The sequence below is a fragment of the Mycobacterium sp. genome (genome assembly GCF_040509115.1).
Lineage (GTDB): Bacteria > Actinomycetota > Actinomycetes > Mycobacteriales > Mycobacteriaceae > Mycobacterium.
In genome coordinates this window covers 1-52298 of the sequence record NZ_JBEVLO010000085.1, presented here as the reverse complement: position 1 = coordinate 52298, position 52298 = coordinate 1, and the positions used below count along the sequence as shown (strand labels likewise).

The window sequence follows — 52298 nt, the reverse complement described above, 5'->3', positions numbered from 1 at the left end:
TCACGCAGTCGGCCGCTGAACGATTCGATCCACGCGTTCTGCCACTGCGGGAGGCTCGAGTTTCGGTGCTGATCAGATCGAACGAACTACCACTCCCCGTCAGCGACTACGTCGGGGCCAACCCCACCGATGGTGACCACCGTCTTCGGATCGATGGGAACAAACGGATCCTCCTCGGTGCCAAGCTTTTGCCGACACTCTTGACGTTCGACAAGATCTTGGACGGCGCGAGGTCCTGCGCATCGGCGTTGTAATAGTCGAACCACGGCAGCCCGGCGTTCACGTAGGCGTCCCGGTCGACCGGGGTCGAAGGCGGCAACTCTCCGGTGATGGCGGTCCACTGCTCGGCCGAGCACAGGTGGACGAACACCCGCCGGGCACCGTTCTCGTCGTAGTCGGCCAGCGCGCGATCGTCGACGTAGACCTCCTGCCGCATCCGCCCGCCTGCCCCCAACCCCATGCTCGCCGGGGGCGCCGGGAGCGGACCGCCGTCCATCAAGTCCTCGCAGCTCGCCGTGCGCAACGCCTGGGCCGCGTGCCACGCCGCAAGCACCTGCTCGGTCAGACAAACCGCGCGGAGTTGCACCCCGCCATGGGTCTCCTGCCCGGAGACCTGCCCTTCGACTGTGGCGCCCGAACCGAGCGGCATGGCTACGAACTGGCGGATGTACCCATTCCCCGAGTTGATGCCGTCCAGCCAGGGCTGCTGGGGCAGTGCCACGTAGTTCTGTGGGTGACCGACGAGGTGCTCGATCCACGGCAAGCCGCTGACCGCGCACACCTTGCCCACGCCAATCTGCAGCGCTGCGGGCTCTGACGCGCTGAACGACAGCCACATGGCCTCACGCTGGTAGATCGGCAGCATGACACCGCCACGAGCCAGCCACTCGGAAGGTGCGGTGTCGGGGTAATCAGAGACACGCCGCAACGGAAACCGGCCCAGACCCGGCGGCAGCGGATGCAACCCCGTCTCGGGGATTCGCAGCGTCCGCTGAAAATCCACCGTCACTGGACCCAGTATTAGCTGGTCGCTGACAATCCCGACCGGCGTGCTCTGCGCCATGAACTACCTCCATCTCGGCCCACTGCACCATGGATATCATCAGGCACTGACGCACCGGTCGTTGCGCGTAGGCCGGGAACCTCCTGATACCTCCGTGATGCTCCTGTCAGTTGGAAGTCGCGTTTCCCGCGTGGTCGTCTTCGAGCGCCTGAATGCAGCGGGCGAGGGCGGCTCGCATCCAGCGCCGCCACAGGGGCTGGAACGGCCCGGCGATGATCCATCGGCGCCCCGGAAGGGGTTTGAACTCGTAGGACCAACGGATGAGTGTTCCTGTGCCATCGGGTGCAAACGTCCATTCGCCACGGATCCCGACGGCCAGATGTCTCAGGACGTTGGTGAAGTTGGTGAGTTGGTAGGCGAAACTGGAACCTTCGACGCATTCGGTGAGTTGCTCATTGGCCGAGGAGCCATCGGTGAACTGTGGGTTGCGGATTGGCCCGGGGTGGTCCCAGGTGTCGGTCTGGTTGGCGACACTGGCGACACCGGGGAAGGGTGCGACCGGTTTGAAGACCCTAGTGAGGTCGATGGGCATGATGATGGCCCAAGCCTGTTTAGGCGTCAGGAACGAACGCTGCTGCACGGTGATCGGGACGGTGCGGTCGCGCGCGGTGACGAGCAGTCGGATCGAGTTGGGGTTCGACATGCGGGCAAGCTTGCACGATCCTGGCCGATCACGTCGCCACGATGGTTGACTGCCTGATTTCAGCGACTTTCGTCGAATTCGATTCGCTTTTCCAGGTCGCGACGATCTTTGCACCGAACGAAGTTCGACGCAGCGCGTGAACGCCTGCGGGTGACGTACGACGTCCTTGACGTGTTCACTTGCCTGGCGGGCGAACAGAATTGGACTGTCGCTCGTCTGCAGCGTGCCGCAGTGCAGTGACCGCGGCGCTCTGCAGCGGAGTGAAGTATCTGCTGGCGCGATGAAACAGCCCGATCCCCTCCACGAATTCAGCGTCCCGAACCTTCACGACGCGCAGCCGTCCAGCGGCGACATCATCGGCGATGCAATACAGGGATGCGAAGCAGACCCAGCCGTTGGCCGCTACCGCACGTTTGATCGCCTCGGCGTGCCCGAGCTTGATCACGTAGGGAAGCGACTGGATGCCGTATGCGCGCAGTTGATCGCTCATCACGCGCTCGAAGGCGACATCGGCCGGGGTTCCGACCATTGGCAGACCGACGACCTCGCTCAGTGCGACGCCGTCGGCGTCCGGTGGGCCGTGCGGTGAGGCGGCGAGCACAATAGGCTCTTCCCAGAGCTTTTCGGCGTGGAGTGTGCCCGGTTCGATGGTGTCGGACCACGTTGCGACTGCGAAGTCGGCCTCGCCGATCTCGACGCTGCGCAGTGCAGCCGCCGGTTCACCGATCCGCACCGTGATGTCGGCCCCGGGACGTTCGTGCCGCAGGCGGCTGAGGATCGGAGGTACCAGATAAGTTCCGATCGCCATACTCGTTGTGACCGTGAGGGTTCCCGCAGCGCCGGAGCCCAAGTCCTTGATGTCCCGTTGCACCTGTGCACTGCCGGCCAGAGCCTCCTTGGCCCAGGTGTAGAAACGGGCACCGGCCTCCGTGAGCGCCAATCGGCGGCCATCCCGGACGAATAGCCTTGCGTCGAGGGTGTTCTCGAGCGCACGTATCTGCGCCGACACCCAGGGCTGGGCAACCTGCAGCCGCTCCGCCGCGCGGGTCACCCCGCCTTCGTCGACCACCGCGCAGAAGAGGTCGAGACGCCGCAGATGAACATCCAACATAAGTGTCACCCTATATATCCATAGGAACATTCGTAGTGGAGTTATGTTTTTCGCTTGACTACCGTCGGCCCTACTGTCCCCAGTAAGGAGCTACGCCGATGTGTCCGTCGGGCGAGATCCTGGACGAGATGGATTCGGCGATCGTCGCGTCGTTGCAGGCGGACGGTCGGCGCAGCAACCGCGATCTGGCCTCCGAACTCAGAGTGTCACCGTCCACCACGTTGGAGCGGGTTCGGCGGCTCCGGCGCCGAGGGGTCTTGACCGGGGTGCACTACCGAGTCGACCCCGCCGCCCTTGGACGAATGGTGCAGGCACTGATCTCGGTGCGGTTGCGGCCACACTCGCACGAGGTCCTACTTGGGTTCCGCGAATTCGTCACGCGACTGCCAGAGACCATGCAAGTCTTCGTCCTCACCGGCGCAGAGGACCTCCTCGTCCACATCGCTGTTCCCTCCACCGAGGCACTGCGCGAGTTCGTCCTCGAGACGCTGACCAATCGGCGCGAAGTGGCTTGCGTGAGAACCGATGTCGTTCTTGATCACGACTACACCGACGTCATCGCCCCGGCCCGGCCGGCCCGCGCCCGCACGGACTGACCATCCAGTCGACGGGTGTCCTAGTAATCCGACACATAAGTCGATCCATCTGAATACATACAGAAACTCGTCATGGTGTTATGTGTTCTGCCTCACTAGCGTGAGTTGCATCGGCCCCCACCAAGGAGATTCAACGATGAACCCACTCTTCGGCGACAACAGCCTCAAACTCGGCTTGTTCTGTACGAACGGTCCCGGCGCTGCACAAACACTGGTTTCCGAGGCCCCAGCAACGTCGTGGGCGATGTCTCTGCGGACAGCCCGGGCTGCGGATCGCGCCGGGTTCGAAGCGGTGGTTCCCTTCGCCCGCTGGAAGGGTTATCCCGAGAATCAGCCCACCCACAGGTCAGGTGTAGTCCTGGATCCGTTCACGTGGGCGGCCGGGATCGCCGCGGTGACAGAACGCATCGGCGTGTTCGCGACGTCCCATGCACCGACCCTGCACCCGATCGTCGCGGCCAAGCAGGCCGCCACCGTCGATCACATCTCGTCGGGTCGGTTTGGCCTGAACGTGGTGGGAGGTTGGAACAAGCCGGAGCTGGAGATGTTCGGTGCTCCTCTGCGCGAGCACGACGAGCGCTATGACCATCTGGCCGAATGGCTAGAAGTGATTCGTCGGTTGTGGTCAGAGACCGAGGAATTCGACTTTCACGGCTCGTTCTTCGACGTCGTAGGCGGCGTATCGGCGCCCAAGCCGGTGCAGCCCACCATCCCGATCATGAACGCGGGCGGTTCCCCTCGGGGCATGCGGTTCGCTGCCGAACATGCCGATGTCTGCTTCATCATCGTCCACGGCGACACCGAGGTCGAGATCAGTGAACAGATCGGTGCCTACAAAGAGATGGCCCGTGCCGAGTTCGGGCGCGACGTACGCGTGTGGACCCACACCGTCGTGGTGCAACGCGACACCGACGCCGAGGCCGACGACTATCTGCACCGGTTCTCGGTGGCCCAGGAAGACACCACGAGTGTCGATGCCTGGATGCGTCTGCAAGGCGCCAACACTCAGCTGATGCCACCGGAGGTCATGCGAGGGATGCGGCAGCGGTTCGCCGCAGGCGCAGGAGGTTTCCCCCTCGTCGGGTCCGCGGAGACGATCGCCGACAGACTCCACATGCTCAACAGAGCGGGAATCGAAGGTGCACTGCTCACCTGGGTGGACTACGACAAGGGCATTGCCGACTTCACCCGAGCGGTCTTACCGCGGCTGGAGTCCGCAGGACTGCGCGCCCCGGTAGCAGCCGTGACGAGCAGCGACCGCGCTGCCCTCTCCGCCGAAGCGGTTCTGCCGGTATGAAATTGGCCCGTTTCCGCACCGCCGATGGCACGCCCGGATTCGGGGTGGTCGACGCCGACGAGCGACACGTCGCTCGCCTCGACCACCGGCTCGACTCCTTCGAGGATCTGCTGCGCTCCCCCGTCGCATCTGAAGCCGGCGACCCGCGGATCCCGTTCGAGCAGCTCAGCTGGGAGCCGCCGGTTGGGGAGAACCCGAAGATCATCTGCGTGGGCTTCAACTACGCGGCGCACGCCACCGAGTCCGAGCGGGCCGCCAGCGCCGAGAGCACCCCGAGACCGACTCTGTTCCTCCGGTTCCCCGACTCGCTGGTGGGTTCCGACGTGCCGGTGATCCGGCCGGCCGACGACGAGTCGCTGGACTGGGAGGGTGAAGCCGCACTGGTCATCGGGAAGCCCGGGCGGCGGATTAGGGCCCACGACGCCTGGGCCCACATCGCCGGGGTCACCTGTATGGCCGAGAACAGTGTCCGGACATGGCAACTGCATTCCACCCAGGCGACCGCAGGCAAGAACTGGCACCAGACCGGTGCGGTCGGACCGTGGGTCACTACCTCCGACGAGGTCGGCACCGATCCGTTGCACGTCACCACCCGCCTCAACGGTTCGGTGGTGCAGCACGACACGACCGATCGCTTGACCTTCCCGTTCGCCGAATTGATCCAGTACGTCAGCACGTTCACCCCGCTGCGGTCCGGTGACCTGATCGCGACCGGCACCCCCAAGGGAATCGGATTCCGAATGGACCCACCGAGATTCCTGCGGCCGGGTGACGAGATCGAAGTGGAGGTGTCCGGGGTGGGCGTGCTACGCCACGGGGTGATCGACGAAGTCTCCTGCCGTGAACTGGAACGGGTGAGTGGAGGTTCCCGGTGAGGATCTGGACCGACGACGAGGTACGCGCGAACACGACCGTCGCAGCTGTCATCGACTCGCTCGAGCGTGTCCTCACACACGAGGCAGACGGCAGCGCATGGAACGTCGACAAGACCATGACGACATGGCCAACCGACCCTGGCACGGCCAGCGCCCACGCACTGGGAGCTGTGGACCGTGCCAGCGACCTCGCGGTGTTCAAGACGTGGGTGAACACGCCCTCCGGGGCCGCGGCGCTCATGACCATGTTCACCGCCTCCGACGGAGCTCCCCGGGGTGTCGCCGAGGCCGGGGCTGCCGGCGCACTGCGCACCGCGGCGGCATCGGGCCTGGCGACCAAGTGGCTCGCCGACCCCGCAGCCGACGAGCTGTGCATCCTCGGTGCCGGCCGTCAAGCGCTTCGACAGGCGGAAGCCGTTGCAACGGTTCGCCCACTGCGTCGGGTACGCCTGTGGAATCGCACCCCCGGCAAGGCGGAGACGCTCGGCACCCAGGTCCGCTCCGCGCTGGAGGTCGAGACCGTGGTCGTCGACTCGATCGAGGAGGCCGCAGCCGACTGCCCCATCGTCACCCTGATCACGCGAGCAGATCAGCCCTTTCTGGAGTTGCACCATCTCGCTACCGGAGCGCACCTGAACGCGGTCGGCGCAATCCTGCCCAGCCATGCCGAATTCGACGCCGCCATTCTGCGGGCCGCAGCCCTAGTCGTCGTCGACAACGAGCCCAACGCCCGCCGCGGGTCCCGCGAGCTGCGCGAGTACTTCGGCGCCGCACCGGAAGACGACTGGTCCCAGGTCCGTTCGCTGGCCGCTGTCGTGACCGGCGGTATCGAGCGTCCGGCAGCGCCCCGCTGCACGGTGTTCAAGGGAATGGGAATGGGCCTGTCGGACCTGGCCGTAGCTCGCCTGATGATGGGAGACCAATAGTGAAGTATCGCAACGACCCCGCAACGATCCGCGGCTCGATCGCGCCACTGATCACTCCCTTCAGCAACGACGGCGCGCTGGACCTCGAGTCGCTGCGCAGTCTGGTGCGCTGGCAACTGCAGTCCGGAACCCACGGCGTCTCCATCGGCGGGTCCACCGGTGAGCCGTCGGCCCAGACCATCGCTGAACGCATCCAAGCGATCCGCGCGGTCGCGGCCGAAGTCGGCGACGCGGTGCCGTTCCTGGCGGGAACCGGGTCGGCGAAGCTGGACGAAACCATGGAACTCACTGCCGCAGCACAGGAAGCCGGCGCCGACGCGGTGTTGGTCATCACGCCCTATTACGCCCGGCCGACGCAAGAGGCGCTTTACCGCTGGTACCGCACCGTCGCAGCGGAGTTCCCGGCCTTGCCGATCATCATCTACAACGTGCCGTCACGCACCGCGGTCGACCTCGCACCGGAAACCGTGGCCCGATTGTTCCGTGACTGCGAGAACGTGGTCGGGATCAAGGAGACCACCAAGGACTTTGAGCACTTCTCGCGCGTCCTGCACCTGTGCGGCCGAGATCTGCTGGTGTGGTCGGGCATCGAGATGCTCAGCCTGCCGCTGCTCGCGCTGGGCGGCGTCGGCTTCATCTCCGCGGTGAGCAATCTCGCGCCGTGGGCGGTGTCGCGAATGTACGACGCGTGGGAGGCCGGCGACCACGAAGCCGCCCGGAACTTGCACTACGGACTCCACCCGCTGGTCGATCTGCTGTTCGTGGAAACGAACCCGACGCCGCTCAAATGGGTTCTCCATCAACAGAATCGGCTGTCGTCGCCGCATGTTCGCCCACCCCTGATCCCGCTGACCGACGACGCAGTCCCCCGCGTTCGCGCCCTTCTCGACCAGAGTGCCGCCGTCCTCGGCACCCCCCAAGCGCCATCCACACTCATCACCGCCACCACCCCGAATGGAAAGACCGCATGACTGTCATCGATTCACGCCTAAACTCCGCCATCCGCATGCTCGACGTCAGCGGCGCACCCGCCGCCACACCGCAACCCTGGGCCCCGGTCAAGATCGCCCGCGCCGAGATCGAAGCCGAGATCGACCGTCTGGCAACGGCACCCAGGCCTGCCAACGGACGGCGCGCCAGCCGGATCGTGCACCCGTCTGCCACCGCGCCGGGGCTCGGGCTCGCGCCAGGGGTGTCGGTGACGATCGAGGTGCTCAACCCCGGCGAGACCACCGCGGCGCTGCGGGAGAACTGCCACCGCGTCGAGATCGGCATCGCCGGAGCCGGCCGCATCGAGACGGCCAACGGTGAGATCGCCCTGGCCCGGCTCGACGTGGCCAACCTGCCGTCGATGAAGCCGTTCCGGTTCCACAACGACACCTCTGAGGTCTGGGCCCGGCTGAGCTACTCCAACGCACCGTTGTTGGAGAAACTCGGCGTTCACTACGCCGAGGATCTGCCCGCCTGGACACCTCCGACTCAACCGGCTGCACGCGCATCCCGCGGCGAGCAAGCACCGTCCTACACCCGCGACACCGCTCCCGACATCGCGATCGGTGACCAGGGCGCACGGCTGCGCGGCTACGAGTTCCTGGTCGACATCGAAGTGGTCGACTCCCGAGCACTGCACTGGCCCTGGGCTCAGGTCGCGCCGCACCTGTCCCAGACCGCCGGGGACGGCAAACGCACCATCATGGCGCTGTACAACCCGGCCTCGCAGCGACGCCAAGGCGCCACGCACAACTTCTTCGTCACCGCAACGGCCATGCCCGCCGGACGCCCCGAGCGCCCGCGTGGCCCCGGGCACCGGCATTCGTCGGTGGCCATCAACTACCACTTCGCGGGATCCGGGGTGAGCACCGTCGACGGTGTGGACATCAGTTGGGAGGCCGGGGATCTGCTGCTGTCGGCGCCCGGATGGCTGGAGCACGCACACTATGAGGGCCCCGACGGCCTGGCCGTCTACACGGTGCAGGACCATCCCCTGCACATCGGGATGGAATCGCTGGTGTGGCAGGAGAAAATGGGCGGTCCGGTGCTGGCGCTGGGGTCCGAAGCCGGTCAGACCGGTTACGTCGGACCACGCGAAGCAGGGCAGTGACCACCGTGGGTTCCTGCCCCCGCGCGGACACCTCAGACATCGGATTCGACCCGTACGACGCAGAACTGACCGAGCCGTCGGTCTGGGGCGCCTACGCTGCGGCCCGCGCCGCCGGTCCCGTGGCGCGCTCCGAGCGTCGGGGCGGATTCTGGCTCCTGACCGGCTACGACGACGTCCGCACGGCGTTGCGGGACCCGGTGACGTTCTCCTCGGCGTCCGGTCACCGCATTCCCACCGACGGCACGCAGCGGGCGATCCCCATCGACTTCGATCCCCCGCAGCACACCGCGTACCGCCGATTGATGACCGAGGCGTTGTCGCCGGCACGGGTGCGTGCGATGAAGCCGTTCCTGGAACGGACCGTGGCCGATCTGCTCAACCGCTTCGCCCGCACCGGCGGCGGTGACTTCGTCCGCGAGGTCGCGCTGCCGTTGCCCCTGCTGGTGCTGACGGAGCTCGTCGGATTCTCCACCGACACAGTGCAGCGATTTCGTGAGGTCACCGAGACGATGTGGGCGGGATTGAGTGCCGACGGCGATGACGTCGACTTCGCCGGGTCCCGCAGGCAGGTGTACGAGCTCATGCGCCGGGAACTCGCCGACCGGCGCGACCACCCCAGGGGGGACTTCGTCGGCTCACTGCTCCACGCCGAGGTCGACGGCCGTCGGCTCACCGAAGACGAGCAGATCAGCATGCTGGCCACCTTCGCGGTCGCAGGACACGAGACGACCATGAACTCGGCCAGCACGCTGGTCCACCTCCTCACCACGGACATGAACCTGCAGGACCGGCTGCGCCGGACGCCGGACTCGGCTCCGCACTATGTCGAGGAAATGCTGCGTTATCGAAGCCCGGCACAGAATTTCGCCCGCCGGATCACCTGCCCGGTCACCATCGCCGATCACACGCTCGAGGAGGGCGACACCGTGCTGTTGTCCTTCGCCGCGGCCAATCGCGACGCCGATCGGTTCGCCAACCCGGATAGCTTCGACCCGGACCGTGATGCCCGCGGTCACCTCGGCTTCGGCTGGGGCATCCACCAGTGCATGGGTGCCGCGCTCGCCCGCTCGGAACTGGCGATCCTGCTGACCACCCTGAGCACGCATCCTCCCCTGCGCGCCGCAGGCGAGGCGACCTGGAGTGGCCTGCAAGGCGGGAACCACCTGGGGCCCACCAGGTTGCCCGTTCGCTTCGAGACAGCCATCACCGAAAAGAATTGAGTCACCGTGTCTTATCACGTCCACGTCGACGAAAGTCTGTGCAACGGTTACGGCAACTGCGTCGTGGCCGCCCCGGCAGTCTTCGACCTCGACCCCCACACCAACATCGCCACCGTCGTGTCCGGCCACCCCGTCGACGACGACGGCCCCGCACTGCTCGAAGCCGAAGCGGACTGCCCCGTTCGCGCCATTCTGCTCGACAGGACATGACCGCCGCCGCGTACCCGACCGTCGTCGTCGGAGCGTCGGTCGCCGGGGTTCGGGTTGTCCAGGCCCTCCGTCGACGCGGGGACGACCGGCCCATCGTCCTGCTCGACCGTGAAACCGCCGCACCCTACGACAAACCGGCACTGTCCAAATCCGTTCTCACCGAGCCAGATTCGAAACCGCAGACGCTGCTGTCCGACACCGATGCACGGGACCTCGACGTCGAACTCCGCCGCGGCACCACAGTCAGCGGTGTGGACCTGGCCGCACGCCGGGTGATCTGCCTCGACGGTGCCGAAGTACCGTTCGGGCACCTCGTCGTCGCCACCGGGTCCCACCCACGGCCACTGGGTGGCCTCGACGCCTTCGACGGCGTGCACTACCTGCGCACGTGGTCGGATGCCGCAGCGTTGCGCAGCCAACTCCGCAACCGGCCCACCGTCGTGGTGGTCGGCGGCGGCTTCATCGGCGCAGAAGTGGCCTCGAGTGCCCGGACCCTGGGCCTCGACGTCACGCTGATCGAAGCCGGTCCCCACTTGTTCGGCCGCGTGATGCCAGCCGAGGTCGGCCGGTATGCAGCAGACTTGCACCGGCGCAACGGCGTCGAAGTCCTCTGCGACCGAGTGGTGGTTCGGGGTCGCGGTCAGACCAGAATCGAGGAACTCGAACTCGACGATGGCACCCGCCTGCCCGCCGACCTGGTGGTGGTGGGAATCGGCACCCGTGCGACCACCGACTGGCTCCACGACAGTGGGCTCCCGCTGAGCGACGGACTCTGCTGCAGCGCGAACTTGGCCGTCCACGGCGCCGAGCGGGTGTGGGCCGTAGGCGACGTGGCGAGGTGGGATGACACGGAGCTGGGAAGGTCCAGGCGCACCGAGCATTGGACCACCGCACGGGAGCAGGCGGTCTACGTCGCCGAGGCGATCACCGGTGGGCCTGCGTCACGCCCTTTCACGTCCACCGGCTATGTCTGGTCCGACCAGCACGGCGTCCGCATTCAGCACGTCGGCTCCTATGATGGTTCGACAATCACCAAGCGTCAGCCCGCCGATGGCGAGCACGGGGAGTTGTTCCTGCACTGCCGCGCTGACACCGTCGTGGGTGCCACCGCGTTCGATGCGCCACGAAACCTGTTGGCGGTACGTCGATCTCTGACAACGCCCACACCCGCCAGCCAGAACGGAGCGCAGCGATGACCCTACCCGCAACAGATCCCGAGCTCAGGCCCGCCGTACTGCGATCGGTGTTCTCCACGTTCCCGACAGGTGTCGTCGCCGTCTGCGCCATCGTGTCCGGCGCTCGCGTGGGAATGGCGGTGAGCAGCTTCACCTCGGTCTCGCTGGATCCTCCGTTGGTGGCGTTCTGCGTCCAACGCACGTCCAGGACGTGGCACACACTGCGCACCGCCCCGCGATTGGGTGTGAGCGTCCTCGCCAGCAGCCACGCCGGCGCCGCCAGAACGCTGGCCGCCCGCGACGCTGATCGGTTCGCCGGTCTCGACACCACCACCACCGACAGCGCGGTACACATCCGGGACAGCGTCTCGGATCTGACCTGCTCCCTGCAGGACACGGTGGACGCCGGGGACCACCTGCTGGTCATCCTGCGGGTGCACACCGCCCGAGCAGACGCAGCCGCCTCACCCTTGGTCTTCCATCGCAGCGGGTTCACGGGCGTGGCGCAGCACGACGACCAGCAACCCCGACCTTCGTCACCTGTCCAGCACGCCAGGAGCCACCGTCCGTGAACGCCTCGATGTCCTTCGAACCACTCACCCCGACGGCCTTTCTCGACCGGGCCGCCAACTCCCACGCGGAGCGGACCGCCGTCGTGGATGGCGACAAGCGGTTCAGCTACGCCCACCTGCATGCGCGGTCCGCGCGGCTGGCCGGTGTGCTGGCCGAGATCGCCGACGACCGCCCGGTTGCGGTTCTGGCGCCGAATTCAGTCGAGATGCTGGAGGCTCATTTCGGGGTCCCGTGGGCGGGTGTGCCCCTGGTGACGGTCAATACCCGGTTGACGGCCCGAGAGATCGCCTACATCCTGCGGCACTCCCGCGCGTCGGTGTTGTTGCACCATCAAGTGTTCGACGGGGTCGCCAGAGCGGCTGCCGCCGAGTTGACCGATCCCCCGCACCTGATCCGGATGGGCGAGGACGACTACGAGGCCCGACTGGCGGCATCGACACCATCGGTCAAGCGCCCCGGTGACGAACGAGACCTGCTGTCCATCAACTACACCTCGGGCACCACCGGTCAACCCAAGGGCGTGATGTACCACCACCGTGGCGCCTATCTGCAGGCGCTGGCGATGGTCGCGCACTTCGGCCTCTCCCCCAGCTCGGTACACCTGTGGACCCTGCCGATGTTCCACTGCAACGGTTGGTGTTTCCCCTGGGCGGTCACTGCCGCTGCCGCGACCCACGTCTGCCTGCAGAAGGTCGAACCCGCCAAGGCATGGCAACTCCTCCGTCAGGAGGGTGTCACACACCTGGAAGGTGCACCCACCGTGCTGTCGATGCTCGGCTACTCGCCCGACGCTCGACCACTGGCGCACCAGGTCCGGTTGGCCACCGGCGGAGCACCTCCATCGCCGGCCATTCTGCGGCGCATGGCGCAACTCGGTTTCGACGTCACCCACCTCTACGGCCTCACCGAAACCTACGGGCCGGCCATGATCTGCGACTGGCGGCCCGAGTGGGACGATGCCGACGAGGTGACCACGGCGCGGCTGAAGGCACGGCAAGGGGTGGGGAACGTCATCGCCTGCACCCCCAGGGTGGTCGACGCCGAAGGGGTCGACGTCCCCGCCGACGGCACCACGATCGGCGAAATCGCGCTGCGCGGAAACAATCTCATGCTCGGCTACTTGGACGACCCGGACGCGACCGCCGCGGCTACCCCGGATGGCTGGTTCCGCACCGGGGACATCGGGGTACTGCACCCAGACGGCTTCATCGAACTGCGCGACCGCACCAAAGACGTCATCATCTCCGGGGGCGAGAACATCGCCTCGGTCGAAGTCGAACAAGCCATCGCAGAGCACCCCGCAGTCCTCGAGGCTGCCGTCATCGCCGTGCCCGACGAGCACTGGGGACAAGTACCCGCAGCGTTCGTCACCCTGCACGATGGCGCCACCGCCACCGAGCACGACATCATCGAACACGTTAGGACCACCATCGCCCATTTCAAGGCGCCCAAGACCGTGACCTTCGGCGATCTGCCCAAGACGTCCACCGGCAAGGTTCAGAAATTCCTCCTGCGCGAAGCTGCGGTCCCCCATGGATGAACCACTGGACGTCAGTCACCTTCGCTTGCGAAGCCGCATCCGGGTGGCGTGCACGCCGAGCGAGGCGTACGACCTCATCAGCGATGTCGGCGCGATGGCGTCATGGAGTTCCGAATTGGTCTGCGCGCGTTACGATGACGGTCACGGCCCCTCGTGGTGGTCGACGACAGATCCATCGGACAGTGGACCTATCGCTTCCAATCGGATCACGATGGAACGTGGATCGAAGAGGCGTGGCAGGTCAACAACTGGATACCGATTCTCGGACGCGCACGCCCGAAGAACTCCTCCAGCTTCGGTCGCATACCGCAGACATGATGGACAACACCCTGCGCGCACTCGCTCGACACGTCGGGGAGACTTGAGCCAAGTTCGCCGAATCTGATCGTCGCGGTAAACCTTTGGCAGTGCTAGGGCTCCGAAGGTGCCTTGGCTTTCGAGTTCCCCGCTTCGCCCGTCGCGTCGACGAGAAGCCCGCCGAGGTACTTGCGGACTTCGTCGACGATCTGAGCAGGTTTCGCCCGGTCGCCGGGGCGGTACCAGCGGGCAATCGAAGTAAGCGTGGTATTGAGCAAATTCACTGCGATCGGGAGGTCGATGTCGGCGCGGACGACTCCCTCGTCCACACCCTGCTCGAGCAGCCGCGTCGTGGCGTGGTTCACGCTGCGCGCCCAGGACTGGTAGCGGCGCAGCGCGTGCGGTGAGAGTTGATGCTGGTCCGAGGTGAGCACGGCGTAGTAGGGCTGATACTGGATGGCCGCGGTGACGTGCAGCTCGAGGTAGGCGGTCAGCTTGTCCGCCGCCGGGCGCTCGCTGGCAACAATCCTGTTGATGCCGTCCCTGAGCGGATAGACGGCTTGTTCGACGATCGTTTCTAGCAGTTCCTGCTTGGACTTGACGTACTGGTAGACCGTCGGCTTACTGATTCCGGCCTCGGCGGCGATGTCGGCCAGCGTGGCGTCGGTGTAACCCTGCCGTTCGAAGACCCGGGCGGCCGCGTCGACCAGCTCCTGCACGTCCAATGCACGCCGACGCCCCATGCTCACCTCCTGCCGTCATGCGATAACTGAACTCGGCGGTACTTCATCAGATTAGTGCAAGGCCTTGACATTGCGGTAGTCCAAGGATATTTCTTGACTGACTGGTAAAGCTATTGAAGGAGCCACCTATGCGGGAAGTAGACGTCGTTGGCGTGGGCATCACGCCGTTCGGCAAGCACCGCGGAACATCCCTGCGATCGCTCGCTGCAGCAGCGATGACCGCCGCAATCGCCGACGCAGATCTAGCGGCCACCGACATCGATTTGCTCGTGTCGGGTAACGCGATGGCGGGTGTGCTCGAGGGGCAGGAGATGATCCGCGGCCAGATTGCTGCCACGGCAGCCGGTCTCACCGCCATTCCCGTGCTCAACGTCGAGAACGCCTGCACCTCCTCCTCGAGCGCGGTCCACGTGGCACTGGCCGCGATCGGGTCGGGCATGTACGACACCGTGCTGGTGTGTGGTGCCGAGAGGATGTCGGCTCAGCCGACCCCTACCGTGCTGGCGGCGATGACGAGCGGCGCGGACATTGAACGCCTGCCGGAGATAACCCGTGAGTTGAGTGGTGTCGAGCAGGTCGAGTCGTTCTTCATGACCGTGTACGCCGAGATGACGTCGGCCTACCAGGCTCGCTCCGGGGCGACGGCCGACGATTTCGCCGACGTGGCCGTGAAGAACTCCGCGCATGGCGCGCTGAACCCCAATGCGCAGTACCAACGTCGACTGAGCAGGGCAGAAGTACTGGGCAGCAGGAGGATTGCCGGGCCGCTGACCGCGTTGATGTGCTCGCCAATCGCCGACGGAGCCGCCGCGCTCGTGCTGCGGGCGGCCGATCTGCGGAATGCCGATCGGGCACCAGTACGTGTGCGCGCGTCGATTCTCGGTTCCGGCGTGCCTGGGGACGGGGCCCCGTCGACGCCGCTGGAACGCCGCACGGCTGAGGCGGCGTATGCGATGGCTGGTATCGGCCCCGAGGACGTCGACGTCGTGGAGGTGCACGACGCGGCATCGCCGACCGAGCTGATCATGTATGAGCAGCTCGGCCTGTGCGGCGTGGGTGACGGTCCGAAACTGCTGGCCTCCGGGGCCACCGCGCTCGGCGGCCGGGTGCCGGTGAACCCTGACGGCGGGCTGGTCTCGCGCGGACATCCGGTCGGGGCGACTGGCTGTGCGCAATTGGTCGAGTTGGTCACGCAGCTACGCGGCCGTGCGGCCGGGCGTCAAGTGCCCGGTGCGCGGTTTGCGTTGGCAGAGAACGCCGGAGGCTACCTACACCCTGACCCGGCCGTGTGCACGGTGACGATCCTGGCTGGGGAGGCCGCGTGACCGCCGAGGTGCTCACCGAACGGCGGGGCGCCGCACTGTGGCTGCGGCTCAACCGGCCGGAGGCGCTCAACAGCATCACCGACGGCCTGCTCGACGCCTTGGCTCGGGGGCTTGACGCCGCGCAGAGCCGCGACGATGTCCGCGTGGTCGTCCTCGCGGGCGCCGGGCGAGCGTTCTGCGCCGGCGCCGATCTGACGACTCTCGTTGAACCCGTTGTCATCGAGGCCTTTCTACGGCGCGTCGGGGCGGTGTTCGACCGGATCGAGAGCTTCCCCAAGCCGGTCGTCGCGGCTGTGCACGGCATCGCCGCCGGCGGGGGCCTCGAACTCGTGCTGTGCGCGGATCTCGTGGTCGCCGCACGGTCTGCGCGATTCGCCGACGCCCACGCCAACTACGGGCTGCTTCCGGGTGCCGGGGGTTCGGTACGGCTGCCGCGCCGCATTGGGCCGGCGCGGGCCAAGCATCTGATGTTCACCGGTGTCGCGGTGCCCGCCACGCAATTGGCCGACACGGACCTGGTCACCATCCTCACCGACGATGACCGGCTCACCGACGACACCGACGCGCTGGTCGGCCAACTCGCCGCGAAAAGCCCGTTGGGGCTGGCCGCCATGAAAGAGCTCGTCGCCGAAGGCCTCGAACTGCCCACCGCCGATGCCCTCCGCCGCGAGCGGGAACGGCTCGCCGCGCACACCCGCTCGCACGACTTTGCCGAAGGACTCCGGGCGTTCGCCGAGAAACGGACGCCCGTGTTCTCCGCCCACCCGCACCAAACGAGGAGTAACCCGCGATGACCGACCTACTTCGACTCGACGGCAGGACCGTACTGGTCACCGGGGCCGGACAGGGCGTCGGCCGCCAGGTGGCGCTTGACTGCGCCGGGCAGGGCGCGGCCGTGGCCGTCAACGACTACCACCGCGAGCGGGCCGAATCCGTCGCCGAGGAGATCGCGGCAGCAGGCGGGCGGGCCACTGCCCTGAGCGGCGACGTCACCGACTTCGACGAGGTGACAAGTCTGGTCGACCTTGCCGAAGAACGATTGGGACCGGTCGACATCCTGGTCAACAACGCCGGTAACGCAGGCCCGGCACTCGATCCCATGCGTCCGGGTCCGCCGTTCTGGCAGACCAGCCCCAAGGAGTGGGAGCCGTGGCTGGGCACCAATCTCTACGGCGTGCTGAACTGCACGCGAGCCACGGTGCCCGGCATGGTCAGCCGGGGCTATGGGCGCGTCGTCACGGTCATCAGCGATGCCGGGCGCGTAGGCGAACCCCATCTCGTGGTCTACAGCGGAGCCAAGGCGGGCGCCGCCGGGTTCACCCGCGGGCTGGCGAAGGCCGTTGGCCGCCACGGCATCACGGCGAACTGCGTCTCACTGGGCCCAATCCGAACCCCCGGTGTGGCGTCGGCGACCGAGGACCCGGCGCAGGTGACCGCGATGCTGCGCAACTATGTGGTGCGGCGATTGGGTGAGCCGGCCGATGCCTCGAACCTGATCCTGTTCCTGGCTTCCGACCAGGCGTCGTGGATCACCGGGCAGACCTATCCGGTCAACGGCGGTTACTCGTTCGCTGTCTGAGAGAGGAGCTTCCATGAAAGTCGATCTGTACCTCTACCGACCCCGCCTCGACGAGATCGTGGCCCGGGCGCGGCAGGCCGACGACGTCTTCGACGGGCTGTTCGTCGCCGAGTCGGTCGGCGACCCGTTCCAGGCGCTCGCCGTCGCCGCCCCGCACATGAGCCACGGCGTCCTGGGAACCTCTGTCGCGCTGGCATTCCCGCGCAGCCCGATGCTGACCGCCGTGTCGGCCTGGGACCTCCAGCGAGCCAGCGGCGGCCGCTTCGTCCTAGGCCTGGGCTCGCAGGTGCGTAAACACATAGAACGGCGATTCTCCAGCGCCTTCAGCCCACCGATGCCGAGGCTGCGCGAGTACGTGCGGGCGGTGCGGCACGTCTGGGCCGCGTTCGCCGGTGAAGGGCCGCTCGACTTCCGCGGCGACTACTACACGCTCGACTACCTGCCGCCCGCCATGAACCCCGGGCCGCTACCGAACCCGGCGCCGCAGGTCTACCTCGCCGCCCTTGGCCCCGCGATGTTCGACGCCGCAGCAGAGGTCGCCGACGGCGTGTTGGTGCACCCCATCCACACCAACGACTACCTGCGGGAGGTCGCCGAGCCGGCGATCGCCCGTGGGTTGGCCAGATCGGGGCGCGAACGCAGCGCATTGACCCTGTCGGTAACCGCGCTTTGCATCGTCGGCGATGACACCGCAGACGCGCAACGCGAGGCCGTGCGTCGGCAATTCGCGTTCTACGCCTCCACGCCTGCCTACCGCCCAGTCCTCGAGCTGCACGGCTGGGGCGCACTGGGAGACCGACTGCGCGCCAAAGTCCGGCTCGGCGAGCACGACACGATCGCGGAACTAGTGCCCGATGACATCCTGGAGGCGTTCTGCGTGATCGCGCCGACCTGGTCCAGCGCGATCGCGAGGGCGCGTGAGAAGTACGCCGGGGTGGCCGACCGGGTCATGTTCCAAAGCGCCCCTCCGCTGACGGGGGCGCTCGCACCGGCTCATCGAGGAGAACACCGTGGTTAACCCGTCTGACCCAGAACTCACCTTCGACGATCTGTTGATCGAAGCGTTGGGACGATTCCCCGAGCGGGACGCGTTCGTCCTCGACGGGCGACGCATCACCTACGCGCAGGCGGCGTCGCTGATCAGCCGGATCGCGCAGGTCCTCGCCGCACGCGGCGTCGGCCACGGCAGTGCTGTTGGCGCGCTGAGCCCCAACATCCCCGAGGCTTGGCTCGCGCAGGCCGCCACTTACCTGCTCGGCGGCACCTATACGGGCCTGCACCCGCTCGGCTCGGTTGACGACCATGCCACCGCATGTGCGGACGCGGGAATTCACGTGCTCCTGATTCACCCCACCTTCGCCGACACCGGCTCGGCAATCGCGCAGCGTTGCCCCGGCGTCGAACACCTGCTGACCTTCGGCCCCTCGGACCTTGCCCCCGACCTGCTGGCACTGTGCGCAAAGCTGACCGCCCGGCCGTTGCGGCGCGGCCCCGCCCAGGAATCCGATACCGCCTGGCTGCAGTACACGGGCGGCACCACCGGACGCCCCAAGGGAGTTCTGGTGCCGCACCGCGCCCTTGTCGCGATGTCGCGAATCCTGGCACTGTCCTGGGGCCTGCCGGAACGCCCCCGATTCCTGCTCTCGGCGCCGATCACCCATGCCGGGTCGCTGCCGATACTGCCGACTCTCTGCCGTGGCGGCACCGTGGTGCTGCAGAGCTCGTTCGACCCCGAGGCCTGGTTGACCAGCATTGCCGCGCAACGGATCAACTACGCCTTCGCCGTGCCGACCATGATCTACGGCCTGCTCGATCACGGTGGCATCGACCGCTACGACACCTCCTCGCTGCAGACGCTGCTCTACGGCGCCGCCCCGATGACACCTGCGCGCATCTCCGAGGCCTGGCACGCGTTGGGACCGGTGCTGCAGCAGGGCTACGGGCAGACCGAGTGTCTGGGGATGTGCACCACGCTGCGCAAGGACGAGCACGATCCCGTCCGCAGACCCGAGACACTCGCCACCTGCGGGCGGGCTGCGACCGAAACCCGGGTGGCGATCCTCGACGACGACGGGGCCCCGGTGCCCGATGGTGGGGTCGGCGAGTTGTGCCTGCGTTCACCGGCCGTCATGACCGGGTACCACAACCAGCCCGAACTGACCGAGGCAGCACTGGACGGCGGCTGGCTGCATACCGGCGACCTCGCGTCCCGCGACGAACGCGGCTTCATCTCGATCGTCGACCGCAAGAAGGACATCATCATCACCGGCGGGTTCAACGTCTACCCACGCGAGGTCGAAGACGTGATCGCCACCGTGCCAGGCGTGTCCTCAGCCGCGGTTGTCGGCCTGCCCGACGACAAATGGGGAGAGGCGGTCACGGCCTTCGTGGTTCAACGGCAGGGCCGTGAGGTGGACGTCACGACCCTGCAGGCCGTCGTTCGCGCCAAGAAAGGCGCCCACCAAGTGCCCAAGTCGGTGCACATCGTGCCAGCTCTACCACTGACGACTGCCGGGAAGATAGACAAGAAGGTGCTGCGCGGCTGGAACGGCGGCTCGCAGTAACACGTCAAGGCACCGAGATCACAGAGATCTTCATCGCCATTTCATCCGTGACGCAACCTATTTCGCTCAACGAGCGCTGCAACCTGGGTAGCGTCGAACCTCCTCAATCATGTTGACTCCTCAATCATATTGGTATTGAAGACCTTTGGAGTTCTGCGTTGGGGGGCCAATGCTCCCAATGCCTGGCCGCCGCCCGGCTGACGAAGAAGTTGGCTCCGAGCGGGCGCGATCCGTCGAAGATCGTCGAGGGTCCGATTCGGCGCGCAGCGATGTCAAGTACCTTGACGGTAATCAAGGTGCTTGATATACCTGTGTCAGGCGTGCTCGCGCCGCACCGAATCAACACCCGCTAGGAGAGCCTCCGCCGTGTCAACAAAGACCCGCGTCGACTTTTGGTTCGAGCCGTTGTGCCCGTGGAGTTGGATCACCTCTCGATGGATCCTCGAAGCTCAGAAGACTCGGGAGATCGACGTGTCGTTTCACGTGATGAGCCTGGTGGTGCTCAACGAGGGTGACCTCCCCCACCAGCTCGACGACCCCGAGATGATGCGCAAGGTTTGGGCGCCCGTGCGAGTGGCGATGGCCGCCGAGCAGGCCGTAGGTCGCGACGTACTGGGTCCGCTCTACACCGCAATGGGCCAGCGCATCCATCACGCAGGCAACACCGGGTTCCACGACGTCGTCGCCAGGAACTTCGACGACATCATCGCAGAGTCACTGCACGACGTTGGACTGCCCGCGGAGCTGGCCGACGCCGCCACCTCGACCGACTACGACGACGCGCTCCGCAAGAGCAATGGCGAGGGCATGGACGTTCCCGGCGCCGGCATCGGCACCCCCACGATCCACCTCAACGGAGTCGCATTCTTCGGCCCCGTGTTCACCCGGGTGCCCCGCGCAGAACAGGCCGCTCGACTGTGGGACGCCGCCGTGACCGTGGCGTCCTGCCCCGACTTCTGGGAGCTGAAGCGAGCCCGCACCGAGCACACCGAACCCGAATTCGATTGATCATCAACACTTCTCGAGAGATGGATCTCTGATGCCCGACACCCCCCGCGTTGACTTCTGGTTCGACCCGTTCTGCCCGTGGGCCTGGATCACCTCCCGCTGGATCGTCGAAGCCAAGCAGACCCGTGACATCGACGTCTCGTTTCACCTCATGAGCGTGGCCGTTTTGAACGAGGGAGACCTACCCACACAACTCGACGATCCGCAGATGCTGACCAAGGTGTGGACGCCGGTACGTGTGGCCATGGCGGTCGAACGCGTCGCCGGGCCTACGGGCCTCAGCGCCTTCTACACTGCGGTCGGCACACGGATACACCACTCAGGCAACAAGGAATTCGGCGACCTGCTCAAGCACGACTTCGACGAGATCGTCACGGATGCACTACGCGACGTGGACCTACCCCTAGAACTAGCCCAAGCCGCCGGGTCGACGGAGTACGACGACGATCTTCGCGCCAGCACCGCAGACGGGGTGAACGCCGAGGGGGCCATCGCAGGCACCCCGACTCTGCACATCAACGGCGTCGCGGTTTTTGGGCCGGTCCTATCGCGCATCCCCCGCGGTGAGCAAGCCGGCGCGCTCTGGGACGCCGTGCTCACCTTCGCCTCGCATCCTCTTTTCTGGGAGATCAAGCGTGCGCAACCCGATGACCTGAGGCCCCAGGTGGCATGACCTCGGGTCCGGAAATCTCGACCGACGCCCGTAGGGCAGATGCGCCCCAGCTCACGGGCGACCTGAACCCGTCAGAGCTGGCCAACGCCGCGGTAATGGCCGCAGTGTCCAGCGCGATCGCCGTCATCGCCGTCACGTTGCCGTTCGCGTTTCCGTTGGCGCTGCTGGCCACCGTACCCATGGCGCTGCTCGCCTACCGTCACCGACTCCGCGTGGTGGTCGCTGCCACTGTCGCGGGCACCATCATCGCGTTCCTGGTCATCAACCTGGGCGGGCTGCTGATCGTCGTGGGTAGCGCGTACACGGGCGGACTGGTTGGGGTGGTCAAACGCCGCGGCAAAGGCGCGTCAACCGCCGTCCTCACCGCGCTGGTCGCAGGCACGGCATTCGGACTGCTGGGCGTAGCCGCGCTGACGGCACTGTCGCGGTTGCGCATCCTCGTTTTCGAGACTCTCAAAGGCGCCGTCGACGGCGTGACGGCTGCCGTGGCCACCGTGCCAGGACTTGCACCCACCGCCGAGGGAGTGCGCGGCCTTGGCGAGACGCTGACACGTTCTTGGCCACTGACGGTCGTTGCCATGTCGATGGCGACGATCACGGTGGTCGTCATGGTGGGCTGGTGGGGCCTGTCGCGTGTACTGCTACGCCTCGGCGGTGTTCCCGACGTCCACAAACTGGAGATCGCGGCCGATGGTCGCCCCGTGGACCCGGTGCCCGTCACGTTTAGCGAAGTGTGCCTTCGCTATCCCGGTACCGACCACGACGCCGTCGGACCGCTCACCCTGACCGTCGAGCGCGGCGAGCACCTCGCCATCACCGGCGCCAACGGGTCCGGCAAGACGACGATGCTGCTGCTGTTGTCCGGCCGCCCGCCCACGTCGGGCACGGTGCATCGGTTCGGTTCGGTGGGTCTAGGCCAGTTCGGCGGCACCGCGGTCGTCATGCAGCATCCGGAGAGCCAGGTCCTGGGCACCCGGGTCGTCGACGACGTCGTTTGGGGACTACCAGCGGGAGTCACCGTGGACGTGGATGGATTGCTCACGGAAGTGGGCCTCAACGGTTTCGGCGAACGCGACACCGGCGGGCTGTCGGGCGGTCAGCTGCAACGTCTGGCGATTGCGGCGGCACTGGCGCGCGAACCGCGACTGCTGATAGCCGACGAGATCACCAGCATGGTCGACCAGCCCGGACGTGAAACGCTGCTGTCGACGATGACAGGCCTGAGGCAGCGCCATGACACGACGTTGGTCACCATTACCCACTACGACGACGAAGCCGCGTCAGCTGACCGGACCTTCCACTTGACCGGCCACGTCAACGCGGCCGAGATGGTGCGCAGCGTTGCGGCTCCGCCGGTGACCGTTGCCCACCAGGTGGGCAACACATTGCTCGAGATGACCGCGGTCGGTCATCGGTACAACCCCGACACACCATGGGAGTCTTCCGCACTACGCGACGTCGACCTCGCCGTCGGCGAAGGCGAAGGCGTGTTGATCCATGGACTCAATGGATCTGGGAAGTCGACTCTGGCGTGGATCATGGCCGGACTGCTGACACCGACCTCGGGCACCTGCCTACTGGACGGCAAACCGATGGCGGACCAAGTTGGTCAAGTGGCGCTGTCGTTTCAGGCCGCCCGCCTGCAATTGATGCGTAGCCACGTTGGCCTCGACGTCGCTTCGGCAGCGGGGTTCGACCCGGGCAATCGCGACCGCATCGACCAGGCGCTGGACGCGGTGGGCCTCGACCCCGCACTTGGCAGCCGCCGCATCGACCAACTCAGCGGTGGCCAGATGCGCCGTGTGGTGCTCGCAGGATTGCTGGCGCGTGGTCCGCGGGCGATCGTCCTCGACGAACCGCTGGCCGGGCTCGACACCGCCAGTCGGCGTGACCTGCTCACCCTGCTGTCCGGGATGCGCAACGACACGGGGCTGACCGTCATCGTCATCTCCCATGACTTCTCGGGACTCGAATCGTTGTGCCCGCGGGCGATACACCTGCGCGACGGTGCTTTGACCATCGTGCCAACAACGCACGGGGGCACGCCGTGACTGCACCTCGCCGACATCCCAACGATGGCAGAAAACGTGAGCGCAGGCCTGCCGTCCTACTGCGCCCACTACCGGGACGCACCGTCGTGCACGAGTTGTGGGCGGGTACCAAGCTCATCGTCGTGACAGCCGTCGCCGTACTGCTTGCGGTCTATCCGGGATGGATCACCCTTGCTGCTGTCACTGCGCTAGTGCTCGTCACCGCGCGGCTCGCCCGGGTCCCGCGAGGAGCGCTGCCGTCGGCGCCGGCCTGGCTGTGGATCGTGTTTCTCCTCGGCGCGGCCATCGCAGTCATCGCCGGCGGCGCACCGATCGTGGAGCTGGGGCCGTTACGCCTCGGCGGCGGCGCACTGCTGAGCTACCTACAACTCACGCTGATCTCCGCGACCCTGCTGGGCCTGGGCGCATTGGTTTCCTGGACCACGAACATCGCCGAAATCGCCCCCGCCGTAGCCAAACTGGGACGGCCCTTCAAAGCGCTCCGGGTACCGGTCGACGACTGGGCGGTCAGCCTCGCGCTCGCGCTTCGGGCATTCCCCATGCTGATCCTCGAATTTCGTACGTTGCTCGCCGCGCGCAAGCTACGCCCGAGACTCCACCCAGCCACCTGGCGACGTCGATACCGCCAATGGACCGGTGATCTGGTCGACCAGATGGCAGCTGCGATGACCGTCGCACTGCGCCGCGCCGACGAAATGGGCGACGCCATCACCGCCCGAGGGGGCTCGGGCCAAATCTCGGCAATGCCCGCCCGCCCGAGACTCATCGACGCCATAGCCCTGACCGTGGTGCTCGCGCTGTTCGCCGCGGCCGTGTCCGTCGAGATCGCGTCACCCCTGGCCGGCAGCACCTAGGTCGACCGCGTAAGACGTCTGAATGTGTGAACGCCCCATTCGCGCTCGGTTTCTGTGTGTCGTTTCTCCGTGTCGGAGGTCTCATCTCTCGACTTAGCTTGTGACGGCTTACACCAATACCTGGTATGCGCACTGGGCCGACACAGAAGGAAGTCCCGAATGGCACACGACGACCCGTTGGCCCGGCCCGCCGACACCGTGGCGGCATCCCGCGCGACGTCGACCGATCGCGGTGACCCATCCAGCGTGCCGCGCAAACCCGGGCTGTTGATCCGGGGAGTGAATCGTCGGGCCTGGCAGGTGACATTGCTGTCGTTAGGCGGATGGCTGCTGGTCAATATGGACGGCAGTCTATTCAACCTGAATTACACGCTGATTCAGGAGGATCTCGGTCTATCCAACACCGACATCGGCAACCTCTACGCAATCATCTACGCCGTCGGCGCGATCTCGACATTGCTGTCGGGGCCGTTCATGGATCGGTTCGGGCGCAAGCCCGTCTTCCAGTTGTGCATGTTCGCCGCCGCGGCGGGCAGCATCATGACGGCCGGCGCAGGCGGCCTGGCGATCCTGTTGTTGGCACGCGGCATCACTCAGGCCGGCGCCACCACCGAATGGATGGCCGGTCAGGTGATGGTCGCCGAGGAGGCACCGGCATCCAGCCGCGGGCGACTGATCGGATTCGCCCAGATCGGATATCCGTTGGGCTTCTTCGCCGGATCGCTGCTCTCGTGGCTGATCGTTCCGCACTTTGGGTGGCGTCTGTTGTTCGTCGTGGGCGTCGTCCCTGTGTTCTTGATGCTCTGGGCCCGCCGGGGAGTCGCTGAAACCGAGCGCTTCCGTGCCGAGGCACGTGCCGAACAGCAGGACAAATCGTTGCGGCGCAATCGCTTTGCGCAGTTGCTAGCGGCCGATCTACGTCGCCCGGCAATCCTGGCTGCGGTGTGGCACCTGGTGTACGCGTTCGGCGTCGCGGGAATCATCAGCTACCTGCCGTGGGTGTATGAGCACTTCGGTGTCTCGCTGGAGCACACCTACATCTCCTCGGCCATCGCGACCGGGCTCGCCGCGGTCGGGTACTACCTGTGCGCCTACGTCGGTGAACGCATCGGCAGGCGTGAGGCCGCGGCGCTGTGGTTGATCCTCGGGGCAGTCTCGGGCGCGCTGCTTGCGTTCCAAGGGCACACCGTCGTGCTGCTAACGGTGTTCTACTCGATGGTGTACTTCTTCACCATCGGACACATCACCGCGGCGGCGGGTTTCGCCGCCGAAGTCTTCCCAACGCGCGTGCGGGCGACCGGGGCGAACTTGGTCGCCGGAATGGAATGGTTGGGCTTTGTCGGCGCCGCCTTGGCTGGGCCACGCATGTTCGCGGGCATCGGTTACACCTGGACACTGATCATCTGGCTGGTGATCTGCCCCCTCATCGCGGCGACGTGTGCGTTGGGAATGCGCCGAGTCGCGCCGGGAACAGCACTCGAGGAGATCGCTCGGTGAACCACATCCGTAGCGCTGCAAGTGACCTCACGTCACCACAGGAAGGATTGAGATGAGCGACACCGATATCGTGCTCGACGATCTCCACTTCGCCGAGTCGCCGAACACCGGGCCCGACGGCCAGCTGTACGTCTCGGACTTCTACGCCCATCAGCTGCTGCGGGTGGACCCGAAGACATTCGCGGTCGCCGTCGCCGCGGCGGTACCTGGCCAGCCCTCAGGAATGGGCTGGCTCCCCGACGGAACCATGCTCGTGGTGTCGATGCGCGACAGAAAGCTGCTCGCCGTCCACGACGACGGTACGACCAGTCGTTACGCGGACCTCACCGAGGTTGCTCGCGGTGCCGCCAACGACATGCTGGTCGATCGGGATGGGCGCGCCTGGGTCGGCTCGTTCGGTTTCGACTTCTACGCTGAACTGGACGCAGACCCGGCCGCCGACCCACTCTTCGGACCTGGCGCAAGCCCACCGACGGCCGACCTGGCCCGCGTCGACCCCGATGGCAGCGTTCATCGCGCTGCGACAGGTCTGCGGTTCCCGAACGGCACCGTGCAGCTCGCCGACGGCACCCTCGTGATCGCCGAGACTGTGGGGGCGTGCCTGACCGGATACACCATCGGTGAGCTTGGCGCGCTTGAGAACCGGCGAATCATCGCAGATCTCAGGACCGCCGGAGTCGACGGCGGCACGCTGCTGCCCGATGGCATCTGCGTCGACGTCGACGACGGCATCTGGGTCTCGGACCCGCTGGGCTGCCGGGCAGTACGCCTCGACGCCGCGTCGGGCCTGGCCACCGACGTCGTGCAGACTTCTCAGCCCTGCTTTGCCGTCGGGTTCAGCGGGGACTCCGCCACCACGCTGGTGTGTTGCACGGCGGAGAGCTCCAATCCCAACGTCGCCGCCAGCCGCCGCACCGGCAAGCTCGAGGTCATCGACGTCGCCGTACGTGGTCAGTGACCATCGAAGGGCCTCCGCCCCTGGCGCGATCAGGCACTCTGAACGGCATGGCACAGGAGTCGGCCGCCTCGGCCTTGGCGCGTTTGATCGACGCCTCACTCGGCAGCGAGGAGGTGGAATATCTCAACGCGGAGTGGGACTCGGCCTTGCACGGCAGCGCCGAAGCGCGCTCCACCGCCGTCGCTGCGTTGACCAGGTTGCGGGGTGAACTTGCCCGGTTACGGCGCCGCGAGCACGAACTGGCAGCCCTGTTCTCCAGTGCCCGCGAACTCGCCGAGGTTCGTGACTTGGACACGTTGTTGGGCAGGCTGGTCGCCCGCGCCCACGAGATGATGGGCACCGACGTCACCTACCTATCCCAATTCGACCCGCAGACAAGGGAATTGCATGTTCGCAAGACCGCTGGTGCGGTCACCCCACAGTTCCAGCACCTGCGGGTACCTCCGGGAATGGGCATGGCGTCAGGAATCGCGCAGTCGCGGTCGGCGCATTGGGCACTGCGTTACAGCGAGTACGCCGACGATCCCCATGAAGCTGCGATCGACCAGGCCGTTGAGGCGGAGGACATCGTGTCGATCCTTGGCGTGCCGATGCTCGCCGATGGAACGGTTCTTGGTGTCTTGTTCGCCGCCACGCGCACCGAGCACGCCTTCACCGCTGAGGAGATCGCGCTGCTGTCGGCGTTGGCCGATCACGCGTCGGTAGTCGTGCAGACCGCCAACATGGTCGACCAGCTCCGCAGATCCGAGGAGGAATCACGCCTTGCCCTGCAGCGGCTCTCGGCCCATCTCCAGGAGCGTGACCGCTCCAATGTGGTGCACCAAGAGCTGGTGCAGGCCGTACTGGTCGGAGGTGGGTTTCAGAAGTTGGCTGCGACGGTGTCGCACACGTTGGGCAGAAGCGTGACCATCGTCGATGCCGACGCCCGTGCCATTGCCGCTTCCGCGACCCCCGATTCGTCGGGAGCGTCGGTCCGCCTGCTCGGAGGGGTCGAAGACGCCATCGCCACCAGCAGGGCCACCGGTCACTGCTGCTTCGTGGCTCCCCCGGACGGAACGATCCAGATCGTCGCGGCCATCACCGCGGGCGAGCTCTACTTCGGCGCGCTTCTCTTGGGCCACGGATCGATCGAACTCGGACCGGTCGAGGAACGCACCATCGAACGCGCTGCGCAGGTGAGCGCGTTGCTCGTCCTACAGCAGAACGCCGCCGACGACGCCGATCGCCGGATGCGCGGGGAACTGGTCGCCGACGTCCTCGCCGCTGCCCCCGAACGACGACGCGACCTGGACCGGCGGGTGCGCGGACAGGGCCTGTCGCTTGCCGAACTGAACACCGTCATTACGACATTCGTTGCTGCCGACCACCGCGGCGCCGCGGCCAGACACCTGGCGGCGCACCTTCGTGGGCGGGGGCTGGTGGCCGAACACGCCGGCGCCGTGGTGGCGATCCTGCGTTCGGATTCGCCCCTGAACACCGCATCCGAGTTACACAGGAGACTGCAGGAGCACCTGCATCAGCCGGTGTTGACCGTCGCGCCGCCCGGGGCCGTCACGCCCGATGACCTTACCGACTCATTCGAAATCGCCTTGCGCACAGCGCGTTTACTCAACGCACTGGGTGTCGACGACGTCGCGGTGAGTACCGACGCATATCAGCCGTACACCATCCTGTTCGCTCACGACCCGCAATCACTGCATCGCTACATCGACGCCACCATCGGCGTCGTCCTGGCGTACGACACGGCTCACGACACCGACCTCGTCGCTACGCTGCGCGCGTTCATACGCAACGAGGCGAGCCCGACCAAGACCGCACGAGCCTTGAACTACCACCCCAACACGATCCTGCAGCGACTCGACCGCATCAAGGCGCTACTCGGGTCCGATTGGCGTACCGACGAACAACTCTTCCGCATCTCGACCGCAGTGCGTCTCGATGAGATGCGCGCAAAGAACGTCAGGGACCTTCGCTTCTAGAGGGTGAATCACACACGTACCGACCGCTTTTGCGTGTCCTTGCCACATGGTGGTCGGCCACATTTCACTCGTAGCGTGATGGGCGACACCCAAACATTCGTGGAGGACTCCCGTGATCGTCAACAGTCGTATCCCAGGTCTCAAGGATCGCAGCGTCACCGAGCGACGATCGGCGGTCGCCGAGCGAACCGGGGTCGATCCTGGTGATCTGACAGTGCTCGATCCCGGCGCCGGGCTGTCCGTCGAGGCTGCGGATCACATGGTGGAGAACGTGCTCGGCGTGATCGGAATCCCGGTGGGCGTCGCCACGAACTTCACCGTCGACGGTCGCGACTACCTGGTGCCGATGGCCACCGAAGAACCGTCGGTGGTTGCCGCCGCGAGCAACGCCGCCCGGATGGCGCGCGACCACGGAGGTTTCCACACCTCCCACACCGGGCCGGTGATGCAGGCCCAAATTCAGCTGCTTGACGTCGCTGATCCCGAAGCCGCGCGGCTGCGAATCCTCGAAGCCCGCGACGAGATCATCGAGGCGGCGAACGCCGTCGACCCGATGCTGGTCGAGTTCGGTGGCGGTGTCCGCGATGTCACCGTTCGACTGATCCCGACCCGGACCGGCATCCATGTGGTTGCGCATCTGGTCGTCGACGTCCGCGACGCGATGGGCGCCAACGCGGTCAACACGATGGCCGAGGCCTTGGCGCCTCGGCTCGCCGAAATTGCCGGTGGTCGTTCGCTTCTGCGCATCCTCACCAACAAGGCGGATCAGCGCGTGGTCCGGGTCCGCGCGGTGTTCGACAAGGACTTGCTCGGCGGCGACGAGGTGGTCGACAACATCGTGCACGCCTCTGCGTTGGCCGAGGCCGATCCGTACCGCGCCGCCACCCACAACAAGGGCATCATGAACGGCATCACGGCCGTGGTGCTGGCGACCGGCAATGACACCCGCGCGGTCGAAGCCGGGTGCCACTCGCATGCCGTCGGCCCCGATGGCCGCTACACCGCGCTGTCGCATTTCGAACCGACACGCCACGGCGACCTGTCCGGCACGCTGGAGGTACCGATCCCCGTCGGGCTCGTCGGAGGCGCCACCAAGGTGCACCCTGCGGCCAAAGCGGCAGTGAAGATCCTTGGAGTGTCGACGGCCACCGAACTGGCCTCGGTCATCGCCGCAGTGGGTCTGGCCCAGAACCTGGGCGCATGCCGGGCCCTGGCGGCCGAGGGAATCCAGCGCGGACACATGGGTCTACATGCCCGCAACGTCGCTGCGACGGCAGGCGCAAACCCCACCGAGCTCGACCACGTCGTGAAACGCCTGGTCGACGAGAACAACATCCGCGTTGAGTACGCCGAGCGGGTGCTGGCGGAACTGCGCAGCGGAAACTGACCGTGGCCGACACCCCGATGTGGTCGCCGCAGCCAGACTGCTACTCGAACCCGACTCTGCCCCAGAGTGTTCGGGTGTACGAGGTCGGCCCGCGCGATGGACTTCAAGCCGAACAGAGCCTGGTGCCGACGGCGGTCAAGGCAGAGTTCTGCCTGCGCCTCATCGCCGCAGGGGTGACCAATATCGAGGTGACCAGCTTCGTGTCACCGAGATGGGTCCCGCAACTCGCTGACGCCGAGGAACTGATGCAGCTGCTCGCCCATCACGGCCCGGCAGCGCCCAGCCCCGTGCGGTCAGTCGTCCTGACACCCAATCGACGCGGCCTCGACCGAGCGCTCGCCGCCGGCGCCACCGAGATTGCCGTCTTCGTCTCGGCCACCGAGACTTTCGCCGCGCGCAACCTGAACACCACGCTCGCGGGGGCGCTGCAGGCGTGTGAGCCCGTCATCACCGAGGCCAGGTCAGCGGGATTGCCCGTGCGCGGCTATGTCTCGATGTGCTTCGGCGATCCGTGGGAAGGAGCCGTGGCGCCTGACGGGGTCGCCGCGATCGCCGAGCGCCTGCTGGCCGCGGGCTGCACGACGCTCTCGATCGGCGACACCATTGGCGTGGCGACGCCCGGCCACGTTCGCGCCCTGATCGCCGCGTTGACTCATCGCGGTATCGAAGAGTCACGTCTTGCCATGCACTTTCACGATACCTACGGTCAAGCGTTGGCCAACGTCTACGCCGCGTTGATCGAGGGCGTCACCGAGTTCGACAGTGCCGCTGGAGGTCTCGGGCGATGCCCCTACGCCCGGGGGGCCACCGGCAATCTCGCCACCGAAGACCTGGTCTGGATGCTGCACGGTCTCGGCATCCACACCGGGATCGCTCTCGACTCGCTGGCCAAGACCTCGTCGTGGATGGCCGAGCACATCGGCCGTTCCAGTCCGTCACGGGTCGTCACGGCCCTAGCCGCTGCACACAATCCGACCACTGAGGAAAGAATTCATGGCTGACGAAGGCCTTCGTACCACACCACCGTTGACGGATGGTGTCACCCAACCCGAAGACGAGGTCGCCCAGCCATACGTACTCGTCTGGAACGACCCCGTCGACCTCAAACAGCTGTCCACGTCGGTCGTCATCTGCTCGACCATGAGCTTGACCACGTTCCTCTTGGCAAAGTCGCTCATCGGTCGAGTGGTCAGCACCGAGTCGTTGACCGGTGGTTATGCACTGCTGGCCGGACTGGTCGGATGTGTCGCCGCAGCAGCCTTCTGCGCCCGGTTGTTTCGGCCGAAACGAACGTTCTCCGACGAGGCGACCAGTAGGCGATCAGCCGCCGTCGCCGAACTCGAGGCCCTAGGTGGTACCGCCGAAGCCTTCGACCAGCTTCCTGACACGGTCAAGGACGAGATGGTCGAGATTGGTCTGGCCCCAACCTCGGTGAGCCCTACCGCCAAGGCGCTGTCATGATCGTCTACGACCTGATGTGGGCGCTGGGGATGGGGATCACCGGCGCAATACTGTTCAGCGCGATCGGCGTGATCTCGGGCACCGACGAGACCTCGACCCTCGCGCCGGTCACCCTGCTGGTGGTGCTGCTCGGCGTTCCTCCAGCAGGTGTACTGACCTTCTTCATCGCTGCGGCGGTATCGAAGCACATGGCCCACGCGATCCCGACCACGCTGCTCGGCATCCCCGGTGACACCACCGCGGTCCCGCTCCTCGACGACGCCAACGCCCTGCGCTACCTCGGCGCCCCCCACATCGCCCTACGAAAGGCTCTGGCGGGCGGATTGATCGCCGCGCTCATCGCGGTGCCCGTCTCGGTGGGGGTCGCGTTCATCCTCGCCCCGTTGGCGGATCCGATCAAAGCCGGTGCGCCGTACGTGTTCCTGGTGGCGGCCGTCGCGGTTGGATACTTCTCTCCGGGACGCTGGGCGAGCATTGCCGCGATCATTCCGTTCGTGCTGTTGGTCACCGCGCTGAACTCTGTCGCAAGCGAGCACCTTGGCAAGAGCCTCTCCATCACCTTCTTCCTCGGAATCGCCATTGGCCCACTCATTCTCGACCTACTCGCCGCGTCATCGCGGGTGGGACGGGCGAACATGCCCCGCGTCGGGTCGCGCGCATTCTGGCTCGCGCCCGACACCAGCAAGACTCAGTCGTGGTTTCCCAACCCCTTACGAGTCCTCGACAAACGGCAAAGCGCCACGACCGCCGCCGCAGCAGGTGTCACCTCGACGACCTTCGTCCTGAGTCCCATCGCGGCGACCGTTCTGGTCGGCGAGATCGTCGGCTCCCGAATCCGGCACCCGTACCAGCGGCTGACCACTCTGATGGCAGCCAAGAATGGTACGACGGAGTCCACCTACCTGGCCGAAACCCTGATTCCGCTAGTCGCATTCGGATTACCGCTGAGTCCCGTCGCCGCCGGGCCTGCAGCAGCATTGTTCAACGCACCACCCGTCTACTCGGTCGACGGTGGACCGGGCGGCGGCGTCAACAACCTGCATTCGATGCTGGACACCTGGCAGTTTCTGGTGTTCGCGCTGATCGGTGTGGGCATCGCCGCCATGGTTACCTACCCGCTGGCGATGCGTCACGCCCGCGCCGCCGCGCTATGGGTCGCACGACACATCAGCCAGGAAGCCATCGTCGGCGGTTTCGTTGGCCTGATCGTCGTCGTCACCTGGTATGAGGGCGGGCCCCTCGCGCTGGCGATCAGCATTACCGTCGGCGCCATCGCCGGACTGCTCAACCGCGCGCTCGGGATGACCTCTGGTGTCCAATTCATGGCCTACTACGTCGCGGTCCTCCTGGTACCCGTCGTCCTGACGTAGTCGGATAGCGCCCGGCCGCCGGCGTGTCTTCATCACCTATGCGACACAATGACGAACGGTGTTCTGCGGCAACGCCGTTACCTCTCGGAACCGAACCCGGTTCCGAGCTGATCGTCGTCCTTCCGTCTTCCTCGCCACGGTTTGTCGAGGAGGCTGGCGATGCGGGGCTCGAGGACCGCCAGCGTGACGGCGACGAACGCCCACAGGACCGAGATCGCCCCCGTGGTGTGCCACGCGTCCAGCGAGTAGCCCTCGTCGTCCTCGACGTGGAAGAACGGCGCGACGATCAGATGTTGGATGCCTGGTGCGATGGCAATGCAGAACGCCAGACCCGTCGTCGCGCCGAACGCGCCCCGCAGCAACAGCGACCGGGCCGTCAACGTCGCGGGCGCTGCGTGGTGGTGCGCCAACAGAATCAGCAGCAACATCGATCCGATCACCACCGCGAGGGCGTCCCATTCGCCAGGACCAAGGATGAAGGCCACGGCGCCTGCGACGGTCGCCAGCGCTAGCGCGCCCGGGTCGACGCGCGGACGCTCCACTTCGCTCTCGGGGGCCACCAGGCAACTCTAGGTCTCCGAGCGCCTCGGGTATCGCAGGACACTCGCCGTGAACGCTGAGCTCCACGCCAGTTCAACGCCCAATCGACACCGTCATCACCATGGCTTGCTACAGAGTTCCTCGGCGGCGACGGGATTGATCACGTTCATCATCAACGCCTCGCGCTGCGGGCAGACGTGGTGGACCGCAGTTATCAACACCATCGCCACGTCGATCTCGTCGAACCCGCGCGCGGCCACTCCATCCAACCCGTCGATCACCCCGTCCTCGGTGGGATTGGCGTCGATTGCTCCGCACAACTGGCCCGCGGAGGACTCAATCTCCGGCACGGGCGTTGCCGGATTGGCGTGCGCAACGGCGGAGCCAACCAGCATCGCACTGGCCCCGATGACCGCTGCACACAAAATCGATTTCGTCATGACGACCTCTCCTCTTCTGGCGCCGCATACTCGGCTCGTCTGATCGATCGTCAGGCTCAGAGGCATCCACGGCCTAAGTAGTGCGCCACTCCACCTCGTCGTTCCCCATCGACCTCACTACTTACGACACCTCAGAACGCAACCGAATCGATCGGCCAGGCAGCACCATTCGTCCCTGTGACGGAACGGACGGTTCCCGGGGTGGGGCCATCGTGTCGCAGCTGCCGATCGCCGAACTGGCCCCGAGGCCATCCGACAATTCGTAGACGACATAATTACTTATGCGAAAAACCGCCGCGGGCGCTCCCACTCGCATGCCGGCAGCCGACGCACCAAAGTCCCGTCCCCGGGTGCTCGTCGCCGCGCTGAGCCTGGTCGCACTGACCGTGGCCGTGCTTCAGACCGCCGTGGTCCCGATTCTGGGGATCATTGCCGAACAGCTGAACGCGTCGTCGGTGGCCGTCAGCTGGGCCGTGACCGCGAACCTGCTGGCGGCCGCCGCAGCGACGCCGCTCATCGGACGACTGGCCGACCTGCACAACAAGAAGCACGTGCTGCTCGGCGTCCTCGTCGTGGTCCTCATCGGCTCGGTCCTCGCGGCGACCACGTCGTCGCTCGCGCTGCTGATCGTCGGGAGGGTGCTGCAGGGCGTCTCCTACGCGCTGTATCCCATCTGCGTCGCGATCCTGCGCGACGAACTCCCCGAGGGCAAGGTCAACGGCGCTCTTGCGGTTCTGTCCGGCACGCTCGGGTTCGGCGGAGGCGCGGGCTTGGTGGTCACCGGCCTGCTCGTCGACGGGGCCGCGGGCTACCACCGGGTGTTCTGGCTGACGACCGGCTTCGTCGCGGTCGTGATCGTGGCTGCCGTGGCGGCCATCCCGTCGCGCCGAAGTAGCGCTGACGGCACGATCGACTGGCTGGGTGCGGCCGGGTTGGCAGCGGGCCTTTCGGCGCTGCTGCTCACCATCACCCAGGGCAACTCATGGGGTTGGTCGGCACCTGCGACGATCGGATCCGCGGCCTTCGGGGTGCTGGTGTTGGTTGCGTGGTGGGCGTGGGAGCGTCGACGACCGCATCCGTTGGTGTCCACCGAGATGCTGACGCGGCGACCGGTGCTGCTCACCAACTTGGCGACGGTGTTCGTCGGCATGGGGCTGTACTTCGGCTTCCTGGGGCTCACGCAGTTCGTTCAGGTCGACCGTGCGACAGCGGGATACGGTTTCAGCGCGTCGGTCCTGCACGCCAGCCTGGTGTACCTGTTGCCGGGCGCAATGGCCGGTTTCGTCACGGCGACCCTGAGTGGCAGGTTCATCGACCGCTTCGGTGCCCGACCCATCCTCGTCAGCGGAGCGATGGCGGGCGTGGTCGGGTTCCTGTGGCTCGCGCTCGCGCACTCCCAACCGTGGCAGGTGATCGTGGCAGGGATCTGGACGAACGCATACATCAGCCTGGCTTACGGCGCACTGCCCGCACTTGTGGTCAGCGAGGTCGACGGCCACGAGACCGGTGTCGCCACCAGCGTCAACGCCATTGCCAGGACGGTCGGCAGCTCGGTCGCCGCTGCACTGGTGGCCGTCCTGCTCGGACGCACGGTCGCCGACACCGGATTGCCCGCCGAGCACGCGTTCGTGACGATCTTCGTCGGTGGCGCGGTTACCGCCGGGTTGGCGATGGCGCTGATCGCGGTGTCCCGCAGCGGCACACGCAAGGAAGTCTCGCCCGAAGCGGCGATGGAATCCCGTGCCATGAACCACGAGTGGGGCTGAGCTCTTAGATCGCTCCGGCAGTTCCTACAGCGCCTTCAGCCAGAACGGCCACCGCGGATCGGCCATCTTCATGCGCGCCCTCATCAGCTTCCAGCAGCCGTACTTGTGATAGTCGAAGTCCCACGCCGTGCTGAGCTGCTGGTTCACCACCGCCCACAAACCCCATTTGACGTCGGCCAGGGCGCCGCAGACCTGGACCCGGGAAAGCAACGCGAAATCCGTTCTGCCATAGAAGTCCTCGACCAAGGCCATGATCTGTTCCTCGGTGTAGAACATCTCCGTGGTCAGGACGGCCAGCTCGTAGGCGCGCTCGTTGTTCGACGCGAACTCGTAGTCGACCATCTTCATCGGCTTGCCATCGCCGACCAGGAAGTTGCCCGGCATCGGATCGTTGTGGCACGCCACCAGATCGAGCCCAGATGCCAGCATGGCCGTCTTGGCCACTCCATACTCGCCGAGAATCAGTTCGGCATCGTCGGGCAGTCGTACACCGAGGTCGCCGGCCTGAGCTAGATGCTCGTCGATCATGTCGAATACCGTCTTGGTGCCGCTGAGCAGCTCGCCGTCGTGCAACACCCGGTAGATGTCGATGATCTGCGGAGGGATCGCCGGGTCCTTGAAGTCCCCGTTGGTGCAGGCCCGGTAGCCCTCGAGGTACTCGATCACCTCGACTCCGGTGCCCGGGTCGAAGTAGACCAGCTCGGCGCCGATCCCGCGCTCCCCTGCCCGGCGGGCGGCTTCGTTGGCGAGCCCCCGGTCGATGAAGCTCTCGCTGCCCTCGCCAGGAATCTTGAGGAAGTACCTCTTGTCGCTGCCCTCGACGGTGATGCGCCAGTTGCTGTTCTGCAGGCCGCCGAGGACCGGTGCGTACTCCAGGCGCTTGCCGGCCCAGGGTTCGATCACCTTCAAGGTCGCCTCGACATTGCGCTCGGCGGCGTTGCGGGCGCTGCCCATCACCCGGTTTCCCGCGGTGTCGCGCGGTTTCTCGGTCACGGTCATAGGTTCCTCAGTCGATCATGGAAGTGGACGTCGCCAAGCCCGGCCCTGGCCCGCACGAACTGCCAGTCGGAGAACTTCGAGTACTCGAGGGTGCCCGGTCTGGCGGTATCCGCATAGGCACCGATCAGCGCCCACCGGACGCTGTCGGCGACCCCGTATACGCGCGCCCGATCGAACAACGCCTGATCGAAGCTCCCCCAAGCCATCTCGAAGGCCTCCCGGGCAGCCGAGTCGAAGGGGCGCACTTCGGCCAACACCACCCCCAGGTCCTGGAGTGGGTCCATGACGGCGGCCACGTCCCAGTCCACCAGGCGCATCGTGCCGTCCGCACCAAGCAGGACGTTTGAGACGTTGCCATCACCGTGGCACGGAACCTGATCGAAACCCGTTGCCACGATCCGCTTCTCAGCCATGTCCAGGGATCGGATCAACCAGTCGAACTCCGGGGGCAGCTTGACCCCCGCGGCGGACGCCAGCGTCGACAACGCGCGGATGTCGTCGAACACCGTCGCGGTGCGCGTGATGGCCTGGAAGTCGTTGACTCGCTTCCGGAGCGCGACCAGCTGTTCGAGTCGAGCGTCGTCGTCGAAGACGTTCAGGGTGGTCGTGGAGCCGGTGTCGACGAGGTTCTCCAGCACCAACACGCCGGCATCGGCATCCGAGGCGTATACCCCAGGTCCGACGCCCCGCTCGCCAGCCTCCGTGGCCGCGGCGAAGGCGTGGGCGACGTCGACGTAGGCTCCCGCATGCCCGATCATCGACTTCACGAACACCGATCGGGGCTCTCCCGAACTGCCTCGCGCTTCCTCGTTTTCGGTGCTGCGGACCACCACGCACTCGGAGTCGCCGCTCCACCAACTAGGGCTGGCCATCGACGGTGTCTCCTCGACGGCGACCGTGGTATCGGTGAACAGACCAATCGCGTTGAGCGGAGCGAGAATCGCGGGTGGGCTGGCTGTCGTCATTCTCAGATACCTCCCGTGCTGAGCGCCGATACCGGCTCGGGCCAATTCATCGCGACCGGACGTCGGCTCTCCAGCCACTTGGTCAGCCTGAGCACCCGCTGATCGTCGAATCGTGGACCGATGACCTGGATACCGACCGGCATGCCGCCGCTGAAACCGAAGCACAGGGCCGACGCCGGCTGAGTCGTTTGGTTGAACCAAGCGGTGAAACCACAGTGCGCCAACGGATGCGACGGATCGAGCCCACACTCCTCGGCCGCGAACCCCACGGTCGGAATGACGGGGGCGATCACGTAGTCGAACTCGGCGCACACCACCCGCATCCTCTCGGCAGCCCGCGCCACCGCCTCGCCGTCACGGGTGAGGTCGGCGGCGCTCAAACCAGTTGCGGGGGCGCACCAGTCCCGGATCGTGGGGTGCACGCGGTCGCGCCGGTCGGCCGGAATGGACTCCAGCTCGGCTACCGCGCGCACCTGGAAGACGCGATCCAGCGCCGGATACGGGTCGTCGGCGAACACCGGAGCGATCGTCGACACCGCGGCGCCACCGTCACTCAGCGCAGCGGCGGCGTCGGCCACCACCGCCAGCACCGCGTCGTCTGGGTAGAAGCCGTAGCCCAAGTCGGTCAACACGCCGATGCGAAGGCCGCTCGGCGCGAGAGCTTCTCGAGACACGCGCTCATCCTCGGGCGGAAGACTCCAGAGGTCTCGAGCGTCGGGTCCGGTCAGTACGTCGTAGCAGTCCATGACGTCGTCGACGGTGCGCCCCATCGGACCTGCCGAACGCGTCATCGATGGCGCGGTGTGCGGGATCCGGCCCTGCGTCGGTTTCAGCGCGACCAGGCCGCAGTGTCCCGCGGGCAACCGCACCGAACCCGCGATGTCGCTGCCCACCGACGAGAAGCCAATCCCCGCTGCCAGACTGGCGCCTGCGCCAGAGCTGGATCCACCGGTGTTGCGGGACGGATCCCACGGGTTGCGGGTGACGCCGTACAGCGAGCTGACGCCTGCGGCCATCATGCCGAAGTCCGGCATGGTGGTCTTGCCGAGGATGACGGCGCCCGCTTCCTTCAGGCGCTCCGCCGGTGGGGAGTCGATCGAGGAGTCGGGAAGGTGGTCGAACGCCGCGCATCCGTGACGCCACGGCATTCCCACTGCGTTCACGCTGTCCTTGATGGTCACGGGCAGCCCGTCCATCCGGCCCAACGGCTCACCGTCCGCCCATCGCTGCGCCGAGGCCGTGGCGGCCTCGCGTGCGCCGGTTGCAGCCACGAACGCCATCGCGTTGATGGCGGGATTTCGAGATTCGATGCGCGCCAACGTCGCATCGAGGACGTCGAGTGGCGTCAAGGTACCGTCCCGGTAGCCCGCCCGGATGGCGTCGGCATCTCCGTCCAGCATTTCCTCGCTCACGTGACGACGGCCTCTTCGAGGGCACCGGTGAGCAGACGTCTTGCGGTTCCGGTCAGCATGCGAACGCCTGCCGTCATCTGCGCGTCGGTGGTGAATTCACGCTCGTTGTGCGAGATCCCGTCGACGCTGGGCACGAACAGCATCACGGTGGGCACCACGCCACACAGGTTCACCGAGTCGTGCCCGGCCATGGTGGGTAGGGTTCGCCACCGCAGGCCAAGCTCGTCGGCCACGGCGCCTGCCAATGTCGCACCCGCTTCCGGGTAGGCCTTCGACGGCCGCAACACCGCCGACTCGACGATCACCCGCACCTCCCCTGCCGCCTCGATGTCGGCGAGTTTGGTGGTCAGGCTTTGGTGGGCCTGCTCGAGAAGGTGGGCGTCCAGCGAGCGCAGATCCGCGGCGAGCCGCACCCGCGATGGCACAACCACCGGCGAGTTGGGGTGCACCGTCATCTGGCCGACCGAACTCAACATCGTGCCGTCGGGGAACTCGTCGGCCACCGCACGGATGGCCAGCACCACGTGGCTGGCGCCCACCAGCGCATCGTGGCGGTACCGCATGTGGGTGGCGCCGGTGTGCGACTGCTCACCGACGACGCTGACGACGTACTTGTAGGCCGTCCAGTTCGTGTTCACCACCCCGATGTCGAGGCCCTCATCGATGAGCGTACGACCCTGCTCGATGTGGATCTCGGCGAAGGCTGCCGCCGTGGGTGCCGAATCGGAGCCCTGAAAGCCGATCGCCTGCAACGCCTCTCGCACCGTGACGCCGCCAAGATCCGCGGTGTCGAGGATCTCGTCGGCTCCGAACTTGCCGATGAACGCGCCGCTGCCCATCAGGCTCGGCGAGAAGCGGGAACCCTCCTCGTTGAACCAGTTCACCGCCGCCACGTTCAGGCGAGCACCCTCGGGCGGGTCGGCCTGCAGTCGGGCCGCGGCGTAGGCCGCCGCGAGCACGCCGTAGGCGCCGTCGAACCGACCCGAGGTGGGCTGGCTGTCCAGATGCGAACCGATCAGCACGTAGGGCGCGTCGGCAACCACCTCACCGCACCCGTACATGTTGCCGACCGGATCGATCAGACAACGCAGTCCGTGCGCGACGAACCAGCTGCGCAGCCACTCCCTGGCCCGACCGTCGGCGGCCGTTCCCGCTTCGCGGTGAACTCCACCGGCCGCCGTCGCGCCGATCGCGGACAGTTCGGCGAAGTCGGCCAGGAAGGCCGCCTCGCCGAGATCCCGTTGAGCTGCCGTCACGCGCTGCCCTCCACGGCGGCGGTGCGGATCTGGTCATCCAGCGACTCGTCCGCCGCGGGGGCCGCGGCCTTGATGGACGTCTTCGCGACCTCGAACATCGCTGCCACCCTTGCCTTGTCTTCATCATCGGACTTGATGAACCAGGCTGCGGCCAGGAACACCACCAGGTTCACCGCGATTCCGACGATACCGCCGGTGAGGCTGCCCAGGGCGCGAATGTCATCGGGGAAGATCCACGTGAGCACCATCGCCACCACGAATCCGGAAACCATGCCTGCAACCGCACCCTGCTTGTTGCCGCCCCGCCAGAAGATTCCAAAGAACAGAGGCACCGCCAACTGCACGATGCCCTGGTAGGAGATCTGGGCCAGCAACTGAAGCCGGTCCATGTTGAACGTGAAGAAGGCAACCACGCCTGCCAGAGCCATGAAGCCCATCATCGAGGTCTTGGCCACCAAGGTGAGCTGCTTGTCCGACAGCGGACGCTTGGCAGTGTTGACCAGGTCGTTGGCGATCTGCAGCCCGCATACCTGGACGCTGCCGTCGATGTGCCCCATCGAGGCGGCGAAGACGATGGTGACGCCGAGGCCGAGCAGCCAGGTACCGCCGTAGTCGCTCATGATGGTGAACCAGCCCATCTGCGGTGCCTCGAACACGTCGGGCATCACGGTGGCGGCAATGCCCACCAGCATCAGCAGCGTGTAGAACACCCCGGAGATCAGCACGGTGCACAATGTGCCCGACTTCACCGATCGCACGCTGGACGCCGTGTAGATGCGCTGGAAACTCGTTGGCCAGCAGAGTGATCCGATCACGCCGGTGAAGATCAGCGCGAAGATGTACCACGGTCCGTAGGAGCCGCCGTCACCCGGCAGAGTCAGGACCTCGTCGGTGACGTCGTTGAGGGTGGCGAAACTGATGGGACCGCCTGCCACTCCCGACAGCAACACCAGGCAGACGATGGCGGCGAACACGTACGCGACGGTGCCCTGGAAGGCGTCGGTCATGATCAGGCCGCGCATGCCCATCCGGACGGTCCAGTACTGCCGGATGATGATCACCGCCAATCCGACGATCAGACAGGTGGTCACCGACCATGCGCCGTCACTGGCCAGCTCGAACACCGAGCCCAGTGCCTGCATGCCGAGTACCACCCAGGGGAACAGCGACACGATGCCGATGAGGCTGGAGACCACCCGTACCGCCGAGGAGTTGTAGCGCTTGCCCAGCAGATCGGGCTGGCTCCGCAGATCGTACTTCTTGCCCCACCGCCAAGCGCGAGTGGCCATGAAGTACATCATCGCCACGCCGAGCGACGAATACGCCAGACCGTACAGACCGAACACGCCTGCACCGGCAGCCAATCCGAAGAACGCGATGAACGTCGAACCTGGCCACCAGGAGTTGACGTAGCTCATGGCCACGTACCACGGTCCGTAGCTGCGCCCACCGACGGCGTACTCGTCGAAGCTGGGTGCGGTCTTCTGCTGTGTGACATACAGAATGGCGACGACGATGGCGTAGAACACCGCCAGCATCCCGAGCATGATCCACATATCAGCCTCCGAGGGTTTCGGTGAGGGGTTCGGTCGAGTCGTCGTCGAGCTCGCCGCGGATGTCTTCGACGACGTAGAACGCCGTCAGGGTGAGCCCTAGCAATAGGGCGTTGATGATCCAATACATGATCGCGAACGGAATCCCCAGGATCTCGAAGCGAATACCGCTGCCCCACAGGTACAGCGGTGGGAACAACGCGAACAGCAGCGCAAGGGCGTAGAACGCCCCGAAGAAGGTGACGACGGATCGGCGACTGAAGCCCCGAATGCGTTCTTTCACGGTGATTTCCCTTTCGTGGGCGGATTTCGTCGGTGGAGTCAGGTGTGTAGCGCGGGCGCGACGTATGCCAGCAGATCCTCGTGGATCAGCCCATTGCTGGCGATCCCGTTGCCGCCTGCGTAGGTTCGGCGACCGTCGAGGCTGCTGAAGCGACCGCCGGACTCCTCGATGATGACCGGCATCGGTGCCAGGTCGTAGGGCTGGGCGGTGTAGTCGATGACGGCGTCGGCAGTTCCGCATGCCACCATCGCGTATCCGAACGCATCGCCCCACGTGCGCAGGATGACCCCCTGGGTGTGCAGGTCGTCGATGACCTCGGGTTCCCAGTCCTCCAGCCAGGTTGCCATCACGTACGCTCCGTCGAGCGTCGCGCGGTTCGAGACGGAGGCACGAACTCCATTGCGCCAGCATCCCTTTCCGAGTTCGGCGTGCACGATGATGCCTGCGCTTGGCATGTTGATCACGCCGAAGACGATCTGGTCGCCCTCCTGCAACGCAATCAGATTCGCATAAAGCGGCACCCCGCGGATGAAGGACTTGGTGCCGTCAATCGGGTCGACGATCCAGCGGTAGCCGGAGCTACCCTCGGTATCGGGATACTCCTCGCCGACGAATGCATCGCCTGCGAAGTCGGCGGCGACGGCGGTGCGCATGCTCAACTCGATTTGTCGGTCGGCTTCGGTGACCGGCGTGCCGTCCAACTTGGTGTGCACCTGCAGGCTGCGTTCGTCGAAGTAGGCCCGCGACATCTGTCCGACTTGCTCCGCCAACTCCAAGCCGAGTTGGACTCGTTGGGCACGACCGTCGCTCATTGTCAGAAGCCTGAAGCTAGACCATTTCTGGTTCGTACAGACGCGTGTTACCAACGTGTAAAACTGCTGGGTTGGCACTACACGAGATGCGCGACCACTGGGTCGAAGCTAGCGTAGATGGGATATGTCCGACCCGATTGGGAAGTAGCCCCCGATGCTCCTGTTCGCCGACGCGCACGGCGTTCTACGACGACTCGCGGACGAACTCGCGGACCGGGGCGAGTCCCGGCTGCCCACCGAGCGCGCCCTGGCCGAGCGCCTTGGAACGTCGCGCACTACCGTCCGCAGGGCACTCGATCTGCTTGCAGAGGAAGGCACCATCCGTCGGGTGAAGGGCAGGAACGGCGGCGCGTATCTCACTGCGGTCTCCCCCCGGGACGCCTCTCCCGACGAAGCGCAGTCCTTCTGCCACAGCCGAAGCGTCCTGCGCAGCCTGAACACGGTCAAGGGAATTCCACAGATCCTGCACGAACAGGGTTTTCACGACGGCACCACCGTCCTCAGGTCCGGTCTGGTGCAGGCCAAGCCCGAAACAAGGGAGACGCTAGCCGTCTCGGGTGACGAATCGGTGGTGTCGCTCCTGCGGCTGCGGCATGCCGACGGTGAGACGCTGTCGCTGGAACAGATGTACCTGCGTCCGGAATTGGCCGAGGTGCTGCGCACCGAGATGACGTCGATCTACCGCACCCTGGGATCGCTGTTCGGCATCGAAATCTGCGTAGCCGACGAATCCATCGAGATCGCAACGGTTTCCGATATCGAGGGCCGCTTGCTTGGCCTACCTGCCGGAACGCCAGTGCTCAAACTCGAACGGGTCGGATACGACCAGCACGGCCGAGTCGTCGAGCGTTCCGTCGACCTGTTCCGTGCTGACCGCACCCGTCTTCACGTCCGCACCCAGCGCCCCAGCACCAACTAACCGACGAACTGGTCAGGCGTCGGGATCCTTGTCGATGGCGATGACGAAGTCGTCGCCGTGCTCGACGACACCCGCGATCACGGCGTCGTCGACCGCCTCGGCGGCGTAGCGCTGCCGGATCATCATCGGGTCCTTGCGGAGGTCCTTCACCAGCGCGACCGACAGCCCGACCATGACGAGAACGAACGGCAGCGCAGCCAGAATCGTCAACGTCTGCAGACCCGTCAATGCGTCGTCACCGCCGACCAGCAGCATGACCGCCGCGACCGCGCCGGTCGCGGCACCCCAGAACACGACGGTGGCCTTGGATGGCTCGATGGTCCCGCGCTCGGACAGCGACCCCATGACGATCGACGCGGCATCGGCCCCGGAGACGAAGAAGATCGCCACCAGGATGATCACCACGACGCTAGCGACCGCTGCCAACGGGAACTGATCGAGCAGCGTGAACAGCTGCCCCTCGGTGGTGCCCTCGCCTGCCAGGTCGACGCCGTTGTTCTGGAAGTTGAGCGCGGCCCCACCGAAGATTGCGAACCAGACCAGGGACACCACGCTGGGCACCAGCAGGACGCCGGTGACGAACTGGCGGATGGTGCGGCCACGCGAGATGCGGGCGATGAACATGCCGACGAACGGGGTCCACGACAGCCACCACGCCCAGTAGAAGACCGTCCAGCCCTGCAGCCACGTCTGGACGTCGCTGCCCTCGGCGCCGGTACGGGCGGACATCATCGCCAGATCCTGCAGGTAACTGCCCAGGGCCGTCGGCACGAGGTTGAGGATGAAGACGGTCGGTCCGACGACGAAGACGAACACCGCGAGGCTCAGAGCCAGCACCATGTTGATGTTGGACAGCCATTGGATGCCCTTGGCCACCCCGGACACCGCGGAGAAGATGAACGCGATGGTCAGTACGACGATGATGCCCAGCAGGATCCCGTTACCCGTGGCGCTCCAGCCGGCGACGATGTTCAGACCGCTGCGGATCTGCAGTGCGCCAAGGCCCAGCGAGGCGGCGGACCCGAACAGTGTGGCGAAGATCGCCAGCATGTCGATCACCTTGCCGAGCGGGCCGTTCGCGCGGTCACCGATCAGCGGCTGAAACGCTGAGCTGATCAGCTGGAGCCGACCCTTGCGGTACACGCCGTATGCGATCGCGAGCCCGACCACCGCATAGATTGCCCACGGATGCAGGGTCCAGTGGAACAGGGTGGTGGCCATCGCGGTCTGGACGGCCTGCGGGTTGCCCTCCGGGCCGGTGCCGGGCGGGGGCGTGACGAGGTGCGAAAGTGGTTCGGCGACACCATAGAACATCAGGCCGATGCCCATGCCGGCGCTGAACATCATCGCGATCCACGACACGGTGCGGAACTCGGGTTCCTCGTCGTCGCGGCCGAGCGGAATGGCACCGAACCTACTGAGGGCAAGCCACAGCACGAAGAGGACGAAGCCCGACGAGGTCAGGACGAACAACCAACCAGTGTTCTCCATCGTCCAGGTCAGCGCCGTGCTGGACACGCTGGACAACGACGGGGTACTGACGAAGCCCCATACCAGGAAGGCGACGGCGATCGCGGCGGTGACACCGAACACCACCCAGTCGATGCCCCTGCTGCGGGCCTGCTCCTCCTGGTCGACCGCGACGTCGAGCGCGGGGTGCGGAATCACTGCGCCGGACCCGGTCCGGAAGGCCTCCACCACCCGGCGGCGGCGCTTCCGTGGCTCGCCGGTCTTGACGGGCGGGTCGCTTTCCGGTCGGGAGGCTTCTGGTTTGGCTTCTGTCGTCATTGCTGGCAGCCGCCTTCGGGATCGCTATCAGTTCATAGGGCGTTCATCATTCGACTACCTCGACCCACACCCGTCAACCGGTGGAACCAAACCGTCACTGGGCGGCAGCCATAACGCCGCGCGGCGGGAAGGCTCGTTCGTCACGGTCGGGTCTCCTTTCCGACCCGTCCCGGGACCGACCGGCGGGGCCGTCGACTTGCCGCCGTCACCCGCGGCAATCATGCAAACGCAGATAACTGCACTTCAAGACAGTTTATCGCTCGGCCACGCAAACTTTGACCGGTGCGCGATGTGACACGATTGACACCCACCCTTCACCTGCTGGACGGCACGTCAGCCGGTCGCAAACACCGCAAAGTCTGTAGCCTCCTTTCTGAGGTTGATCGCCAACGGCGGCGAGGCAGCCCCTCACCTCGACCTTCGGAGCCGTCCTGAACCAGCATCGATCGGCCACGACATGAGCGGCATGATCATCGGATCAGCCGACTCGCAGGTGACGGCTGACGCCGAAGCACGACTCGACGAAGTCCGGCATCCGATTCTGCGCGGCGACGACGATCTGCCACAGGTCCTCGCCGACACCGTCACCGACTTCTTCCATGCGCCCCGGGCACGTGGCCTGATCCACGCCGTCTGCGCCATGAGCGCGATCGTCGCCGGTGCCGTGCTGGTACCGGTCGCATGGCTCGCCGCGTCGCCGAAGGCCGGCCTGGCCACGCTGATCTACACCGCCACCATCGTCGGCATGTTCACCGTCAGCGCGATCTATCACCGCGTGCGTTGGCGCAGTGCCCGGACGCGCAAGTGGATGAAGCGCGCCGACCACTCGATGATCTTCGTCTTCATCGCAGGCAGCTACACCCCGTTCGCGCTGCTGGCCATGCCCCACGACACGGCCATGCTCGTACTCACGATCGTCTACTCCGGCGCGGCGGCGGGCGTGGCGCTCAAGATGTTCTGGCCATCCTCGCCGCGTTGGGTCGGCGTGCCGCTGTATCTACTGCTCGGGTACGCCGCCATCTGGTTCGCCCCAACCCTTTTGGCGGGTGGTGGCGTCACCGTCGTCGGGCTGCTGATCGCAGGCGGCGTGCTCTACAACATCGGTGCGGTGCTCTACGGGGTGCGCTGGCCCAATCCATGGCCGCAGACGTTCGGGTATCACGAGTTCTTCCACGCCTTCACGGCCGCGGCGGCGATCTGCCACTACGTGGCCATCTGGTTCGTCGTCCTCTGATCGGACTCGCCCGGGTCGCCCCCGACCGGCGACGGGGTGTACAGGTAGAAGTCCGTCGAACAGCGGAGGCCTACTTGATGGGCAATCCGGTGATGGCCCTGGCCATCACGAGCCGCTGAATCTCGCTGGTGCCCTCGAAGATCGTGAAGATCTTGGCGTCACGGTGCATCCGCTCGACGGGATAGTCGCGCGTGTAGCCGTTGCCGCCGAGGATCTGGATGGCCTCGTCCGTCACGTACACAGCGGTCTCGCTGGCCGCGAGCTTGGCCATCGAGCCCTCGGCGTTGACGAAGGGCTTGTTGTTGCGTGCCATCCAGCCAGCCCGCCACACCAGTAGACGTGCCGTGTCGATGCGAGTCTTCATGTCGGCCAGCTTGAACGCGGTCGCCTGGAAGTCACCGATCTTGCGGCCGAACTGTTCTCGCTGCTGCGCGTATTCGAGCGAGTACTCATAGGCGGCGCGTGCCACGCCAAGCGCCATGGCGCCCACCGACGGTCGCGTCCGCTCGAACGTCTTCATCGCGGCCTGACCCGCCGAGCTCTTGCCCTCGCGCGCCTTGGCGATCCGCTCGTCGAACTTGTCCTTGCCGCCGATGATCAGCCGGCCGGGAAGTCGGACGTCGTCGAGCACCACCTCGGCGGTGTGCGAGGCGCGGATGCCGTGCTTCTTGAACTTCTGGCCCTGGCTGAAACCCTTGGTGCCGGGCGGGATGATGAACGTGGCCTGACCGCGGGAGCCCAGCTCGGGATACACCGAGGCAACGACGATGTGTACGTTGGCGATGCCACCGTTGGTCGCCCAGGTCTTGGTGCCGTTGAGGATCCACTCGTCGGTGGCCTCGTCGTAGCGAGCGCGGGTGATGATGGCGGCGACGTCCGACCCGGCGCCGGGTTCCGATGCGCAGAACGATCCGAGCAGTGGCTCGTCGACGGTCCCGAACATCTGCGGAAGCCACTCCCCTAGTTGCTCAGGAGTGCCGGTGGCAGCCAACGAAGCGGCGGCCAGGCCGGTGCCGAGAATCGACAGGGCGATACCTGCGTCGCCCCAGAACAGCTCCTCGAACACCGTGAGGATGCCGATCCCGCTGGGTTCGGCCGACTGAGTGGCGAACAGGTCCAGCGAGTACAGACCGACCTTGGCCGCTTCCTGGATGATGGGCCACGGCGTCTCTTCGCGCTCGTCCCATTCGGCAGCCGCGGGTCTGACCACCTTCGCGGCGAAGTCGTGTACCCAGTCCCTGACCTCGATGACGTCGTCGGACAACTCGAGGGAGAACGTCATGGCGACTGGTCCTTTCGGCGGGAGAATTCCGCTCGTCGGTGGCCTGGTGAATCCCCGCGTGGCAACCACGTCGGTAGTCGGTGAACGACTGTACACAGCCAACTTCTGGGTCTCCACGCCGCACGGCGCACCGCGATAATCGACCCGTGTCGATCGCGACCGTCGTCATCCTCGCCCTTCTCGTGTTCCTCGCCTGCGCGCAGCTCGGCGGTGGGTGGTACGAGCACCGCGTGCTGGACCCCGTCTGGCCGCACCGACCCGCCATCGTCCAGCCCCAACACGGCGGCATGTCCCGTCGCAGATTCTGGATTCCCGCACACGCCGCCTTCGAGATCACCCTGGTGGTGGCCCTCGTCATCGGGTGGGGCCACCCCGAGATCCGCATCGCGTTGCTCGTCGCCCTGGCAAGCCACGCCGCCATGCGGATCTGGTCGCTCCTCGACCTCATCCCCAAGGCCGTCGCCTTCGAGAAGGACGACCCCGCCGTCATCGAGCGTGCCGCCGCGCAGCGCTGGGTCCGCCGCAGCCTCCTCCGGCTCCCCATCGACGCGATCACCTGCGCGGCGACGCTGACCGCCCTGGTGGCCGCGTCATAGCGAATGCCGAGGGCGCGTTTCCGTCGAGGACGTTCGGGCGTTCTTCGCGACGATCCGGTGAGAACTACGACTCGGCGGCGGAGCGGCGTCTGACCCGTAACACCCACGCCGACAACGACAAGACGAGCACGACGCCGCCCAGCACGCCGATCTCGACGACGGCCCGCGAGAACTCGGGTCCCTTCTCCAGCAGAGTCGCCGCCTCGACCGAGAGGACGACGATCTCCTTGATCCCCGCGAGGATTCCGACGACGAGGAACGGCTCGGCGACGATCTCGTGGGAACGTAAGCAGGCGCGCACTGCGTACAGCAGTTCGACGAAGATGAACAGCAGCAGCAGACCGTCGAGGATCTCCAACATCAGCGTCGACGCGGGAGTGTTCCGCAGCCGAAGCATCGTGTTGAACTGTGCGACCAGAAGTGCCACCGAACCGGCGGCGAGGACGACGGCGATGGCCCAGTAGATGGCGTCCTCGACCCCGCTCAGCACGCGGTCGGCCAGCCGCTGCCGATCCTCCTCGTTCTCCTCGACCTCGTCGTCGACCTCGTCGGCCTCGCTGTCGACCTCGTCGTCGACGTCATTGCTCTTGGACATCAGCCCGCCTCAGCGGTTCAGCCACCAGATGCGACCCGACAGGGCCGTCGCGAAGGCGCACCATGCGGGGTAGGGCCACAGTGCCCTGGCTGGGGCACCCTTGACGCGGACGGCGCGGCGGGTCAGGTCGGCGCTGCTGACCGCGAGGGCGCCAGCAAGCACGACTGCAGGGCCGAGCCGACGGCGGTTGAAGAAGACCCACGACCAGCTGCCGTTGAGAATTAGATTCAGGGCCAGCAGCGCCGAGAACCTCCTGGTTTCGCGGCGATCGCCACGCGTCTCGAGCTCGTCGATCGCGGCGGCCGAGACTGCGGCGATGTCGGCGTACAGCAGGGGCCACACGATAGGGAAGGCGACTGTCGGAGGTTGGAAGCTCGGCTTCTTGAGACTCTCATACCATTTCGACTCGACAGCGGGCCTGCTCGCCAGGCTTCCGATGGCCGCGACGGCAGCCGTCGCGCCCCCCGTCTTGGCGAGAGTGAGTGCGCCCATGCGAATTCCTTTCGGCCCCGGGAAGTTGCCCCGACGTGGTCGTGCTCAAAGAGCTTGGACCCGCCACGTTAGCGCGGCGGATCACCCCACGGCCTAAATCGCCTCACCTCCGTCACCACCGAGCCTCGAACGGAACACGTCATCGGCGGACGGCGGCGTGTCGCTAGCCCCGACGGTCGATGGGTGGTTCACCCCGGCGCGGCGGGGCAGCCCTCCGCCGCCTGGACAGCCACGGTGGTCCGCCGCACCGCGCCCAGGAGCGTCCCCATCAGCCCGAGCACCGCCCCGGACGCTCCCCACGCCGTGACCAGGCCGATCGACGCCGCATCGCTGGTCACCACCAGATAGCCGAACACCGAACCAACGGCCAGCAGCGCAAACCGCGTTGCCGTCCACCCCCGAGGCCTGCCGAACCGCGAGGCCACCAGCATGCCCAGCACCAGGGCCGTCGCGTGACCCACGTCGGTGAAGTCACGACCCATCACGACGACCGCCGCGCCGACGCCGAGCCACCACCCAATCCACGTCGGGCGCCACCGTCTGAGGACCGCGGGTGTCAGGGCTCCCAGCACTGCGGTCGAGCCGTAACTCATGCCGACGTCCGTCGCCCTGGTCACCTCGCCAGGCAGCCAGTCGAACTTGACCGCCGCGACCAGGCCGACAGCCACCAGTAGCGTCGCACCCACGTGGCCTACGAGGAAGGACACCATCAGTCGCCAACTACCCCAAAGCATTTCGACGAGCATCAGCAGACAGACAAGTCCGGGAAGCCAGCCATAAAGGGGTCCCGCGTCGACGACGAATGCGCTGGCGATCAGCGTTCCGAGATGTCCCTGGCTCAGGTTGTGCAGATTGGTACTGGCGTGCTGCATCACCCGTTCCTGCGCGACGGGACCCAGCTCGAGGAGCGTCGTGGTGATGACGCTCAGCGCCACGGCGTACGCCAACGTCACCCGCAGTCGGGCCAACCGCGCGAACAGTTCGTACACCATCGGGAACGACTATGCCCCCGAAGCCTCCCCGTCGACGGGGTCGGTACCTGGCAGAACTCTGCGAGTCTTCACCCAGTACATGGTGAGGTCGTCCGGCACTCCGGGCACCTTGGCCGAGAACAGTTGCTTGCGTACGCGTTTGGTGGTGATGCCGAGTGCGTCGAGGTCCTCGTCGGAGATGCCCTCCAGGGTGGCGTTGGACACCACCAGGCCGCCCCGCGTCGCACGATCCATCACCCGCGCCGCGATGTTGACGTCGACACCCAGCCAGTCCGAACCGATCCGCTGTGGCCTGCCGGTGTGAATGCCCGCTCGCATGATGGGTGTATAACCGCCCACCTCAACGGATTTGACCGCCTCCAACGACTGAAGAACCGCGCGAACTGCGGTCGCGGGATCGGTGAACACGGCCATTGCGCCGTCACCCATGCGCTTCACGACGTGGCCGCCGGCCTCCAGCAGGGGCGGTTCCGTGACCTGCGTGACGCGCCGCAACAACTTCAGCGTGGCGTCGTCGCCCGCGCGCAGCGACCACTCGGAGAAACCGACCAGATCGGTGAACACCAGAGTGACCTCTTGGTTGGCCGGCTTGCCGGACACGGCTTCGGTGAGGGCCTGCCAGACCTGCAGGCCTGCCAGGCTCACCTCCTTCGAGGCGGCATGCCGGTCCAGGATCCGGTCCGCGGCGCGCGCGGCTGCGCGCGGCCCGCCCACCCCTGCCGCCGACAAGGGGTCCCCGAAGTCGGGATCACCGGGCAGCGCGCGGCGTGCACGCCTCACGAATGCGATGACGCCCGGGCTGTGGTTGGTGTACTTGAGCCATGACAGCGGTCCGGAGCCAATACCCCGGTCGCTGCGCTCCTGCCCGCCGGAGCCAATCCCCCGGTCGCTGCGCTCCTGCCCGCCGGACCGTTCCTCGAACGATTCGACTTCCACGCCGTCAGCCTAAGCGCCGCCTCTGAGGGCGGGCAATTCAGCTTTCCGTTGCCCGTCGCGCGGCTACGCCCACTGGCGGCCGGCCGCATCGTGTGATGGCAACCGCGGGCGCGAACGTCCGTATCCGCGATCGATGCCCTACATTTGCGTGACGCCACCGTCGACGGTGAACTCTGCCCCGGCGGTGTACGTGGCATCGAAGGCGAGGAACGCCGCCGCCGCCGCGACTTCCTCGGGCGTTCCGAAGCGGCGCATCGGATTGCCTGCCACCCGTTCCTCCTTGAAGCGTGCGGCCGCCTCCGCGGTCATGGTGTTCTCCAAGATCCCGGTGTCTATGGGCCCGGGACTCAACGCGTTGACCC

Annotated in this window: 50 protein-coding genes and 1 pseudogene; 31 read left to right on the top strand and 20 right to left on the bottom strand. The window is 66.3% G+C overall.

Annotated features, from left to right (window positions below):
• Positions 1 to 86: 86 nt before the first annotated feature.
• From ABW137_RS07300 to ABW137_RS07290, 3 genes and pseudogenes are all read right to left on the bottom strand, one after another.
• Positions 87 to 1063, bottom strand: a pseudogene (locus ABW137_RS07300) (hypothetical protein).
• A gap of 106 nt (positions 1064 to 1169) precedes the next feature.
• Complete coding sequence (locus ABW137_RS07295) at positions 1170 to 1706, bottom strand: SRPBCC family protein (protein ID WP_526398383.1); 537 nt, start codon at positions 1704 to 1706, stop codon at positions 1170 to 1172.
• A 175-nt stretch (positions 1707 to 1881) separates the two neighbouring features.
• Entirely contained in the window at positions 1882 to 2817 is a 936-nt protein-coding gene (locus ABW137_RS07290; RefSeq protein ID WP_526398381.1) for a LysR family transcriptional regulator, read from the bottom strand.
• A 98-nt stretch (positions 2818 to 2915) separates the two neighbouring features.
• Here ABW137_RS07290 and ABW137_RS07285 point away from each other — a divergent pair, with 98 nt between their 5' ends.
• The 11 genes from ABW137_RS07285 to ABW137_RS07235 all read left to right on the top strand — a co-directional run bounded on the left by ABW137_RS07285 (position 2916) and on the right by ABW137_RS07235 (position 13330).
• Positions 2916 to 3413, top strand: coding sequence for an Lrp/AsnC family transcriptional regulator (locus ABW137_RS07285; protein WP_526398379.1), 498 nt, complete (start codon positions 2916 to 2918; stop codon positions 3411 to 3413).
• Between the two features lie 136 nt (positions 3414 to 3549).
• On the top strand, positions 3550 to 4710 hold the full coding sequence (locus ABW137_RS07280; RefSeq protein ID WP_526398377.1) for an LLM class flavin-dependent oxidoreductase: 1161 nt from the start codon (positions 3550 to 3552) through the stop codon (positions 4708 to 4710).
• Positions 4707 to 5585, top strand: coding sequence for a fumarylacetoacetate hydrolase family protein (locus ABW137_RS07275; RefSeq protein ID WP_526398375.1), 879 nt, complete (start codon positions 4707 to 4709; stop codon positions 5583 to 5585). The genes ABW137_RS07280 and ABW137_RS07275 overlap by 4 nt, the downstream gene beginning before the upstream one ends.
• Entirely contained in the window at positions 5582 to 6511 is a 930-nt protein-coding gene (locus ABW137_RS07270; RefSeq protein WP_526398373.1) for an ornithine cyclodeaminase family protein, read from the top strand. The genes ABW137_RS07275 and ABW137_RS07270 overlap by 4 nt, the downstream gene beginning before the upstream one ends.
• Positions 6511 to 7482: a 4-hydroxy-tetrahydrodipicolinate synthase gene (gene dapA / locus ABW137_RS07265; RefSeq protein ID WP_526398371.1), complete on the top strand. Its 972-nt coding sequence runs from the start codon at positions 6511 to 6513 to the stop codon at positions 7480 to 7482. The genes ABW137_RS07270 and dapA overlap by 1 nt, the downstream gene beginning before the upstream one ends.
• Positions 7479 to 8612, top strand: coding sequence for a cupin domain-containing protein (locus ABW137_RS07260; RefSeq protein WP_526398369.1), 1134 nt, complete (start codon positions 7479 to 7481; stop codon positions 8610 to 8612). The genes dapA and ABW137_RS07260 overlap by 4 nt, the downstream gene beginning before the upstream one ends.
• Complete coding sequence (locus ABW137_RS07255) at positions 8609 to 9832, top strand: cytochrome P450 (protein WP_526398367.1); 1224 nt, start codon at positions 8609 to 8611, stop codon at positions 9830 to 9832. The genes ABW137_RS07260 and ABW137_RS07255 overlap by 4 nt, the downstream gene beginning before the upstream one ends.
• A 6-nt stretch (positions 9833 to 9838) precedes the next feature.
• Positions 9839 to 10042, top strand: coding sequence for a ferredoxin (locus ABW137_RS07250; protein ID WP_526398365.1), 204 nt, complete (start codon positions 9839 to 9841; stop codon positions 10040 to 10042).
• Positions 10039 to 11238 carry an NAD(P)/FAD-dependent oxidoreductase gene (locus tag ABW137_RS07245; protein WP_526398364.1) on the top strand — a complete coding sequence of 400 codons (1200 nt, stop codon included), beginning with the start codon at positions 10039 to 10041 and terminating at the stop codon, positions 11236 to 11238. Before ABW137_RS07250 ends, ABW137_RS07245 begins: the two co-directional genes overlap by 4 nt.
• On the top strand, positions 11235 to 11789 hold the full coding sequence (locus ABW137_RS07240; protein ID WP_526398362.1) for a flavin reductase family protein: 555 nt from the start codon (positions 11235 to 11237) through the stop codon (positions 11787 to 11789). Before ABW137_RS07245 ends, ABW137_RS07240 begins: the two co-directional genes overlap by 4 nt.
• Positions 11786 to 13330: an AMP-binding protein gene (locus ABW137_RS07235; protein WP_526398360.1), complete on the top strand. Its 1545-nt coding sequence runs from the start codon at positions 11786 to 11788 to the stop codon at positions 13328 to 13330. Before ABW137_RS07240 ends, ABW137_RS07235 begins: the two co-directional genes overlap by 4 nt.
• Positions 13331 to 13740: 410 nt before the next feature.
• Here ABW137_RS07235 and ABW137_RS07230 read toward each other — a convergent pair whose 3' ends face one another.
• Positions 13741 to 14370 carry a TetR/AcrR family transcriptional regulator gene (locus ABW137_RS07230; RefSeq protein ID WP_526398358.1) on the bottom strand — a complete coding sequence of 210 codons (630 nt, stop codon included), beginning with the start codon at positions 14368 to 14370 and terminating at the stop codon, positions 13741 to 13743.
• A gap of 128 nt (positions 14371 to 14498) precedes the next feature.
• Between ABW137_RS07230 and ABW137_RS07225 the strand changes: the two genes are divergently transcribed.
• From ABW137_RS07225 to ABW137_RS07150, 16 genes are all read left to right on the top strand, one after another.
• Complete coding sequence (locus ABW137_RS07225; RefSeq protein WP_526398356.1) at positions 14499 to 15695, top strand: thiolase family protein; 1197 nt, start codon at positions 14499 to 14501, stop codon at positions 15693 to 15695.
• Positions 15692 to 16489 carry an enoyl-CoA hydratase/isomerase family protein gene (locus ABW137_RS07220; RefSeq protein WP_526398354.1) on the top strand — a complete coding sequence of 266 codons (798 nt, stop codon included), beginning with the start codon at positions 15692 to 15694 and terminating at the stop codon, positions 16487 to 16489. The genes ABW137_RS07225 and ABW137_RS07220 overlap by 4 nt, the downstream gene beginning before the upstream one ends.
• Complete coding sequence (locus ABW137_RS07215; RefSeq protein ID WP_526398352.1) at positions 16486 to 17274, top strand: SDR family NAD(P)-dependent oxidoreductase; 789 nt, start codon at positions 16486 to 16488, stop codon at positions 17272 to 17274. Before ABW137_RS07220 ends, ABW137_RS07215 begins: the two co-directional genes overlap by 4 nt.
• Before the next feature lie 13 nt (positions 17275 to 17287).
• Positions 17288 to 18292: a TIGR03617 family F420-dependent LLM class oxidoreductase gene (locus tag ABW137_RS07210; protein WP_526398350.1), complete on the top strand. Its 1005-nt coding sequence runs from the start codon at positions 17288 to 17290 to the stop codon at positions 18290 to 18292.
• A complete protein-coding gene (locus ABW137_RS07205; protein WP_526398348.1) occupies positions 18285 to 19838 on the top strand; it encodes an AMP-binding protein in 1554 nt (517 codons plus the stop codon). Before ABW137_RS07210 ends, ABW137_RS07205 begins: the two co-directional genes overlap by 8 nt.
• 366 nt (positions 19839 to 20204) lie before the next feature.
• Positions 20205 to 20846 carry a mycothiol-dependent nitroreductase Rv2466c family protein gene (locus tag ABW137_RS07200; RefSeq protein WP_526398346.1) on the top strand — a complete coding sequence of 214 codons (642 nt, stop codon included), beginning with the start codon at positions 20205 to 20207 and terminating at the stop codon, positions 20844 to 20846.
• Between the two features lie 31 nt (positions 20847 to 20877).
• Positions 20878 to 21519, top strand: a complete 642-nt coding sequence (locus ABW137_RS07195; protein WP_526398344.1) for a mycothiol-dependent nitroreductase Rv2466c family protein — start codon at positions 20878 to 20880, stop codon at positions 21517 to 21519.
• Positions 21516 to 23570: a DUF2232 domain-containing protein gene (locus ABW137_RS07190; protein ID WP_526398342.1), complete on the top strand. Its 2055-nt coding sequence runs from the start codon at positions 21516 to 21518 to the stop codon at positions 23568 to 23570. Before ABW137_RS07195 ends, ABW137_RS07190 begins: the two co-directional genes overlap by 4 nt.
• Positions 23567 to 24424 carry an energy-coupling factor transporter transmembrane component T family protein gene (locus tag ABW137_RS07185; RefSeq protein ID WP_526398340.1) on the top strand — a complete coding sequence of 286 codons (858 nt, stop codon included), beginning with the start codon at positions 23567 to 23569 and terminating at the stop codon, positions 24422 to 24424. The genes ABW137_RS07190 and ABW137_RS07185 overlap by 4 nt, the downstream gene beginning before the upstream one ends.
• Before the next feature lie 159 nt (positions 24425 to 24583).
• A complete protein-coding gene (locus ABW137_RS07180) occupies positions 24584 to 25921 on the top strand; it encodes an MFS transporter (protein ID WP_526398338.1) in 1338 nt (445 codons plus the stop codon).
• Between the two features lie 52 nt (positions 25922 to 25973).
• A complete protein-coding gene (locus tag ABW137_RS07175) occupies positions 25974 to 26879 on the top strand; it encodes an SMP-30/gluconolactonase/LRE family protein (RefSeq protein ID WP_526398336.1) in 906 nt (301 codons plus the stop codon).
• A gap of 47 nt (positions 26880 to 26926) precedes the next feature.
• The gene (locus ABW137_RS07170; RefSeq protein ID WP_526398334.1) at positions 26927 to 28858 is read left to right on the top strand and encodes a helix-turn-helix domain-containing protein; all 1932 of its coding nucleotides are present in this window, start codon (positions 26927 to 26929) and stop codon (positions 28856 to 28858) included.
• Between the two features lie 112 nt (positions 28859 to 28970).
• On the top strand, positions 28971 to 30245 hold the full coding sequence (locus ABW137_RS07165) for a hydroxymethylglutaryl-CoA reductase (RefSeq protein ID WP_526398332.1): 1275 nt from the start codon (positions 28971 to 28973) through the stop codon (positions 30243 to 30245).
• Positions 30246 to 30247: 2 nt separating this feature from the next.
• A complete protein-coding gene (locus ABW137_RS07160; protein ID WP_526398330.1) occupies positions 30248 to 31246 on the top strand; it encodes a hydroxymethylglutaryl-CoA lyase in 999 nt (332 codons plus the stop codon).
• Positions 31239 to 31706, top strand: a complete 468-nt coding sequence (locus ABW137_RS07155; RefSeq protein WP_526398328.1) for a hypothetical protein — start codon at positions 31239 to 31241, stop codon at positions 31704 to 31706. Before ABW137_RS07160 ends, ABW137_RS07155 begins: the two co-directional genes overlap by 8 nt.
• Positions 31703 to 33076 carry a tripartite tricarboxylate transporter permease gene (locus tag ABW137_RS07150; RefSeq protein ID WP_526398326.1) on the top strand — a complete coding sequence of 458 codons (1374 nt, stop codon included), beginning with the start codon at positions 31703 to 31705 and terminating at the stop codon, positions 33074 to 33076. Before ABW137_RS07155 ends, ABW137_RS07150 begins: the two co-directional genes overlap by 4 nt.
• A gap of 77 nt (positions 33077 to 33153) precedes the next feature.
• On the opposite strand, the gene ABW137_RS07145 is transcribed toward ABW137_RS07150, so the two are convergent.
• Both ABW137_RS07145 and ABW137_RS07140 read right to left on the bottom strand, forming a co-directional pair.
• The gene (locus tag ABW137_RS07145) at positions 33154 to 33636 is read right to left on the bottom strand and encodes a hypothetical protein (RefSeq protein ID WP_526398324.1); all 483 of its coding nucleotides are present in this window, start codon (positions 33634 to 33636) and stop codon (positions 33154 to 33156) included.
• 96 nt (positions 33637 to 33732) lie between these two features.
• Positions 33733 to 34056 carry a hypothetical protein gene (locus ABW137_RS07140; protein ID WP_526398322.1) on the bottom strand — a complete coding sequence of 108 codons (324 nt, stop codon included), beginning with the start codon at positions 34054 to 34056 and terminating at the stop codon, positions 33733 to 33735.
• 314 nt (positions 34057 to 34370) lie between these two features.
• Here ABW137_RS07140 and ABW137_RS07135 point away from each other — a divergent pair, with 314 nt between their 5' ends.
• Positions 34371 to 35822 (top strand): MFS transporter, encoded by a 1452-nt coding sequence (locus ABW137_RS07135; RefSeq protein WP_526398320.1) that lies wholly within the window; start codon positions 34371 to 34373, stop codon positions 35820 to 35822.
• Between the two features lie 24 nt (positions 35823 to 35846).
• Here ABW137_RS07135 and ABW137_RS07130 read toward each other — a convergent pair whose 3' ends face one another.
• The 7 genes from ABW137_RS07130 to ABW137_RS07100 are packed head-to-tail and all read right to left on the bottom strand — an operon-like array spanning position 35847 to position 43102.
• Positions 35847 to 36815 (bottom strand): phosphotransferase, encoded by a 969-nt coding sequence (locus tag ABW137_RS07130; RefSeq protein ID WP_526398318.1) that lies wholly within the window; start codon positions 36813 to 36815, stop codon positions 35847 to 35849.
• 2 nt (positions 36816 to 36817) lie between these two features.
• Positions 36818 to 37786 (bottom strand): phosphotransferase, encoded by a 969-nt coding sequence (locus tag ABW137_RS07125; RefSeq protein ID WP_526398316.1) that lies wholly within the window; start codon positions 37784 to 37786, stop codon positions 36818 to 36820.
• Positions 37787 to 37788: 2 nt separating this feature from the next.
• Positions 37789 to 39198, bottom strand: coding sequence for an amidase (locus ABW137_RS07120; protein WP_526398314.1), 1410 nt, complete (start codon positions 39196 to 39198; stop codon positions 37789 to 37791).
• A complete protein-coding gene (locus ABW137_RS07115) occupies positions 39195 to 40454 on the bottom strand; it encodes a M20 family metallo-hydrolase (protein ID WP_526398312.1) in 1260 nt (419 codons plus the stop codon). Before ABW137_RS07115 ends, ABW137_RS07120 begins: the two co-directional genes overlap by 4 nt.
• Positions 40451 to 42010, bottom strand: coding sequence for a sodium:solute symporter family protein (locus ABW137_RS07110; protein WP_526398310.1), 1560 nt, complete (start codon positions 42008 to 42010; stop codon positions 40451 to 40453). The genes ABW137_RS07115 and ABW137_RS07110 overlap by 4 nt, the downstream gene beginning before the upstream one ends.
• A 1-nt stretch (position 42011) precedes the next feature.
• A complete protein-coding gene (locus ABW137_RS07105; protein WP_526398308.1) occupies positions 42012 to 42290 on the bottom strand; it encodes a hypothetical protein in 279 nt (92 codons plus the stop codon).
• A gap of 38 nt (positions 42291 to 42328) precedes the next feature.
• The gene (locus ABW137_RS07100; protein ID WP_526398306.1) at positions 42329 to 43102 is read right to left on the bottom strand and encodes an inositol monophosphatase family protein; all 774 of its coding nucleotides are present in this window, start codon (positions 43100 to 43102) and stop codon (positions 42329 to 42331) included.
• A gap of 154 nt (positions 43103 to 43256) precedes the next feature.
• Here ABW137_RS07100 and ABW137_RS07095 point away from each other — a divergent pair, with 154 nt between their 5' ends.
• Entirely contained in the window at positions 43257 to 44021 is a 765-nt protein-coding gene (locus ABW137_RS07095) for a GntR family transcriptional regulator (protein ID WP_526398304.1), read from the top strand.
• Positions 44022 to 44033: 12 nt separating this feature from the next.
• On the opposite strand, the gene ABW137_RS07090 is transcribed toward ABW137_RS07095, so the two are convergent.
• Positions 44034 to 45809, bottom strand: coding sequence for a BCCT family transporter (locus ABW137_RS07090; RefSeq protein ID WP_526398302.1), 1776 nt, complete (start codon positions 45807 to 45809; stop codon positions 44034 to 44036).
• Positions 45810 to 46278: 469 nt separating this feature from the next.
• Here ABW137_RS07090 and trhA point away from each other — a divergent pair, with 469 nt between their 5' ends.
• Positions 46279 to 47043, top strand: a complete 765-nt coding sequence (gene trhA / locus ABW137_RS07085; protein ID WP_526398385.1) for a PAQR family membrane homeostasis protein TrhA — start codon at positions 46279 to 46281, stop codon at positions 47041 to 47043.
• A gap of 70 nt (positions 47044 to 47113) precedes the next feature.
• Here trhA and ABW137_RS07080 read toward each other — a convergent pair whose 3' ends face one another.
• Complete coding sequence (locus tag ABW137_RS07080; RefSeq protein WP_526398301.1) at positions 47114 to 48325, bottom strand: acyl-CoA dehydrogenase family protein; 1212 nt, start codon at positions 48323 to 48325, stop codon at positions 47114 to 47116.
• A gap of 146 nt (positions 48326 to 48471) precedes the next feature.
• Here ABW137_RS07080 and ABW137_RS07075 point away from each other — a divergent pair, with 146 nt between their 5' ends.
• The gene (locus ABW137_RS07075; protein WP_526398299.1) at positions 48472 to 48921 is read left to right on the top strand and encodes a hypothetical protein; all 450 of its coding nucleotides are present in this window, start codon (positions 48472 to 48474) and stop codon (positions 48919 to 48921) included.
• Between the two features lie 64 nt (positions 48922 to 48985).
• Here the strand turns inward: ABW137_RS07075 and ABW137_RS07070 are convergent, their stop codons facing one another.
• The 5 genes from ABW137_RS07070 to ABW137_RS07050 all read right to left on the bottom strand — a co-directional run.
• Complete coding sequence (locus tag ABW137_RS07070) at positions 48986 to 49516, bottom strand: phosphate-starvation-inducible PsiE family protein (RefSeq protein WP_526398297.1); 531 nt, start codon at positions 49514 to 49516, stop codon at positions 48986 to 48988.
• Positions 49517 to 49525: 9 nt separating this feature from the next.
• Complete coding sequence (locus ABW137_RS07065) at positions 49526 to 50008, bottom strand: TspO/MBR family protein (protein WP_526398295.1); 483 nt, start codon at positions 50006 to 50008, stop codon at positions 49526 to 49528.
• 188 nt (positions 50009 to 50196) lie between these two features.
• Positions 50197 to 51000, bottom strand: coding sequence for a rhomboid-like protein (locus ABW137_RS07060; protein WP_526398293.1), 804 nt, complete (start codon positions 50998 to 51000; stop codon positions 50197 to 50199).
• A 9-nt stretch (positions 51001 to 51009) separates the two neighbouring features.
• Positions 51010 to 51936: an adenylate/guanylate cyclase domain-containing protein gene (locus ABW137_RS07055; protein WP_526398291.1), complete on the bottom strand. Its 927-nt coding sequence runs from the start codon at positions 51934 to 51936 to the stop codon at positions 51010 to 51012.
• A gap of 138 nt (positions 51937 to 52074) precedes the next feature.
• The coding region (locus ABW137_RS07050; RefSeq protein WP_526398289.1) for an SDR family oxidoreductase at positions 52075 to 52298 on the bottom strand (224 nt) is incomplete at its 5' end.

Bases quoted from the DNA above. Each gene is read 5' to 3' on its own strand.
- ABW137_RS07295 (WP_526398383.1), bottom strand. From the start codon at position 1,706: ATGTCGAACCCCAACTCGATCCGACTGCTCGTCACCGCGCGCGACCGC.
- ABW137_RS07290 (WP_526398381.1), bottom strand. From the start codon at position 2,817: ATGTTGGATGTTCATCTGCGGCGTCTCGACCTCTTCTGCGCGGTGGTC.
- ABW137_RS07285 (WP_526398379.1), top strand. From the start codon at position 2,916: ATGTGTCCGTCGGGCGAGATCCTGGACGAGATGGATTCGGCGATCGTC.
- ABW137_RS07280 (WP_526398377.1), top strand. From the start codon at position 3,550: ATGAACCCACTCTTCGGCGACAACAGCCTCAAACTCGGCTTGTTCTGT.
- ABW137_RS07275 (WP_526398375.1), top strand. From the start codon at position 4,707: ATGAAATTGGCCCGTTTCCGCACCGCCGATGGCACGCCCGGATTCGGG.
- ABW137_RS07260 (WP_526398369.1), top strand. From the start codon at position 7,479: ATGACTGTCATCGATTCACGCCTAAACTCCGCCATCCGCATGCTCGAC.
- ABW137_RS07245 (WP_526398364.1), top strand. From the start codon at position 10,039: ATGACCGCCGCCGCGTACCCGACCGTCGTCGTCGGAGCGTCGGTCGCC.
- ABW137_RS07240 (WP_526398362.1), top strand. From the start codon at position 11,235: ATGACCCTACCCGCAACAGATCCCGAGCTCAGGCCCGCCGTACTGCGA.
- ABW137_RS07230 (WP_526398358.1), bottom strand. From the start codon at position 14,370: ATGGGGCGTCGGCGTGCATTGGACGTGCAGGAGCTGGTCGACGCGGCC.
- ABW137_RS07225 (WP_526398356.1), top strand. From the start codon at position 14,499: ATGCGGGAAGTAGACGTCGTTGGCGTGGGCATCACGCCGTTCGGCAAG.
- ABW137_RS07215 (WP_526398352.1), top strand. From the start codon at position 16,486: ATGACCGACCTACTTCGACTCGACGGCAGGACCGTACTGGTCACCGGG.
- ABW137_RS07210 (WP_526398350.1), top strand. From the start codon at position 17,288: ATGAAAGTCGATCTGTACCTCTACCGACCCCGCCTCGACGAGATCGTG.
- ABW137_RS07195 (WP_526398344.1), top strand. From the start codon at position 20,878: ATGCCCGACACCCCCCGCGTTGACTTCTGGTTCGACCCGTTCTGCCCG.
- ABW137_RS07190 (WP_526398342.1), top strand. From the start codon at position 21,516: ATGACCTCGGGTCCGGAAATCTCGACCGACGCCCGTAGGGCAGATGCG.
- ABW137_RS07180 (WP_526398338.1), top strand. From the start codon at position 24,584: ATGGCACACGACGACCCGTTGGCCCGGCCCGCCGACACCGTGGCGGCA.
- ABW137_RS07175 (WP_526398336.1), top strand. From the start codon at position 25,974: ATGAGCGACACCGATATCGTGCTCGACGATCTCCACTTCGCCGAGTCG.
- ABW137_RS07170 (WP_526398334.1), top strand. From the start codon at position 26,927: ATGGCACAGGAGTCGGCCGCCTCGGCCTTGGCGCGTTTGATCGACGCC.
- ABW137_RS07155 (WP_526398328.1), top strand. From the start codon at position 31,239: ATGGCTGACGAAGGCCTTCGTACCACACCACCGTTGACGGATGGTGTC.
- ABW137_RS07150 (WP_526398326.1), top strand. From the start codon at position 31,703: ATGATCGTCTACGACCTGATGTGGGCGCTGGGGATGGGGATCACCGGC.
- ABW137_RS07140 (WP_526398322.1), bottom strand. From the start codon at position 34,056: ATGACGAAATCGATTTTGTGTGCAGCGGTCATCGGGGCCAGTGCGATG.
- ABW137_RS07135 (WP_526398320.1), top strand. From the start codon at position 34,371: ATGCCGGCAGCCGACGCACCAAAGTCCCGTCCCCGGGTGCTCGTCGCC.
- ABW137_RS07125 (WP_526398316.1), bottom strand. From the start codon at position 37,786: ATGACGACAGCCAGCCCACCCGCGATTCTCGCTCCGCTCAACGCGATT.
- ABW137_RS07110 (WP_526398310.1), bottom strand. From the start codon at position 42,010: ATGTGGATCATGCTCGGGATGCTGGCGGTGTTCTACGCCATCGTCGTC.
- ABW137_RS07100 (WP_526398306.1), bottom strand. From the start codon at position 43,102: ATGAGCGACGGTCGTGCCCAACGAGTCCAACTCGGCTTGGAGTTGGCG.
- ABW137_RS07095 (WP_526398304.1), top strand. From the start codon at position 43,257: ATGCTCCTGTTCGCCGACGCGCACGGCGTTCTACGACGACTCGCGGAC.
- ABW137_RS07090 (WP_526398302.1), bottom strand. From the start codon at position 45,809: ATGACGACAGAAGCCAAACCAGAAGCCTCCCGACCGGAAAGCGACCCG.
- ABW137_RS07080 (WP_526398301.1), bottom strand. From the start codon at position 48,325: ATGACGTTCTCCCTCGAGTTGTCCGACGACGTCATCGAGGTCAGGGAC.
- ABW137_RS07070 (WP_526398297.1), bottom strand. From the start codon at position 49,516: ATGTCCAAGAGCAATGACGTCGACGACGAGGTCGACAGCGAGGCCGAC.
- ABW137_RS07065 (WP_526398295.1), bottom strand. From the start codon at position 50,008: ATGGGCGCACTCACTCTCGCCAAGACGGGGGGCGCGACGGCTGCCGTC.
- ABW137_RS07060 (WP_526398293.1), bottom strand. From the start codon at position 51,000: ATGGTGTACGAACTGTTCGCGCGGTTGGCCCGACTGCGGGTGACGTTG.